The 43,156-nt window shown below is 74.9% G+C and carries 37 protein-coding genes; 19 read left to right on the top strand and 18 right to left on the bottom strand.

The window, feature by feature from the left end:
• Nucleotides 1-296: 296 nt before the first annotated feature.
• The 4 genes from ACFWIC_RS05070 to ACFWIC_RS05055 all read left to right on the top strand — a co-directional run bounded on the left by ACFWIC_RS05070 (nucleotide 297) and on the right by ACFWIC_RS05055 (nucleotide 5,015).
• Nucleotides 297-1,493, top strand: coding sequence for a sensor histidine kinase (locus ACFWIC_RS05070; protein ID WP_329881205.1), 1,197 nt, complete (start codon nucleotides 297-299; stop codon nucleotides 1,491-1,493).
• Nucleotides 1,490-2,173, top strand: coding sequence for a response regulator transcription factor (locus ACFWIC_RS05065; protein ID WP_329881203.1), 684 nt, complete (start codon nucleotides 1,490-1,492; stop codon nucleotides 2,171-2,173). The genes ACFWIC_RS05070 and ACFWIC_RS05065 overlap by 4 nt, the downstream gene beginning before the upstream one ends.
• A gap of 591 nt (nucleotides 2,174-2,764) precedes the next feature.
• Nucleotides 2,765-3,367: a carbonic anhydrase gene (locus ACFWIC_RS05060; protein WP_329881201.1), complete on the top strand. Its 603-nt coding sequence runs from the start codon at nucleotides 2,765-2,767 to the stop codon at nucleotides 3,365-3,367.
• A gap of 169 nt (nucleotides 3,368-3,536) precedes the next feature.
• Entirely contained in the window at nucleotides 3,537-5,015 is a 1,479-nt protein-coding gene (locus ACFWIC_RS05055; RefSeq protein ID WP_380360118.1) for a SulP family inorganic anion transporter, read from the top strand.
• Nucleotides 5,016-5,123: 108 nt separating this feature from the next.
• Here the strand turns inward: ACFWIC_RS05055 and ACFWIC_RS05050 are convergent, their stop codons facing one another.
• The 5 genes from ACFWIC_RS05050 to ACFWIC_RS05030 form a co-directional block, all read right to left on the bottom strand.
• On the bottom strand, nucleotides 5,124-5,957 hold the full coding sequence (locus tag ACFWIC_RS05050; protein WP_380515902.1) for an ABC transporter ATP-binding protein: 834 nt from the start codon (nucleotides 5,955-5,957) through the stop codon (nucleotides 5,124-5,126).
• Nucleotides 5,936-6,784 carry an ABC transporter permease gene (locus ACFWIC_RS05045; RefSeq protein ID WP_380515899.1) on the bottom strand — a complete coding sequence of 283 codons (849 nt, stop codon included), beginning with the start codon at nucleotides 6,782-6,784 and terminating at the stop codon, nucleotides 5,936-5,938. The genes ACFWIC_RS05050 and ACFWIC_RS05045 overlap by 22 nt, the downstream gene beginning before the upstream one ends.
• A 32-nt stretch (nucleotides 6,785-6,816) precedes the next feature.
• The gene (locus tag ACFWIC_RS05040; protein ID WP_380515896.1) at nucleotides 6,817-7,860 is read right to left on the bottom strand and encodes an ABC transporter substrate-binding protein; all 1,044 of its coding nucleotides are present in this window, start codon (nucleotides 7,858-7,860) and stop codon (nucleotides 6,817-6,819) included.
• A 283-nt stretch (nucleotides 7,861-8,143) separates the two neighbouring features.
• Nucleotides 8,144-9,148, bottom strand: coding sequence for an N-acetylmuramic acid 6-phosphate etherase (locus ACFWIC_RS05035; RefSeq protein ID WP_380515893.1), 1,005 nt, complete (start codon nucleotides 9,146-9,148; stop codon nucleotides 8,144-8,146).
• A gap of 211 nt (nucleotides 9,149-9,359) precedes the next feature.
• A complete protein-coding gene (locus tag ACFWIC_RS05030) occupies nucleotides 9,360-10,520 on the bottom strand; it encodes a hypothetical protein (RefSeq protein WP_380515890.1) in 1,161 nt (386 codons plus the stop codon).
• A 303-nt stretch (nucleotides 10,521-10,823) separates the two neighbouring features.
• Between ACFWIC_RS05030 and ACFWIC_RS05025 the strand changes: the two genes are divergently transcribed.
• Together ACFWIC_RS05025 and ACFWIC_RS05020 are read left to right on the top strand one after the other, a co-directional pair.
• On the top strand, nucleotides 10,824-11,717 hold the full coding sequence (locus tag ACFWIC_RS05025) for a MurR/RpiR family transcriptional regulator (protein WP_380515887.1): 894 nt from the start codon (nucleotides 10,824-10,826) through the stop codon (nucleotides 11,715-11,717).
• A complete protein-coding gene (locus ACFWIC_RS05020) occupies nucleotides 11,710-12,777 on the top strand; it encodes a BadF/BadG/BcrA/BcrD ATPase family protein (RefSeq protein ID WP_329951825.1) in 1,068 nt (355 codons plus the stop codon). The genes ACFWIC_RS05025 and ACFWIC_RS05020 overlap by 8 nt, the downstream gene beginning before the upstream one ends.
• 104 nt (nucleotides 12,778-12,881) lie before the next feature.
• Here the strand turns inward: ACFWIC_RS05020 and ACFWIC_RS05015 are convergent, their stop codons facing one another.
• On the bottom strand, nucleotides 12,882-13,712 hold the full coding sequence (locus ACFWIC_RS05015; RefSeq protein ID WP_355404887.1) for an SAM-dependent methyltransferase: 831 nt from the start codon (nucleotides 13,710-13,712) through the stop codon (nucleotides 12,882-12,884).
• A 345-nt stretch (nucleotides 13,713-14,057) separates the two neighbouring features.
• Between ACFWIC_RS05015 and ACFWIC_RS05010 the strand changes: the two genes are divergently transcribed.
• The 7 genes from ACFWIC_RS05010 (at nucleotide 14,058) to ACFWIC_RS04980 (ending at nucleotide 21,910) form a co-directional block, all read left to right on the top strand.
• Nucleotides 14,058-14,414, top strand: a complete 357-nt coding sequence (locus tag ACFWIC_RS05010) for a PRC-barrel domain-containing protein (protein ID WP_329881329.1) — start codon at nucleotides 14,058-14,060, stop codon at nucleotides 14,412-14,414.
• A 519-nt stretch (nucleotides 14,415-14,933) separates the two neighbouring features.
• On the top strand, nucleotides 14,934-16,265 hold the full coding sequence (locus ACFWIC_RS05005) for a deoxyribodipyrimidine photo-lyase (RefSeq protein ID WP_329951823.1): 1,332 nt from the start codon (nucleotides 14,934-14,936) through the stop codon (nucleotides 16,263-16,265).
• A 122-nt stretch (nucleotides 16,266-16,387) separates the two neighbouring features.
• Nucleotides 16,388-16,801 (top strand): SsgA family sporulation/cell division regulator, encoded by a 414-nt coding sequence (locus ACFWIC_RS05000; protein ID WP_329881187.1) that lies wholly within the window; start codon nucleotides 16,388-16,390, stop codon nucleotides 16,799-16,801.
• A 204-nt stretch (nucleotides 16,802-17,005) separates the two neighbouring features.
• Nucleotides 17,006-17,461 carry an SRPBCC family protein gene (locus tag ACFWIC_RS04995; RefSeq protein ID WP_329881185.1) on the top strand — a complete coding sequence of 152 codons (456 nt, stop codon included), beginning with the start codon at nucleotides 17,006-17,008 and terminating at the stop codon, nucleotides 17,459-17,461.
• A gap of 332 nt (nucleotides 17,462-17,793) precedes the next feature.
• The gene (locus ACFWIC_RS04990) at nucleotides 17,794-19,254 is read left to right on the top strand and encodes an endonuclease/exonuclease/phosphatase family protein (RefSeq protein WP_329951822.1); all 1,461 of its coding nucleotides are present in this window, start codon (nucleotides 17,794-17,796) and stop codon (nucleotides 19,252-19,254) included.
• A gap of 14 nt (nucleotides 19,255-19,268) precedes the next feature.
• Nucleotides 19,269-21,290, top strand: coding sequence for a phosphocholine-specific phospholipase C (locus tag ACFWIC_RS04985; protein WP_380515881.1), 2,022 nt, complete (start codon nucleotides 19,269-19,271; stop codon nucleotides 21,288-21,290).
• Nucleotides 21,291-21,436: 146 nt separating this feature from the next.
• Nucleotides 21,437-21,910 carry a VOC family protein gene (locus tag ACFWIC_RS04980; RefSeq protein WP_329881182.1) on the top strand — a complete coding sequence of 158 codons (474 nt, stop codon included), beginning with the start codon at nucleotides 21,437-21,439 and terminating at the stop codon, nucleotides 21,908-21,910.
• A gap of 97 nt (nucleotides 21,911-22,007) precedes the next feature.
• Here the strand turns inward: ACFWIC_RS04980 and ACFWIC_RS04975 are convergent, their stop codons facing one another.
• From ACFWIC_RS04975 to ACFWIC_RS04940, 8 genes are all read right to left on the bottom strand, one after another.
• Nucleotides 22,008-23,249 (bottom strand): aromatic acid exporter family protein, encoded by a 1,242-nt coding sequence (locus ACFWIC_RS04975; RefSeq protein WP_329881180.1) that lies wholly within the window; start codon nucleotides 23,247-23,249, stop codon nucleotides 22,008-22,010.
• Between the two features lie 63 nt (nucleotides 23,250-23,312).
• Nucleotides 23,313-24,053 (bottom strand): polyprenol monophosphomannose synthase, encoded by a 741-nt coding sequence (locus tag ACFWIC_RS04970; RefSeq protein WP_329881179.1) that lies wholly within the window; start codon nucleotides 24,051-24,053, stop codon nucleotides 23,313-23,315.
• 206 nt (nucleotides 24,054-24,259) lie between these two features.
• Nucleotides 24,260-24,526: a GlsB/YeaQ/YmgE family stress response membrane protein gene (locus tag ACFWIC_RS04965; RefSeq protein WP_329881178.1), complete on the bottom strand. Its 267-nt coding sequence runs from the start codon at nucleotides 24,524-24,526 to the stop codon at nucleotides 24,260-24,262.
• A gap of 90 nt (nucleotides 24,527-24,616) precedes the next feature.
• A complete protein-coding gene (locus tag ACFWIC_RS04960) occupies nucleotides 24,617-25,825 on the bottom strand; it encodes an ABC transporter ATP-binding protein (RefSeq protein WP_380515876.1) in 1,209 nt (402 codons plus the stop codon).
• A gap of 9 nt (nucleotides 25,826-25,834) precedes the next feature.
• Nucleotides 25,835-26,668 carry a carbohydrate ABC transporter permease gene (locus ACFWIC_RS04955; RefSeq protein WP_329881174.1) on the bottom strand — a complete coding sequence of 278 codons (834 nt, stop codon included), beginning with the start codon at nucleotides 26,666-26,668 and terminating at the stop codon, nucleotides 25,835-25,837.
• Nucleotides 26,665-27,597: a carbohydrate ABC transporter permease gene (locus ACFWIC_RS04950; protein WP_380515873.1), complete on the bottom strand. Its 933-nt coding sequence runs from the start codon at nucleotides 27,595-27,597 to the stop codon at nucleotides 26,665-26,667. Before ACFWIC_RS04950 ends, ACFWIC_RS04955 begins: the two co-directional genes overlap by 4 nt.
• Nucleotides 27,594-28,868, bottom strand: a complete 1,275-nt coding sequence (locus tag ACFWIC_RS04945; RefSeq protein ID WP_380515870.1) for an ABC transporter substrate-binding protein — start codon at nucleotides 28,866-28,868, stop codon at nucleotides 27,594-27,596. The genes ACFWIC_RS04950 and ACFWIC_RS04945 overlap by 4 nt, the downstream gene beginning before the upstream one ends.
• 150 nt (nucleotides 28,869-29,018) lie before the next feature.
• Nucleotides 29,019-30,122 (bottom strand): glutamate--cysteine ligase, encoded by a 1,104-nt coding sequence (locus ACFWIC_RS04940; RefSeq protein ID WP_355404904.1) that lies wholly within the window; start codon nucleotides 30,120-30,122, stop codon nucleotides 29,019-29,021.
• A gap of 273 nt (nucleotides 30,123-30,395) precedes the next feature.
• Between ACFWIC_RS04940 and ACFWIC_RS04935 the strand changes: the two genes are divergently transcribed.
• The 3 genes from ACFWIC_RS04935 to ACFWIC_RS04925 all read left to right on the top strand — a co-directional run bounded on the left by ACFWIC_RS04935 (nucleotide 30,396) and on the right by ACFWIC_RS04925 (nucleotide 36,801).
• On the top strand, nucleotides 30,396-32,360 hold the full coding sequence (locus tag ACFWIC_RS04935) for a transketolase (protein ID WP_380515867.1): 1,965 nt from the start codon (nucleotides 30,396-30,398) through the stop codon (nucleotides 32,358-32,360).
• Nucleotides 32,341-35,622, top strand: a complete 3,282-nt coding sequence (locus ACFWIC_RS04930) for an AMP-binding protein (RefSeq protein WP_380515864.1) — start codon at nucleotides 32,341-32,343, stop codon at nucleotides 35,620-35,622. Before ACFWIC_RS04935 ends, ACFWIC_RS04930 begins: the two co-directional genes overlap by 20 nt.
• Before the next feature lie 423 nt (nucleotides 35,623-36,045).
• Complete coding sequence (locus tag ACFWIC_RS04925) at nucleotides 36,046-36,801, top strand: DUF3152 domain-containing protein (protein ID WP_380515861.1); 756 nt, start codon at nucleotides 36,046-36,048, stop codon at nucleotides 36,799-36,801.
• 93 nt (nucleotides 36,802-36,894) lie between these two features.
• Here the strand turns inward: ACFWIC_RS04925 and ACFWIC_RS04920 are convergent, their stop codons facing one another.
• Nucleotides 36,895-37,308, bottom strand: coding sequence for a nuclear transport factor 2 family protein (locus ACFWIC_RS04920; protein WP_380361233.1), 414 nt, complete (start codon nucleotides 37,306-37,308; stop codon nucleotides 36,895-36,897).
• A gap of 88 nt (nucleotides 37,309-37,396) precedes the next feature.
• Between ACFWIC_RS04920 and ACFWIC_RS04915 the strand changes: the two genes are divergently transcribed.
• From ACFWIC_RS04915 to ACFWIC_RS04905, 3 genes are all read left to right on the top strand, one after another.
• Complete coding sequence (locus ACFWIC_RS04915) at nucleotides 37,397-37,837, top strand: MarR family winged helix-turn-helix transcriptional regulator (protein WP_380515858.1); 441 nt, start codon at nucleotides 37,397-37,399, stop codon at nucleotides 37,835-37,837.
• Between the two features lie 439 nt (nucleotides 37,838-38,276).
• Nucleotides 38,277-39,071 (top strand): ricin-type beta-trefoil lectin domain protein, encoded by a 795-nt coding sequence (locus ACFWIC_RS04910; RefSeq protein ID WP_380515855.1) that lies wholly within the window; start codon nucleotides 38,277-38,279, stop codon nucleotides 39,069-39,071.
• Between the two features lie 293 nt (nucleotides 39,072-39,364).
• A complete protein-coding gene (locus ACFWIC_RS04905) occupies nucleotides 39,365-39,742 on the top strand; it encodes a hypothetical protein (RefSeq protein ID WP_380361231.1) in 378 nt (125 codons plus the stop codon).
• Nucleotides 39,743-39,937: 195 nt separating this feature from the next.
• On the opposite strand, the gene ACFWIC_RS04900 is transcribed toward ACFWIC_RS04905, so the two are convergent.
• From ACFWIC_RS04900 to ACFWIC_RS04890, 3 genes are all read right to left on the bottom strand, one after another.
• Complete coding sequence (locus ACFWIC_RS04900; RefSeq protein WP_329951192.1) at nucleotides 39,938-40,504, bottom strand: GNAT family protein; 567 nt, start codon at nucleotides 40,502-40,504, stop codon at nucleotides 39,938-39,940.
• A 4-nt stretch (nucleotides 40,505-40,508) separates the two neighbouring features.
• Nucleotides 40,509-40,841 (bottom strand): lasso peptide biosynthesis B2 protein, encoded by a 333-nt coding sequence (locus ACFWIC_RS04895; RefSeq protein WP_329951191.1) that lies wholly within the window; start codon nucleotides 40,839-40,841, stop codon nucleotides 40,509-40,511.
• A gap of 391 nt (nucleotides 40,842-41,232) precedes the next feature.
• On the bottom strand, nucleotides 41,233-43,053 hold the full coding sequence (locus ACFWIC_RS04890) for an albusnodin/ikarugamycin family macrolactam cyclase (protein WP_380515852.1): 1,821 nt from the start codon (nucleotides 43,051-43,053) through the stop codon (nucleotides 41,233-41,235).
• Between the last annotated feature and the right edge of the window lie 103 nt (nucleotides 43,054-43,156).

Genomic DNA, 43,156 nt, shown 5'->3' with positions numbered 1-43,156 from the left:
GTGATGCCGGGGGCCACGACGGGGCCGCGTCCCGGGCCGTCCGGGGCGCTCCGGACGGCCCGGACGGCCCGGGTGTCACCGGTCTCACAGGCGGGAGGCCGCCCCGGCCTCCGTTCCGACGGCCCGACCGGTCAAACTGGTACGAACCACGCCGTCGAACCGCGCCACCGAAACCGCCACGCCCGCCCCACCCGACGCACCCGACGCACCCGCCCCACCGCCTCCGCGCGACGTACCGAACTGGCACCCCCGGCCGGGGGAGCCGCCAGGGCACCCCCGGACCTGGAGATGCGAGCATGACCGACACCTGGCTGCGCCGGGCCCGCCGCTACCCCCGCCTGCTCGACGCGCTGCTCACGCTCGGGCTGCTCGTCGTCACCGCCGGGTCGACCATGACCGATCGCTTCGGCAACCACCTGGAGCCCGATCCGGCCGCCCTCACCCTGGCCGTCCTCTCCAGCGCCGCCGTCCTCGCCCACCGGCGCCGCCCCTGGGCGGTCCTCGCGGCGACCCTCGTCGGCGGCCTGGCGATCTGCTTCACCGTGGTCCAGCTCACCCCTGGCCTGATCGCCCCGCTCGTGGCCGCGCTGTACTTCGTCGCGGTGCACACCGACCGCACCACCGCCCGGATCGCCACCGGCGTGGTGGCCGTGCTGGTCACCATCGTCACCGCGATCAACGAGCCCGACGGGCCGATCGGGGCCAAGATCGGCGTCGTCTCCTGGATCCTGCTGCCCGGCGCCCTCGGCGACTCCGTCCGCAACCGCCGCGCCCACCTCGCCGCCATCGAGGAACGCGCCGAACGCGCCGAACGCACCCGCGAGGAGGAGGCCCGCCGCCGGGTCGCCGACGAGCGGATCCGGATCGCCCGCGACCTGCACGACGTGGTCGCCCACCACATCGCCCTCGCCAACGCGCAGGCCGGCATCGCCGTCCACCTCCTCGACCGGCACCCCGCCCAGGCCCGCGAGATGCTCAGCCACCTCACCGACGCCACCGGCTCCGCGCTGCGCGAGCTCAAGGCCACGGTCGGACTGCTGCGCCGCGCCGACGACCCCGAGGCCCCGCTCGAACCCGCCCCCGGCCTCGGCCGGCTTCCCGATCTGCTCGACTCCTTCGAACGAGCCGGCCTGCCGGTCCGGCTCACCGTCGAGGGCGAGCCGCAGCCGCTCTCCCCGGGCGTCGACCTGACCGCCTACCGGATCCTCCAGGAGTCCCTGACCAACGTGGCCAAACACGCCACCGGCACCGCCGCCGCCGTCACCCTGACGTACACGGGCAGCCGGGTCCTGGTCGCCGTCGCCAACGACCGGCCCGCCGCCCGCCCCCGCCCCACCGGGCCGGCCGGCTACGGCCTGATCGGCATGCGGGAGCGCGCCTCCGCCGTCGGCGGCCGGCTCACCGCCGACCACCGCCCCGGCGGCGGCTTCCTGGTCTCCGCCGAACTGCCCCTGCGCACCGCCGCCGCCCGAGAGGACAAGGATCCCCGATGACCATTCGCGTGCTGCTCGCCGACGACCAGGCGCTCCTGCGCGGAGCCTTCCGCGTGCTGATCGACGCCGAGGACGACATGGAGGTGGTCGGTGAGGCCGCCGACGGCCGGGAGGCGGTCGAGCTGGCCAGGTCCACCCGCCCCGACGTCGTCCTGATGGACATCCGGATGCCCGGCGTCGACGGGCTCTCCGCCACCGCCGCGATCTGCGGCGACCCGGACCTCGCGGGCACCCGCGTGCTCATCCTCACCACCTTCGAGATCGACGAGTACGTCGCCCAGGCCCTGCGCGCCGGGGCCGGCGGCTTCCTCGGCAAGGACGCCGAACCGACGGAGCTGCTCGGCGCCCTGCGCCGGGTCGCGGCCGGCGACCCGCTGCTCTCCGCCGCCGCCACCCGCGCCGTGATCGAGCAGCTCCTCGCGCACCCCGACCCGGCCCGCGCCCCCGCGGGCGTGCCCGAGCGCCTCGCCGCCCTGACCGCGCGCGAGCGCGAGGTGATGGCGATGGCCGCCACCGGTCTCACCAACGAGGAGATTGCGGCCCGGATGTTCGTCAGCCCCTTCACCGTCCGCACCCACGTCCACCGGGCGATGTCCAAGGTGGAGGCCCGCGACCGGGCCCAACTCGTCGCCCTCGCCTACCAGTCCGGCCTCGTGCAGAGCCCCCGCCAGGCCCCCTGACACCACCCGGGCGGCCCGGGCCGGCGCCGCCGGGCGTCCCGCCGGGCCGGTCGCCGCGTGCGCGGGTGTTCGCCGAACACCGCTGAAGGGCACGGGTGTTCGAGCCGCCGCCGCCGACGTGCAGTGGTCCGTCCGGCGGGTCGGGTCGTCGTTCGCAAGGGTCGGCCCCGGGCCGGGGCGCCGGCCCTCGGTACCTCCGTTCCGGGGGGCGTACGTATGCGGAAGGGGCGCGTACCGCCGGGAACGCAACTACTCGTCGAGGTCGGTGCGGTGTGCGCGGGGCCTTGCGCCCCAGCGTGCCGGGCCCGGGGCCGCGCTCTGCCGTCCGAGGTAACAGGATGTTTACCGGATCGGCACGATCCGTGCTCGGTATGCGCTTTTGCCTTCCCCATACCCGTGTTTTACTTCGTCTTGACGCGGCATCAGGTCACCGGGGGGACACCGAGGGTCATCGACGCGCGGCTGTTCGGCGCGCCGTGCCACGGCCCGTACCCGTCCGTCCACCGGAGACGTCTGGTTCCGACGTGCCTGCCCGTCCACCGCCCCTCCCGGCCGAGGCCGAGGGGGTCACCGAAGGAGGCATCCACCCTCATGGAACCGCTCATCGACAGGGCCCGGGCGTTCCCGCAGCGCGCGGGAGACACCGGCCGGGAGCTCACCGGCCTCGCGGCCGGCCAGACCCCGCAGGCCCTCTTCATCACCTGCTCCGACTCGCGCGTGGTCCCCACGCTGATCACCAACGCGGACCCCGGCGACCTCTTCGAGCTCCGCACCGCCGGCAACATCGTCCCGGTCTACCGGGCCGACGGCTCCTCGGGCGAGACCGCCACCATCGAGTACGCGGTCGAAGTGCTCGGCGTCCGCGACATCGTGGTCTGCGGGCACTCGCACTGCGGCGCGGTCGGTGCCGTGGTCCGCGGCGAGGACCTCAGCGTGGTGCCCGCCGTCCGCGCCTGGCTGCGCCACGCCGACCACGAGGTGCTCCGCGCGGACGAGGCCGACGTGTTCGACCCGACCGTGGCCGGGCCGGTACAGCGCCACGTCCTCACCCAGCTCGACCGGCTGCGCGGCTACCCCGCCGTCGCCCGGCGGCTGGTCGAGGGCGAGATCAGACTCCACGGCTGGTTCTACGAGATCCACACCGGCCTGGTGCTCGCGCACCGGGCGGACGCCGGCCTCTTCCTCCCGCTTTGAGGCCGGTTCCGCGCGACGGCCCGCAGCAGGACCGTCCGCGTCCGCGCGGCCCGGGGCCCCGTGCTTCGTCTGCGCACCCCTCGCTCCCGCACCGCTCGCGGCCGTACGGCCCGCAGGGCCGTCGTCCGCACCGCCACCGTCCCCACACCACAACTCTCCCGAGGACCCGATGACTCGTCGTCCCGCCCTTCGGCTGAGCACTCTGCGCTCCGACTTCGCCGCTTCCCTCGTCGTCTTCCTGGTCGCCCTCCCGCTCTGCGTGGGCGTCGCCGTCGCCTCCGGGGTGCCGGCCGAACTGGGGCTGGTCACCGGCATCGTCGGTGGCCTGGTCACCGGGCTGATGCCCGGCAGCAGCCTCCAGGTGTCCGGCCCCGCCGCGGGCCTGACCGTGCTGGTGTTCGCCGCCGTCCAGGAACACGGCCTCGCGACCCTCGGTGTGATCACCGCGGTCGCCGGCCTCCTCCAGCTCGCCATGGGAGCGGCCCGCCTCGGCCGGCTGTTCCGGGCGATCTCCGTCTCGGTCGTCCAGGGCATGCTCGCCGGGATCGGCCTCGTCCTGATCGCCGGTCAGCTCTACGCGCTGGCCGACGCGAAGGGCCCCTCCGGCGGGCCCGCGAAGCTGGCCGGACTGCCGGGCCTGGTCGCCGACGTCGCCGGCAGCCCGCGCGGGCTCGCCGCCGCCGCGGTCGGCGCCGGAACGGTGGCGATCCTGCTGCTCTGGCCGCGGCTGCCCGCCCGGGTCCGGGTGGTCCCGGCGCCGCTCGTGGCCGTGGCCGCCGCCACGGCGGTCACCGCGCTGTTCGACCTCCCGGTCGCCCGGATCGAGGTGGCCGGCCTGGGCGGGGTGATCGACCTGCCCGGCGTCTCCGACCTCGCCGCGCTCGGCAGCCTCGGAGTGCTGGGCACGGCCTTCACGTTCGCGCTGATCGCCTCCGCCGAGAGCCTGTTCAGTGCGGCGGCCGTCGACCGTCTGCACGACGGCCCGCGCACCGACTACGATCGCGAGCTGCTCGCCCAGGGGGTCGGCAACACCCTCTGCGGCGTGCTGGGTGCGCTCCCGATGACGGCGGTGATCGTCCGCAGCGCCGCCAACGTCCAGGCCGGCGCCAGGACGAAGGCCTCCCGGGTGTTGCACGGGGTCTGGCTGCTGCTCTTCGCCGCGCTGATCCCCGCCGCGCTGTCGGCGATCCCGCTCGCCGCGCTGGCCGGGGTACTGGTGCACGCGGGCGCCAAGCTGGTGCCGGTCCGCTCCCTCCGCCCGCTCTGGCGGGCCGACCGCGGCGAGGCGGTGATCCTGGCCGTCACGGCCGTGGCGATCGTGGTCACCAACCTGCTGGAAGGGGTGCTGCTCGGCCTGCTCCTCGCGGTGCTGAAGAGCGCCTGGGACACCTCGCACCTCCAGGTGACGGTCGCCGACCTCTCCGACGGCGAGGAGATCCAGGTGGTGCTGCACGGCAACGCCACGTTCCTGCGGCTGCCGCGTCTGGTGGAGACCCTGGAACGGCTGCCCGCGGACCGCCCGGTCCGGCTCGACCTGTCCGGTGTGCGCCACCTCGACCACGCCTGTCGCAGCGCGCTGGAGCTCTGGCAGGAGCGCCACAACCGCAGTGGGTCGGCCGAGTTGGTGGGTCTCCCGGCCTCGGCCTGACGGAGTCCGACGGCGTCCGGCACGGCCCGACCCGGTCTGACGGGACGGCGGCGGGGGCGGGGACGGCCGGTGGTCCGGCCCGCCCGCCCCTGCCGCCCCGCCCGCGTCTCACTCCTCCACGCCGAGCGCGGCCAGCAGCTCACCGCGCAGCTCACCGCGGCCCTTCACGTGCCCGCCGCCCGCCGTACCGCCCGCCGTACCTGCCGACGGCCGCAGGTCGTGCGAGATCCGGCCGTCGGTCAGGACCAGGACCCGGTCGGCGAGCGCCAGCGCCTCGTCGATGTCGTGGGTGACGAGGAGCACGCACGGCCGGTACCGGGCGCAGAGCCGCCGCAGCAGGGCGTGCATCCGCAGCCGGGTGAGCGCGTCCAGGGCGCCGAACGGCTCGTCCAGCAGCAGGAGTTCGGGCTGTCGGACGAGGGCGCGGGCGAGCGCCGCCCGCTGGGCCTCGCCCCCGGACAGTACGGCCGGCCAGTCCCGCTCGCGGCCGGCCAGGCCGACCTCGGCGAGGACGGTCCGTCCGGTCTCCCCGGCGTCCGGACCGGTGAGACCGAGCACCACGTTCTCCAGGACGCGTTCCCAGGGCAGCAGCCGGGCGTCCTGGAACACCACCGAGACGCGCTCCGGGACGGCCGCCGTCCCGGAACCGGTCGCACCGGGGGTGTCGCCGCGGCCGGCGCCGCCGCGGCGACCGGCCCGGCGGCCGTCCTCGTACCCGTCCAGCCGGCCGAGGGCCCGCAGGAGGGTCGACTTCCCGGAGCCGCTGTGGCCGAGCAGCGCGGTGAACTCGCCGGGTGCGAGGTCGAGGTCGACGCCGTCCAGGACGGTCCGGCCGCCGAACGAGCGGGTGAGCCCGCGCAGCCGGACGGCGGGACCGTCCGTCGCGCCGACGGGGTCCGCACCGGTGAAGGTGTCGGCGGTCAGGCCAGGGTGCGGCGCCATGCCAGCGCCCTCCTTTCGAACAGGCGGACCAGGGTGTCCGAGAGCAGGCCGAGCAGGCCGTAGACGACCAGGCCGACCACGATGACGTCGGTGCGGCCGAAGGTGCGGGCCTGGGTCATCAGGTAGCCGATGCCGCTGGAGGCGTTGATCTGTTCGCTGACCACCAGCACCAGCCAGGAGATCGTGACCGACATCCGCAGCCCGGTGAAGAAGCCCGGTGCGGCCCCCGGCAGGGCGATCCGCCGCAGGAACCCGGCCGGCGTCAGGTCGACGGTCCGGGCCAGCTCCGCGTACCGGGGGTCCAGGCCGGTCAGCGCGGCGTGGGTGTTGAGGTAGACCGGGACGAGGGTGCCCAGGGCCACCAGGATCACCTTGACCTCCTCGCCGATGCCGAACCAGATGATGGCCAGGGGCACCAGCGCGAGGATCGGCAGGGAGCGGACCAGCTGCACCGTTCCGTCGATCAGCGCCTCGCCGATCCGGCTGAGCCCGGCGGCCAGCGCGAGCAGCAGTCCGGCGGCGACCCCGAAACCGAGGCCGAGGGCGGCCCGCCGGAGCGAGACCAGCAGGTGCTCCTGGAGCTCGCCGCTGCGGGCCAGGTCGCCGAAGGCGGCGGCGACGTCGGCCGGCGGGGCGAGGGTCTGCGGGTCGAGCAGCCCGGTGGCCGAGGCCACCCACCAGAGGGCGAGCAGCAGGACCGGTCCGAGGGCGCGCGCGAACGGGATCCGGCGGCGCGGGCGGCCCACCGGTCGGTGGGTGCGGCGGGGCCGGCCGGACCGGCCGGGGGCCCGGGGCCGGGCGGGAGCGGACGGGGTTGAGACGGTCACGATGGTCCTCTCGGGGGAGCGCCGGTCGTCGCTCAGCCGGCCAGGGCCTGGCGCTGGACGGCCTCGAAGCGGCGGTCGAACTCGCCCGACACGTCGAGCTTCCCGGGGAGCGCCCCGGCGGCCGTGAGCAGGTCGGCGATGGCCTGGTGGTCGGTGAGGGCCTGCTCGTAGGAGGGGAACGCGGCGGTGCCGGTGTTGCGGAAGATCTGGCTCCCGGTGGCGGCCGGGATGTTCTGCTTCCTCACGTAGTACTGCTCCACCCATTCCGCCTCGTTGGCGTTCTGCCAGGTCAGCGCCTTGGTCCAGCGGGCGGTCAGGTCGGCCAGCGCGGCCGCCCGCGCCGGGTCCCTGAGGGTCTTGCCGGGGGTGATGAGCAGCAGCAGGCCGCTGGTGAGGTCCTTGTCGTCGGTGATCTCGTGGGCGCCCTTCTCGGCGTTGGGCAGCAGGTACTTGGAGGCGAGCGGCTCGGTGAGCGCCGCCGCGTCGATCTGGCCGCTCTGCAGGGCGGCGGGGATGTCCAGGACCTGGAGGTTGACGAGGGTGACGTCGGTGGTCTTCAGCCCGGCGCGCTTGAGTGCGTTGAGGACGGCGGGCTGGAAGGTGGTGCCCTCGGTGTAGGCGATCTTCTTGCCCTTGAGTTCGGCGACGGTCCTGGCCGGGTTGCCGGGCGAGGTGACGAGGTGGACGGCGGAGCGGCTGGTCTGGGCGACGCCGACCACCTTGACGTCCTGTTGGGCGGCCTGGGCGAAGATGGCGGGCGTCTCGGCGACGATCCCGAGGTCGAGCGAGCCGGCCCGGAAGGCCTCCAGGATCGCCGGGCCGCCCTGGAAGGCGCTGTAGCCGAGCTTGTACGCGGTTCCCTGGTCCTGTCCGGAGGCCTTGAGCAGGACCTCCAACTGGGCGTTCTGGTCACCGATCCGCAGGTCGGTGCCGGCCGGGACGCTGGTCGGCAGCGGTTCCTGCGGGGCGGGCGCGGCGCCGGCGGCGGAGCCGGTGGTCCGACCGTTGGAGGCGCAGGCGGTCAGGGCGAGTGCGGCGACGGCGAGTGCGGCGGCGAGGCGACGGGGGCGGTGCATGGGTGGAACTCCTCTGTCAGTGCGATGGGTTGGCGCGGGTTCAGGCCGCGAAGCCTGGTGGTCCCGGACCGAGTAGCCGTACCGGGTGCCGCGGGCGGCGCCGCCGTCGGCGGGGAAGGCGGGCGAGACGGGGGCGGCGTGGGCCGGCGGTTGGGCGGTGAGGACGAGCGGGGTGGAGGCGATCAGGGTCGCGGCGCGCGGGAGCAGCGGTCGGCGGCGGGGTGTCGGCGCCGGCATGGGGATCGGTCCTTCGGTGGGACGGGCCCCGGCCGGGTGCCCGTGGTCACGGGCGGGCGGCAGGCGGCGGGGACGGCGAGGGCAGCGGTACGGGCGGCACCGGCGCCGCGGGCGGGTCGAGCGGCGGGCCGGCGAGGTCCCCGGGACATCGGGCGGGCGCCGGGCGGAGCGCGTCCAGCGCGCCCCGTACCGTTCCGCCGGCCGCCGCCAGCGCGGCCCGGGCGGCGGCGGGGGCCGCGTCGGCGAGCAGCACCACGAGGGCGGGCTTCAGTTCGCCGTCGGTGGCGGCCAGTGCGGACCGGCAGGCCTCCGGCCCGGCGCCGGAGGCCTGGGCCAGGAGCGTGAGCTTCCGTGCGGCGAGCTTCCGGTTCCCCGCGGCGACGTCCGTCATCAGGTTGGACCAGGTGCGGCCGAGACGGACCATCACCGCCGTCGAGAAGCCGTGCAGGACGAGCTTCTGTGCGGTGCCCGCCTTCATCCGGGTCGAACCGGTGATGACCTCGGGGCCCGACTCCACGCAGACGTGGAGGTCGGCGAAGACGGCGAGCGGCGCCTCGGGGTCGGCGCTCACCAGCACCGTGAGCGCGCCGGCGGCGCGGGCCGCGTGCAGGGCGCCCGCCACGTACGGGGTCCGGCCGCTGGCGGCGAGGCCGAGCACGACGTCCCCGGCCGCCGCCTCCGCGAGCGCGGCCCGGCCGGCCTCCTCGCTGTCCTCGGCGCCCTCCGCGGCCCTGGTGAGCGCGGCCGGGCCGCCTGCCAGGTGGACCCGCACCCGGCCGGGCTCCAGCCCGTAGGTGGGCGGCAGTTCGGCCGCGTCCAGGGTGGCGTACCGGCCGGAGGAGCCGGCGCCGACGTAGTGCACGGTGCGGCCGGACCGCAGCGCGTCCACGGCGGCGTCCACGGCGCGGGCCAGGGCGGGCAGCGCGGTGGCCACGGCGGTGGGCACGGTGGCGTCCTCGGCGTTGATCAGCCGCAGGACGCCCAGCGCGTCCAGCCGGTCGATGCCGGTGCTGCGCGGGTTGCGCGCCTCGGTGGGCGGCAGGTGGTGCACGGGTGCTCCCGGGGTGGTGCGGGGACGGGGAAACGTGGGGACGGATCGGACGGAGGGGAGGTGGGACGCGCCTGACCGGGACGGGTCCGACCGGGGCGTGCCGGGTCGGGGCGGCTCTGCGTCGGGGCGGCTCTGCCCGGGGCGGGGTGGAGCCGGGCGGGGAGCGAGGTGCGGTCGGATCGAGGACCCGGGCGTTCCGGGCCGGCGCCGCTCAGGCGAGGGCGTCGGTGAGCGCGCGCCGCCCCGGTCCGTCCAGGCCCTCGCCGGGGAAGAGGCAGAGGTCCCCGCCCGCGGAGGCGTCGAGTGCGTGGTGCAGGGCCGCCCGGAACCCGGCGGTGGTGACCGGCGGACCCCAGTCGGCGCCCCGGGCGAGCGCGGCCGACGAGGTGGTCTGCACCATCGGCACCACGGCCGTCCCCGGCGAGCCGCCGGCCTCGGCCCGGACCGCCCGGGCGACCGCGCCGACCCACTCCGGCGGGCGGTGCAGGATCGCGTGGTACGACATCGGCAGCAGCGCGTCCACCAGCGGTGCCAGCTCCGCGGCCGACTGGCCGACCAGCCGCGTCCGACGAGCGCCGTCCTCCTCCGGGACGAGGAAGAGGCCGGTCCACAGCCCGGGCCGGGCGTGGCGGGCGGCGGCCACCAGCGTGCGGGCGAGGCCGGTGACGACCTCCCGCCGGTACCGGAACCAGTGCTCCCGGTGGCGGCCGGTCAGGACGGTGCGGGCCGCCACGGGGTCGGCCGGGACGGGGATCCCGGTGCGGCGGGTGAAGTCGGCGAGGGTGGTCGGATCGTAGGAGGCGTCGCGTGGCCGGGCGCCCGGCCGCAACTCCTGCTCCCAGTGCAGCGGCCAGCGCAGGAAGTCCAGGACCAGCCCGTCGAGGAGACCGCCGGCCGCCGCCCCGGCGCACCGCTCCGCCAGCCGCTCGCCGTGGACCGGGTCGGTCGGGACCAGGCCGGTGTACCACTCGCGTTGCTGCCACGGCCGTCCGTCGCCGGACACCGGCCGGAGGTCGGGTCGGCGGCGTTCGGCGGGTTCGGCGTGGTCGCTCAGGCAGGCCACGCTGCCGACCAGCCGGAGTCCGGCCGCGTGGCAGGCGGCGGACAGGGCGGGCGTGGCGGCGTCCGCCTTGGTGATCAGGGTGGTGAGGCCGGTGGCCGCCAGCCCGTCGAGCAGGCGCGCCCGGCCGTCCGGGTCGGCGGCGGCGAGCGTGCGGTCGAAGACGTACGCGCCGCGCAGCGGCGGGGGTGCCGGGTTCGCCGGGGACGCCGCCGGCTCGGACGCGGGTGACGGCGCCGGTGACGGTGGGGCGGGCAGGGGGGCGGGCAGGGGGGCGGGCAGGGGTGCGGGGGGAACGGCCGGGGCAGGCACGGGTGATCCTCGGTGGGGCGGGTGCGTGGGCGCGCGGCGGCGGTGGGCCGGTGCGGCGCGGGGCGTCAGCGAAGCGGTGCGACGGCCGGACAGGCGGCGGTGGTGACGCGGCAGAAGTCCACGTGGGCCCGGGTGGTGAGGACGGCGGCACGGGACACGGCGCGGTCTCCTTCCCGGGTCGGTGATGGCACACTTCGGACGAACCCGAGGTTGACACCCGTCGGGATGTCGAGGATTCTCGCACAGAACTATTCGAATGTGGAAGAGCAACATCGGTGGGCAACAGGATGTGGGAGGGATGTCGTGGACCGCACGTCGGCCCAGGCTCTGATCGTGCGACTGCGGGGCAGGCTGCCCTCCCTATCGCCGGTGGAACGCGCGGTCGCCGAACGCGTGCTGGCCGACCCGGCCGCCGCAGCTGCCCTGAGCATCAGTCAACTGGCCGCCGCAGCAGGGGTGTCGGACACCTCGGTGACGCGGTTCTGCCGCACCCTCGGCCTGCGCGGCTACCCCGATCTTCGGCTCGCCCTCGCCGCCGCCCAGGTCGCGGCCGCGGACGAGTTCGCCGTCCGGGTCGGCGCCGACGGGGACGTCACCGCCGCCGACGACACCCGGACCGTGGTCGCCAAGGTGGCCCGCCTCAGCGCCCGGGCCGCCGAGGACACCGCCGCCCAACTCGACCTCGACGCCCTGGACGCGGTGGTCGACGCCCTGGCCTCGGCCCGCCGGATCGAGGTGTACGCGGCCGGGGCCGGGGCCGTGGTCGCCGCCGACCTCGAGTACAAGCTCCAGCACCTCGGCCTGGTCTGTGCCGCCCGCTCCGACGTCCACCGGGCCCTGATGGGCGCCGCCCACCTGACCCCCGCCGACGTCGCCGTCGGCATCTCCTACTCCGGCCGCACGCCCGAGGTCCTCGACCCGGTCACCGAGGCCGCCCGGCGCGGCGCCACCACCGTCGCCCTCACCAGCGACCCGGGCTCGCCGCTCGCCGCCGCCACCACCCGGGTCCTCACCTTCGCCGGCCGGGAGAGCGACCGCCGCACCGGTGCGACCGTCAGCCGGACCGCCCAACTCACCGTCGTGGACTGCCTCTACGTCCGCCTCGCCCAGTACCTCGACACCCGCGCCGCCGACGCCCTCGACCGCACCCGCCAGGCCGTCACCCGCGGCCGCACCCCGCAGCGCCTCCATGCCTGACCACGGGAGTCCCGCCACCGCCCGGCGGCGGGGGCCCGCCTCCGCAGGCCGCGCCGAGGACACCTGGGTGGTGGGCGTCGACGTCGGCGGGTCCGGCCTCCGGGTGGCCGTCGCCCCCGCCGGGTGGCCCGCCGACCTCGCCGGGGCCCGGACGGCCGACGTGGCCGGGGCCGCCCGGGTGTCCGCGGCTGCCGCCGGGCAGGACGCCGACGCGCTGCTCGGCCGGCTGCTCCCCGCACTCGGCTCCCTCGCCGCCGGACTGCCGCCCGGGGCCGGGATCGGCGCGGTCGCCGTCGGCGCCACCGGAATGGCCCTGCTCGGCCGGGCGCTCGCGGCGCGACTGCCCGGCCCGCTGGCCCGCGCCACCGGAGCCGAACGCCTGGTGCTGGCCGGGGACTCGGTCGCGGCGCACGTCGGCGCGCTCGGCACGGGCGCCGGGGTGACCGTGGCCGGCGGGACGGGCCTGGTCGCGATCGGCTACCGCGCGGAGACCGGCTGGCGGCGCGCCGACGGCTGGGGCCAGCTGCTCGGGGACTGCGGCAGCGGCGGCTGGCTGGGCCGCGAGGGCCTGGCGGCGGCCCTGCGCGCGTACGACGGGCGGACCGGCGGATCGCCCGCGCTGCTCGCGGCGGCCGAACGCCGCTACGGCCCGGCGCCCGGTCTCCCGGCGGCGCTCCAGCCGCGTCCGGACCGCGCCGCGCTGCTCGCCGCGTTCTCCCCCGACGTGGTGGCGGCGGCCGAGGAGGGCTGCCCGGTCGCCGGTGCGATCGTCCGGCGCGCGGGGGAGGAGATCGCCGCGAGCGCGACCGCCGCCGCCACCGCCGTCGGCCTCACGGACCCCCGGCTCGCCCTGACCGGCGGCCTCTTCCGTCTCGGGCCGGTCCGCCGGGCGGCCCTCGACGCGCTGGCCGCCCGGCTCCCCGCCGCCCGCCTCCGGGAGCCCGACGGCCCGCCCCTGCTCGGCGCCCTCCGGCTCGCGGCCTCGGCTGCCGCCGCGCCCGGCGGGCTGCCCTGGCCACTGGACCCGCCGCTGCTGGACCTCCTCGACCTGACCGCCTGACCTGACCGCCTCGACCTGACCGTCTGACCGGACCACCTGACCGCTCACCGGCAGTGATCCCGCCCCGGCGCCCGCACGGTCCGGCCCTCCGGCCCCGCCGGGCCTCACGCCTTGCGGGCCACCGCGCCGTACATGCTGACCCGGTCGGCCCCGGCCTCCGGCGTGCCCTCCGGCCGCCAGAGCGGCACGGTGACCACACCCGGGTCCAGGACCTCCAGCCCGTCGAGGAACGCCCCCACCTCCTCGCGGGTGCGGCCGACCAGCGGTGCGGTGGCCCTGTCGTAGACCCCGGTGACCCGGTCCCGCACCGCGGCGGGGATGAAGTCCGCCGTCCCGTGCGAGAGGACCAGGTGGCTGCCGGGGGCCAGGACGTCGAGCAGCGTGCGGACGGCGTCGTACGGCCGCTGGTGGTCCGGCACGAAGTGCAGGACGGCCGCCAGCACGAGGCCCACCGGGCGGTCGAAGTCGAGCAGCTTCTCGGCCTCGGCGGCGTCGAGGAGCTTCTCGGGCTCGCGCAGGTCGGCCTGGATCACCGTGGTCCGGCCGACGGCCGTGCCGCCCATCAGGGCCCGGGCGTGCGCGAGCACGATCGGGTCGTTGTCCACGTAGACGACCCGGGCGCCCGGGTCGACCGCCTGGGCGATCTGGTGGGTGTTGCCGGCGGTGGGGATGCCGGTGCCGATGTCGAGGAACTGGTCGATGCCCGCGGCGGCGACGCTGCGCACCGCCCTGGTGAGGAAGGCCCGGTTGGCGCGCGCGGTCGATCTGAACTCGGGGTTGGCCGCCAGGGCCCGTTCGGCGGCGGCCCGGTCGGAGGGGAAGTTGTCCTTGCCCCCGAGGTAGTAGTCGTACATCCGGGCCGGGTGCGGGATCTCCGGGCGCAGGTCGGCGGGGACACCGGGCTCGCCCGGTTCCCACATGCTGTCGTAGCCCACCACTGCCTCCGCACCTCCATGATCTGACGATCCGTCGGCGCACAGCGTAGGTGCTCGGGAGGGGCCCGGTGGGCGGATGGTCGGTTCACCCCCCGTTGTGAGAAATGGGCGCGTTGGTCCTCGTTCGGGGCTCCTGTGCGGTCGGGGGACGCGTTCGGAGCGGGGCCGGGGAGGGGGCTCGGAGCGGGCCGGGTCGGCCTCCCTCCGCGCTCCTGCTCCCGGCCGGGGGAGCAGGTCCCCGGCGGGCGGTCCGGGGCGCCCCGGAGCAGGATGGGAGGGTCCGGGGCTCAGCCCAGTCGACGGGCCGCCGCACGCGGGCGGCAACGGGAGGTCGCCATGCTCGCCGTGATCGGTACGGCCGACATCAGGGAGTGGCGGGGACAGGCCGTCGTGGACGAGAAGGACCACCGGATCGGCGCGCTGGAGTCCGTCTACGTGGAGACCGCCAGCGACCAGCCGTTCTTCGCGACCGTCACGGTCGGCCTGGTGTCCCGGCGGCGGCTGGTCTTCGTACCGCTCGACGGGGCGGTCGTCGGCCCCGGGTACCTCCGGGTGGCGTTCCCCAAGGCCCAGGTCAAGCAGGCGCCGTCGATCGGCGTCGACGACGTCCTGCCCGCCGAGGACGAGGCGGCCGTGTTCGCGCACTACGGGCTCGCCTACACCCCCGGAGCGGGCGGCGAGCGCCGTCTCGCCCGCCGCTGACACCGAGCACGCCCGCGCCGGTACACATGTCGGTGCACACGTCGGTGCACACGTCGGCCCGGTCCTGACCGGCCTGCGCCGACCGGTCAGGACCGGGGCCGTGGCGGGGCGGGGACCGACTCGACACGGCACCCCGCCCCCGCCGCCCGGCCGGCGCCTCCCACAGCGCCGGACCGGACACCACCGCTTCGCGGCAGCCGGCGGGGCGGATGGCCCGGCCCGCCGGGTATCACCCGAACGGCGGAACCACTGCCCCCGGTCCGTGCCCGCCGGTTCCCACCGCGCCCCGCTGCCCCGCGCCCCGCCGCCCCGCGCCGGGCGCGCCGCATCCCGGTTCAGGGAGCCACCGGCGCGCCGCGCCCCGCTCGGCGCGCCGGACTGGAAGGCTCACCTGCCCGGAGGCCTGCCGGAGCCGGCCCCCGACAGCAACCTCCCGACCACCACCCGTCGGACCACCATCCGTCGGACCACCACTCGCCAGACCATCACCGTCAGACCACCACCACCGGGCCGCCACTGATGACCGTCGCCATCGCTCTGCTCACCCAGGACCTCCGCCTGCACGACAACCCCGTCCTGCACGCCGCCGCCGCCGCGGCCGACGAGGTCGTCCCGCTCTTCGTCCTCGACCCGGACGTCTCCGCCGTGGGCTTCGCCGCGCCCAACCGGGCCGCCTTCCTCGCCGGCTGCCTCGCCGACCTGGACGCCTCGCTGCGCCCGCTCGGAGGCCGCCTCGTCCTGCGCCGGGGACGGTCCGCGTCCGCGACCGCCCGGCTGGCCGCCGAGGTGGACGCCGCCTCGGTGCACGTCGCCGCCGGGGTGAGCGCCTTCGCCCACCGTCGCGAGCAGGCCCTGCGCGAGCAGCTCGGCGACCGGCTGCACGTCCACGACGGCTCCCTCACCGTGGCCGTGCCCGGTGCGGTGACCCCGGCGGGCAAGGACCACTACGCCGTCTTCACGCCGTACTTCCGGGCCTGGTCGCAGGCCCCGCGCCGGACCGTCCACCGCGCGCCGCGGGCGCTGCGCACCCCCGAGGGGATCGCGGGCGAACCCGTCCCCACCGCCGCGCCGGACTCGCCCGCCCTGCCGCCCGGGGGCGAGCGGACCGCGAGGCGGCTCTGGCAGCGGTACCCGCTGGAGCGCTACGCCGACCTGCACGACGACCTCGGCGCCGACGGCACCTCGCGCCTCTCGCCGTACCTGCACTTCGGCTGCCTCTCCGTCGGCGAGCTGGTCGCCGACGCCGAGCGGCAGGGGCACGAGGGCGCCGAGGCGTTCGTCCGTCAGCTGGCCTGGCGGGACTTCCACCACCAGGTGCTGGCCGCCCGGCCCGAGGCCGCTCACCGGGACTACCGCGACCGGGGCGACCGGTGGCTCCCGGAGGACGACGAGGAGTGCGAGGCCTGGCGGACCGGCCGGACCGGCTTCCCGCTGGTCGACGCGGGCATGCGGCAGCTCGCGCACGAGGGCTGGATGCACAACCGCGCCCGGCTGGTGACGGCCTCCTTCCTGGCCAAGACGCTCTACCGGGACTGGCGGATCGGCGCCCGCCACTTCCTGCGGCTGCTGGTGGACGGGGATCTGGCGAACAACCAGCTCAACTGGCAGTGGGTGGCCGGCACCGGCACCGACACCCGCCCGAACCGGGTGCTCAACCCGCTCTCCCAGGCGGACCGTCTCGACCCGGACGGTGCCTACGTGCGGCGCTGGGTGCCCGAACTCGCGGACGTCCGGGGGCGGGCCGTGCACCGCCCCTGGCGGCTGGACCGCCCGCCGGCCGGCTACCCGGCGCCGGTCGTCGATCCGGACGCGCTCTCCACCCGCCTCCGCTCGGCCCGCGGGCTGGAGTGAGGCGCCCGGGCCGGTCCGCCGGACGTCCGTTGCCGAACCGATCGCCGTGCGGTAGGCATTCACTCGGCGGACGGGGGTAGCCGGGCGAAGCCATGGTGGCGAACCGAGGGAGGAGGGGTCCCGTGTTCCGGATCATCGAGGACGTCGTCGAGGCGTGCATCATCGGGCCCGAGCTGAGGCGGGTCCTGCTGGAGCTGCGCTACGACACCGGTGACCCCTTCGCGATGTCGGTCGGGTTCGGCGCCGAGGCGGCGCTGGACCCGGAGGGGCGGCTCTGCTGGACGGCGGCCAGGGAACTGTTCGGCCAGGGGCTGAGCGCCCCGGCGGGCCGCGGGGACCTGCGCGTCCGCCCGTGGCAGCCGGGGACGGTGGGCGTGGAGTTCCACGGCGACGACGGCTGGGCGATCCTGGTCCTGGGGGCGGACGACCTCACGGCCTTCCTGCGCCGGACCTGGCAGGCGGTGCCCCCGGGCACCGAGCACCTGCTGACCCACTGGCCGGACACGGTGGCCGAACTGACCGGTGAGCCCGGCTGATCGCGGCGGGCTCACCGTGGTGGGGCGGACGCGGTGGAGGATCCCGCCCGGTCCCGCCCGGTCCCGCAGGGGCCGGTCCGGGAAAGTCCGATTCGGTGAAGTCCGCGGCGGTCCGGCCGACATGCCCCGGAGGTTCCGGGGCAGACGGGCTTGTGAGCGGCGACCGCCCTGCGGTCGCCGGCCCGTCGGAGGAGGGATTCCGCGATGACCAGGATCGAGCAGTCCGTCGAGGTCGACGTGCCGCTGGCGGCGGCCTACGAGCAGTGGACGCGGCTGGAGGAGTTCCCGCAGTTCATGCGGGGCGTGGTCGGCATCGACCGGCTCGGTGAGGGGCGCACGCGCTGGGTGGTGGACGTGGCGGGCGCGCGCCGCGAGTTCGAGGCCCGCACCACCGAGCTGGTGCCCGACGAGCGGTTGGCCTGGGCGGCCGTCGCCGGAGAGGTGCGGCAGTCCGGGGTGGTGACGTTCCACCGCCTGGGTGAGCAGGCGACCAGGGTCATGCTGCAACTGGAGGTCGAGCCGCACGGCCTGATCGAACGGGTGGGGGAGGCGCTCGGCTTCGTCGACCGCCGGGTGATCGACGACCTCCACGACTTCAAGGCGCACGTCGAGTCCCGCTGGGACGTCGGGGCGGAGCACGACCGCCACCAGCGTTCCTGAGGGTGCCGGGGGAGGGCCGGGGCGGGACGACCCGCCGCAACCGGCCCTGCCCGTACGGGGTCTGCCGCACCCGGGGGCACCACCGAATCCCCACCCCCCGGCACCGAATCCCCACCCGCCCACCTGAACCCGCTCTGGATTTCCCGCACCGCCCGACCTTCCGTCACGCATCGTTCACGTCCCGGTCGCCGGCCTTCGGATGAATGGGCCCGGCCCCACAGTTGTACAGCCAACTGTCAGTGGGTCGACCCTCCCCAGCCCCCGTCACCAGCCGTGGACGGGCCAGGTCCGACGCCCCCCGCCGGCCGGCCCGAGCGGCGGACAGGACAACCGTGGCCACCGGCAGCACCCTGAGCCTCGCCATCCCCCCGAGTCCCGCCCTCCCCGTCGAAGGCGACCGCCTCACCTTCCACTGGACCACCGACGCACCCGACGCCAAGAACTGGGTCGGCATCTACGACGGCGACCGCAGGCCCGGCACCGGAAGTTCGCTGCTCTGGAAGTACACACCGGCCGGATCCGGTGACGTCCAGCTCGACACCTCGGCGCTCACCGGCGGCCCGTACACGGCCTACCTGCTGGCGAAGGACGGCTACGGCGTCCTCGCGCAGACCGCGCCGTTCACCTTCCGCCCCAAGCCGGCCGTGGTCCGCCCGCACGCCGCGGTGGACGCGCTCACCGCCACGCCCGTCGCGCCCGGCGCCGCCGTCAGCGTCCGGCTCGGCGGCCTCTGGTCCCGGCCGGCCGGGAACCCGCCCGGCAGCGCGGCGTTCCGGAAGATCAGCGGCCCCGCCTGGCTCGCCGTCGGCGCCGACGGCGCGGTCACCGGCACCGCCCCGGCCGGCCGGCCCGCGCGGGACCCGGAACTCCTCGTCGTCGGCGTCAAGGACGGCGCGGGCGCCACCGACACCGTCACCGTGCAGGTCCCGGTGGCCGACCCGGCAGGTCCGCTCCGGTTGAAGACGGCCTCCTGGAACCTCGCCGACGCGGGCGCGGCCTTCACCGACGCGGTGGAGAAGCAGCTGCGCGTCGTCCTCGCCCAGGGCCTGGACGTGCTCGGCCTCCAGGAGACCGCCGGCAGCGCCGCCCGGACGCTGGCCGACGCGCTCGGCTGGCACGCCTACCAGAGCCCCGGCAGCGTCGGGATCCTCAGCCGCTACCCGCTCACCGCGGTCACCCCGCCCACCGCGGACCTCCCCGCCGCCGGTGCCACCCTCCGACTCCCCGGCGGCCGCACCGTCCGGTTCTGGGCCGCGCACCTCGACGAGTCGGACTACGGCCCGTACGCCGTCCAGGACGGGCGGACCGCCGCCCAGGTCGTCGCCGCCGAGAACGGCTCGCTCCGCCTGCGGCAGGCGAAGGCACTGGCCGCCGCGCTCGCGGCCGACGCCGCCGCCGGTGTCCCGGTGGTGCTCGCCGGGGCGCTCGCCTCGCCCTCCCACCTGGACTGGACGGCCGCCACCGCCGCCGCGCACGGGGGAGCGGGCCCGGTCGCCTGGCCGGTCACCACGGCGCTCCAGGCCGCCGGCCTGACCGACACCTTCCGGGAGGAGTACCGCGACCCGGCCAAGGCGGCGGGGGTCACCTGGTCGCCGACCCGCAGGCAGCGCGCCGCCGGGAAGGCCGAGCCGCAGGACCGGATCGACTACGTCCTCCACCGGGGCCCGCTGAAGCTGGTCGAGGCGCACACCCTGGTCGCCGACTGGCCCGCCACCGGTACCGACCCGGCCGCGCTCGCGGCCAACCAGTGGCCCTCCGACGCCGCCGCTGCCGTCGCCACCTTCCAGCTCTGAGAGGCCAGTCCGCGATGTCCGAGCTCTCCCGCCGTACCTTCGTCGGCGCCACCGCCGCCGCCGGCGCCGCCGCCCTCACCGGCCTGCCCACCACCTCCGCCACGGCGGCGCCCGCGCCGGGGCGCCTCACCGGCACCATCAAGGACGTCCGTCACGTCGTCGTGCTGATGCAGGAGAACCGCAGCTTCGACCACTACTTCGGGACCCTGAACGGCGTGCGCGGCTTCGGCGACAAGCAGGCGCTGCAGTTCCCGGACGGCGCCGACGTGTTCCGCCAGCCCGACCCGCGCCGCAGCGACGGCGGTGCGATGCTGCCGTACCGGATGGACACCTCCAAGTACAACGCGCAGAACGCCGGCGGTCTGCCGCACGACTGGGCCACCGGCCACCAGGCGATCAACAACGGCGCGATGAACAAGTGGATCGCCGCCAAGGGCGAGCGCACCATGGGCTACTTCTCGCGCGAGGACATCCCCTACCAGTACGCGCTGGCCGACGCGTTCACCCTCTGCGACGCCTACTTCACCTCGCTCGCCGGTCCGACCGACCCCAACCGCCTCTACCTGTGGACCGGCACCGCCGGCCCGGGCCGCGACGGCACCACCGGCCCCTGGATCGACAACACGCCGGTCACCGACAACCCCGTCGCCGACTGGACCACGTACGCGGAGCGGCTGGAACAGGCCGGCGTGACGTGGCGCGTCTACCACAACCCCAGCAAGGACGACCGCACCGGCGATTACGACGACAACGCACTTTCGTACTTCCGGCAGTTCCACGCCTTCCCGAAGGACGACCCGCGGTACGTCAATGCGATGACCAAGTTCGACCCGGCCGCGTTCGACGCCCACTGCAAGGACGGCTCCCTGCCGACCGTCTCCTGGCTGGTCGCGCCCTACCTGTTCTCCGAGCACCCCGAGGCCGGTCCGGCGTACGGCGCGCACTGGGTGAACCAGGCGCTGCAGTCGCTGATGTCCAACCCGGAGGTGTGGAAGCACACCGTCTTCCTCGTCATGTACGACGAGAACGACGGCTACTTCGACCACATGGTCCCGCCCACCCCCGAGCCCGGCACCCCGGAGGAGTTCACCCAGGGCCGCGCCATCGGCCTCGGCAACCGTGTCCCGCTCTGGGTCGCCTCGCCCTGGTCGCGCGGCGGCTGGGTCAACTCCCAGGTCTTCGACCACACGTCCGTCCTGCGCTTCATGGAGCAGGTCACCGGGGTCGCCGAACCCAACATCTCCGCCTGGCGCCGGGCCGTCTGCGGCGACCTCACCAGTTGCTTCGACTTCGCCGCGCCGAACCACTCGATACCGCAACTCCCGGACACCACGGCCCTGATGGCCCGGGCCGACGCGGGTACCAAGCTTCCGGGCGTCCAGCTCCCCGCCGCCGGTGCCCAGTCGATGCCCGTCCAGGAGCGCGGCGACCGGCCGCACCGCCACCTGCCGTACCAGCCCTGGGCCGACGTGGAGGTCGACCGGCGGACCGGCCGGGTCACCTGCACCATGACCAACGACGGTTCCGTCGCGTTCCCGTACACCGTCTACCCGAACATCGTCCACCCGTTCGCCGGCACGCCGTTCACCGTGGCGCCGGGCGCCTCCGCGACGTACCTGTGGGAGGCCGCGTCGACCAACGGCCGCTACGACTTCACCGTCCACGGCCCCGACGGCTTCGTCCGCCGCTTCGCCGGCACCGTGGTCCGGGACGGTGTGAACGGCCCCGCCGGCGTGAACGGGGCGAACGGGCCGGTCCACCCCGACGGACAGAACGACGTCGGCGTGCCGATCGTCACCGCCGACCTCTCCGGCTCCCGGCGGCTCACCCTGCAACTGGTCAACGACGGCATGACGGACGTCTGCTTCACCGCCGTGCCGAACGACTTCGCCGGCACCGCGCAGACCGTCCGGGTCAAGCCGGGCAAGCAGACGAACCTCGCCTGGCCGCTGGACAAGGAGGGCCGCTACGACGTGGTGGTCACCGCGGCCACCGGACTGCGGTTCACCCAGCGGTACGCGGGATGGGTGCACTGAGCACCTGACGGGCGGCCGGTGACCACGGCAGGTGGCCACCGGCCCCCGGGGCTCCGGCCCGGGGACGCCCGACCGGGGCGCCGAACCGGTGACCCCCGGCCGTGGCACCGCAGCCCGGCCGGGGGCCCGCCGCTACCGTCGGCTCCATGCAGAACATCACTCCGTGCCTCTGGTACGACGACGCCGCCGAGGAAGCCGTCCGCTTCTACACCTCGATCCTCCCCGACTCCCGGATCACGGGGGTCACCCACTACGGTGAGCCGGGCCCCGGCGTCCCCGGCCGGGTCCTGACCGTCAGCTTCGAACTCGGCGGCCGGCCGTTCGTCGCCCTCAACGGCGGCCCGTTGTTCCCGTTCACCGAGGCGGTCTCGCTCCAGATCGAGTGCGACGACCAGGCGGAGGTCGACCGGCTCTGGGAGGCGCTCCAGGAGGGCGGCGGCCAGGAGAGCCAGTGCGGCTGGCTCAAGGACCGCTGGGGCTTCAACTGGCAGGTCACCCCGCGCGTGCTGCTCGACCTGGTCAACGACCCGGACCGGGCCAAGGCCGACCGGGTCTTCGCGGCGATGCTGCAGATGAAGAAGATCGACATCCAGCAGCTGCTCGACGCCGCCCGCGGCTGACCCCGGCGCACACCCGCCCCTGCCCGCCCCTGAACTCCCCTTCCCCGGACGGACCTCCCTGACGGCCCGTCCTCCCGCCCTCCCGTCCTCCCGTCCGTCAGCTCCGCTTCCGCCGCAGCCGGCCGGACCGCAGGCGCTCGCCCCGGACCAGCCGGCGCAGCCAGGCGAGCCGGGAGAACCGCTCCCGGTTCGCCACCGAGGCCCGGTCCAGTTCCTCCATCAGCCGCCGGCTGCGGTGCTCCAGGTCCAGTTCGTCGAGGATCCGGTCCACCTCGGCCAGCAGTGCGCCGTGCAGCTGCCAGGCCTCCGGATGCTCGCGGACCCGGTCGAGCAGCAGCCGGGCCACGTTCTCCCGGCTCGCCCAGGCGGCCGTCAGCTCGGCGGTCAGCCGCTGCTCGGCCTCCTCGGCGTTCCGGCTGACCTGGGTGGTGACCAGGACGGCGAAGCTCACCAGCGCGCCGCCGATGTGCGCGAGCAGCTCCTCCAGCGCCACCGCGACGTCCGGGGCGACCAGCGGCTCGCCGGGCGGGCGCCGCTTGGCGAGGTCGGTGAGCGACCGGGCGAGGACCCGGATCACCACCACGCAGATCTCCAGGGTGTCCAGGCCGGTCCGCAGCACCAGCCGGGAGAGCAGCCCCTCGCTGATCCGGGGGTTGAGCCGCAGGCTGTCCTCGGCCTGCCGGAGCGCGGCGTCGACGTCGGCGATCGCCTGGTCGAGCCGGCGCGCCTCGTGCAGCCGTTCGGCGGCGTGGGCGACGGGGGTGGGGCGGTCGAGCTGCTCGGCCAGGTCGAGCAGCAGCTGCCGGGCCCGGCGGGCGAGGTCCTCGATCGACTCGCCCGCCGTGTCGACCCACACCGGTGGCGCGAACAGCAGGTTGAACAGCAGTCCGACGACCGCGCCGATCAGGGTCTCCAGGACCCGGTCCCAGGCCTGGGAGGCGAGTTTGGTGACGCCCAGGATCAGCATCGCGCTGATCGCGACCTCCTGGACGAACTCGTCCACCCGGACGAACCGCCCGACGACCAGCGAGGCGAGGATGACCAGCCCCAGGCTCCACCAGGAGAGCCCGACCACCGAGCTGAAGCCGATCGCGATCAGCACCCCGACCACCACCGAGTTGACCCGGCGGATGCTGGTCGTCAGCGTCGAGTAGACGGTGACCTGGACGACCAGCAGCGCCGTGAGCGGCGCGGTCAGCGGGGCGGGCTCGCTGCTCAGCCAGGTCGCCACCACGTAGGAGAGGGTGGCGGCGACGGTCGCGCGGACGGTCTGGACGACGAAGGGCTCGCGCGTGCCGCGGCGGACCGCGGCGGCGACGGAGTCCGGTAGCAGGGACATGCGGACCTTCTTCCCCGAAGCGCCGGTTCACACCACCCCGGGTCGTCCGACCGCCCCGCGCCCTCAGGGGCGGGGGCGCCGGTCCCGCAGCAGCTTCCACGGCGCGAGGGCGGACTCGACCTGCACGGAGAGGCTCATCTTGGACGCGCCCTTGACCCGCTCCTCGAAGCGGATCGGCACCTCCTTGACGGTGAGTCCGCGCTGCACCACCCGGTAGTTCAGCTCGACCTGGAACGAGTACCCGTTGCTGTTCACCGAGGACAGGTCGATCGCCCGCAGGGTCTCCGCCCGCCAGGCCTTGAAGCCGGCGGTGGCGTCCCGCACGCCCAGTCCGAGGATGGTGTTCACGTAGAAGTTGGCCCAGCTGGAGAGCGCCTTGCGGTGCCACGGCCACTCCGCGGCGGTCGAGCCGCCCGGCACGTACCGGGAGCCGAGCACCACGGCCGTGTCGTCGGCCAGCAGGGTCTCCACCATGGTCGGGAGGACGGCCGCCGGGTGGGACAGGTCGGCGTCCATCTGGACCACCACGTCCGCGCCCTGCTCCAGGGCCAGGGTCATGCCCGCGACGTAGGCCCGGCCGAGGCCGTCCTTCTCGGTGCGGTGCAGCACCCGGACGCGGCCGTCGGATCCGGCGGCGAGCTCGTCCGCGATCTTGCCGGTGCCGTCGGGCGAGTTGTCGTCGACGACCAGGAGGTGGAGGTCGGGCAGGTCGAGGTCGGCGAGCAGTCCGGCGAGGACCGGAAGGTTCTCCCGTTCGTTGTAGGTGGGTACGACCACAACGACCTTCGGGGAGGCCTCGACCATGTTCTGTCCCTCGCGTGCTCTCCGGCCGGTGCCGCGCAGTGGCACCGGTTCGGACGGATGTCCGGTACTACGGCCGTGCGAGTCTATCCGCGGCGGTTCGTAGGCTGTCCCGGTGGTCCGGCCCCCGGTCGGGCGGGCACGTCCCGAGGGCCGGCCGGAGTCCGCGCGGGTACCGCGGACGGACCGGCCGGCGCACCGTCACCGGCCTAGCGGGACCGGCGGGAGCTCCAGGCGGGGGCGACGATCGCGACCAGCGCGACGGCGAAGCCGATCTGCAAGAGGTGCCGGATCCAGTCGATGCCGGAGGTGTGGCGGACGCCGATCCAGCCGGCCATCGCATTGCCCAGCCAGGCGCCGGCCGCGCCGAGCAGCATGGTGAGCCACCACGGGATCGACTGCGGTCCGCGGAGGATCAGTTTGGCCAGCACCCCCAGCACGAAGCCGATGAGCAGAATCCACAGGAGCTGGAACATCGCATTCCACCTTTCGAGGCGCGTTTCCCCATGATCGCCCGAACGGCCCGGACCGGCACCTCGACCGCGTGGTCACGCCCCTCGATCCCGTCAGCCCGCCGTCCCGCCCGCCGGGCCCGCACCGCCGCCGCCCCCGCTCAGCGCGGCTCCGGTCGCCGGGTCGAAGACGTGGAGCCGTTCGGTGTCGATCCACAGCTCCAGCGGGGCCCCTTCGGCCGCCCGGGTGGCGGTGCCGATCCGCGCCACGACCTCCCGCCCGGGCGCCCCGGCACCGGCCTCCCGCTGCTGCGCGCCGAGCTCCTCCAGACCGCCCCCGACGACCGGATCACCCTCGACGGTGAAGTGCACGAACACGTCCGAGCCCACCGACTCCACGACCTCGACCCCGACCGTGACGGTCGCTCCGCCGACCGGGTGCTCCAGCAGTGCGGCGTCCTCGAAGTGCTCCGGGCGGATGCCGACCACCACCTCGCGCGGCGCGTCGGCGGCCGTGAGGCCCCGGCGCAGCCGGTCGCCCACCGGCAGGTCGCCGAGCGCGGTGCGCAGCACGCCCTCCTCCAGCCGTCCGTGCAGCAGGTTCATCCCGGGCGAGCCGATGAAGCCGGCGACGAACAGGTTGGCCGGCCCGTCGTAGAGCAGCTGGGGCGCGCCGACCTGCTGGACGACGCCCGCGCGGAGCACCACCACTCGGTCGCCGAGCGTCATAGCCTCGACCTGGTCGTGGGTGACGTAGACGGTGGTGGTGCCGAGGCGGCGCTGGAGCCGGGAGATCTGGGTGCGCATCTGCACCCGCAGCTTGGCGTCCAGGTTGGAGAGCGGTTCGTCCATGAGGAACGCCTTGGGGTCGCGGACGATCGCCCGTCCCATGGCGACGCGCTGGCGCTGCCCGCCGGAGAGGAGGGCGGGCCGGCGGTCGAGGTGTTCGGTGAGGTCGAGGATCCGGGCGGCCTCCTCGACCTTGGCGGCGACGACGGCCTTGTCGGTCCTGGCGAGCCGCAGCGCGAAGCCCATGTTCTGGCGGACGGTCATGTGCGGGTAGAGCGCGTAGCTCTGGAACACCATCGCGATGTCGCGGTCCTTGGGCGCGCGGTCGTTGACCACCTGCCCGCCGATCCGCAGGGTGCCCCCGGTGATGTCCTCCAGGCCGGCGATCATGTTGAGGGTGGTGGACTTCCCGCAGCCCGAGGGGCCGACCAGGATGACGAACTCACCGTCCGCCACGGTCAGGTCGACGTCGTGGACGGCGACCGAGCCGTCCGGGTAGCGCTTGGTGATGCCGTCGAGGACGATCTCGGCCATGGGTTCTGGTCACCCCTTCACTGCGCCGGCGGTGAGGCCGGCCACGATGCGGCGCTGGAAGAACAGGACGAAGAGCACGATCGGCACCGTGATCACCACGGCCGCGGCGGCGATCGAGCCGGTCGGCTGCTGGAACTGGGAACTGCCGGTGAAGAAGGCGATCGCGGCCGGGACGGTCCGGGCCGCGTCGGTGGAGGTCAGCGAGATCGCGAAGAGGAAGTCGTTCCAGCAGAAGATGAAGACCAGGATGCCGGTGGTGAACACCCCGGGCGCGGCCAGCGGGGCGATGACCAGGCGGAACGCCTGGGCGGGTGTCGCGCCGTCCACCTTGGCGGCCTTCTCCAGGTCCCACGGGATCTCCCGGAAGAAGGCCGACAGGGTGTAGATCGCCAGCGGCAGCGAGAAGGTCATGTAGGGGATGATCAGCCCGAGCCAGGTGTCGAAGAGGCCGAGCACGCGCTCGATCTCGAAGAGCGGCGAGACCAGGGAGATCGGCGGGAACATCGCGATCAGCAGGGACATCCCGATCAGCAGCCGCTTCCCGGGGAAGCGCAGCCGGGCCACCGCGTAGGCCGCCATGGTGGCGAGCACGAGGGCGAGCGTGGTGGCGATCACCGCGATGCCGATCGAGTTGACGAGGGCCCGGGTGAACTCCGAGGTGCGGAAGATGCCGCGGTAGTTCTCCAGCGTCCAGCTGCGCGGGACGAAGTCGCCGTCGGACAGGGTGCCCGGGTCCTTGAACGACAGTGCGGCGATCCACCAGACCGGGAACAGCGCGTACAGCACCACCACCAGGTTGACCACGCCCCAGCCGGTCCGGGCACGGGCCTGGCGGGCGGTCACCGGCGCTCCGTCGCGCCGCCCGGCGCGGCGGCGCCGAAGACCTTGACGAAGACCAGGGCGATCGCCGCCACGCAGAGGAAGATCAGCACCGAGATCGCCGAGCCGATCCCCAGGTTGAGCGCGGTGAAGAGGTTGTCGTAGCCGAGGATCGACACCGAGCCGGTGTCGTTGGCACCGCCGGTCAGCACGTAGATGTTGTCGAAGATCCGGAACGCGTCCAGGGTGCGGAACAGCAGGGCCACCAGGACGGCGGGCTTCATCAGCGGCAGGACGACCAGCCGCAGCCGTTGCCCGAAGCCGGCGCCGTCGACCATCGCGGCCCGGACGGTCTCGGTGGGCACCAGCGCCAGCCCGGCCAGCAGCAGGAGCGCCATGAACGGGGTGGTCTTCCACACCTCGGCCAGGATGATCAGCCCGATCGCCGGCCAGTGCTCGGTGAGCGGGGCGCTGCCCTCCGGGAGCAGCGCCGCCAGGTAGCCGGTGCCCGGCGTCCAGGCGTACTGCCAGGAGTAGGCGGCGACCACCGTCACGATGCCGTACGGCACCAGCACCGCCGTGCGCACCAGGCCCCGGCCGACCACCGCCCGGTGCATCACCAGCGCCAGGGCCAGGCCGAGCACCAGCTCGACGGTGACCGAGACGGCGGTGATCAGCACCGTCACCCCCAGGGCCTGCCACCAGTACGGGGAGGAGAGCACGGCCCCGTAGTTGGCGAGCCCGACGAACGAGGCCCGGTCCGGGAAGCGCAGGTCGTAGCGCTGGAGCGAGAGGTACACGGCGTAGCCGACCGGGTAGGCCGTCACGAGGGTCATCACCAGCACGGCGGGGGCGCACAGCAGCCAGCCGAGCCGGCGCTCCTCCCGGGAGCCGGCCGACCTCCGGCCCGGCGGTGCGTCCGGGCGGGGCGGGCGGGCGGTGGCGGCGGTCATGGGATCAGCCCCTTCGAGCCGAGCGCGTCCCTGATCTGGCCGGAGAGCGCCGCGACGGTGCGTTCCGGGTCGACCGCCGAGGGCGGCGAGAGGGCGTGCGCGACGGCGATCGAGACGTTCTGGTACGCGGGCGTCTGCGGCCGTACCGAGGCGGTGTCCAGGGCCGCCAGGACGTCGGCGGCGAACGGGTAGCTGTCGGTGAGCTCGGCGGCGGTGTACAGGCTGCGCAGGGAGGGCGGCAGACCGCCCTTGAGCGCGTTGGCCAGCTGGTTGTCGCGGTTGCGCAGGCAGAGGGTGGCCTCCTGGGCCAGGTCGGGGTGGCGGGAGTAGGCGCCGACGGCCAGGTCGATGCCGCCGATGGTGACGGTGGCGGGCCGTCCCGGGACGACGGCGGGGTAGGGCGCCCAGCGGAAGTGCGGGAACAGTTCGGGCTCGTTGGCCTTCATCGACGGGTAGACGAAGGGGTAGTTGAGCTCGAAGGCGGCGGTCCCGGACTCCGTCGCCAGCCGGTTCTGGTCCTCCATCTGGTTGGCGAGGGAGGGGTCGGCGGCGGGGGAGCGGGCCAGGTCGCGGATGACCTGCGCGGCGGCGACGGCCGGCTCGCCCAGCGACGGCGCGGACGCGTCCGGGGTGAGGATCGACCCGCCGGCGCTGGTGACCAGGGTGTTGAACCAGACCGTCAGACCCTCGTACTGGGCGCCCTGGGTCTCGACGAAGTGGGGCTTGCCCTCGGCGGCCAGTTGCCGGGCCCGGTCGAGCAGTTCGGCCCAGGTGCGCGGTGCGCTGGGGACCAGGTCGTCGCGGTACCAGAGCAGTTGGGTGTTGGAGTTGTACGGGACGGCGTAGAGCCGTTCCTTCCAGGTGGCGGTGCGCAGGGCGGCGGCCAGGGTGTCCTCGCTCGCCCGCTCCCGCAGCGGGCCGGTCCACTCGCGGGCCCAGCCGGCCTCGGCGAACTCGGCGGTCCAGGTGACGTCCAGCCCCATGATGTCGACGCCGCTGTCGTGCGCGGCGAGCCGGCGGACCAGCTGCTGGCGCTGGCCGTCGGCGGTGCGCGGCAGCTTGTTGTAGCGGATCGTGTAGCGGCCGCCGGAGGCGCTGCCGCAGGAGTCGGCGGCCTGCTGGAGCGCGCCCGAGTCGTCGGGGAAGTTGTACCAGTCGAGGGTGACCGGGCCGTTCCCGGATCCGTTCCCGGCGCCGCTGCCGCAGGCGGCGAGCGCCCAGGTGAGCAGCAGGACCAGGACGAGCGCGGTGCGGTCGCGGACTCCGGTCATCGTGGTCCCTCCCGTCGGCGGCCTGCGGGTGGCCACGCTAGGCGGTCGGGCCGGAGGGGCCCGGAGCCGGCGACGGGACACACCCGGGGACCGCCCGCGCGGCCTAAGGCCCGGCCCGGCGCGGTCGTCGGGCCGGGCCTCACGCCGCGGTCAGGGCGCCGGGACGAGGGTGGAGCCGACGAGGTGTTCGGCCAGGCCGGTCCGGCCCGCCTCGCGGTACCAGCGGCGCTGGCGGTCGGCGCCGTTCCCGTTCTGCCGGAACGCCTGCCACAGGTCGGACACCCGGTCGGTGTCGCCGGCGGCGTCGAGACCGGGGGCGATCCGGGCCCACAGCTCCTCGATCACGGCGGCGGTGGGGCGGGCGACGCCGTCCAGCGGGGAGATCAGGGCGCCGTGCAGGCCGGCGTGGGCGGCGTGCCAGGTGGCGGCGCGCACCAGCTCGTCGGGCGTCTCCGGACGCGGGCGCCCGGCCCGCTCGTCCAGGACCGCCGAGGTCACCAGGGCGCGGATCAGGCCGGCGAAGAGCTCGGCGTCCGCCACCGTCAGCTGGACGTCGGCCGCCCGCACCTCGACGGTGGGGTAGCGGGCGGAGAGGCGGGCGTGCCAGTACACCTGGCCCTCGTCGGTGATCGCCCCGGCGGTGAGCAGCGCGTCCACCCGGCGTCGGTGGTCGGCCGCGTCGCGGAAGAGCGGCGGCGGGCCGCTGACCGCCCACTGGTCGAACTGGACCGTGCGCCAGCTGGCGAAGTGGGTGTCGCGGTCGCGCCAGTACGGCGAGTTGGCGGCCATCGCGACCACGACCGGCAGCCAGGGGCGCAGCCGGACGAGGGCGCCGAGCCGCTCCTCCGGGTCGGGGACGCCGACGTGGACGTGCATGCCGTTGAGCATGAGGTCGTCCACCAGGGAGGGCGCCTGGCGGCGGGCCCGCCGGTAGCGGTCACCGTCGGTGACCGGGACGGGCCCGTCATGGCCGAACGGGGCAGCCCCGACGGGCACGACGCGGCAGCCGTTCCGCGCGGCCGCGGCGCTCAGTCCGGCGCGGATGCGGACCAGGTGGCGGGAGACCGCCGCGAGGTCCTCGCAGACCGGTGTGGCCGTCTCCACCTGCACCTGGAGCAGCTCGTGCTGGGCCTCGTCCGGCCGCAGCGCGGGCGCCAGGTCGGCGGCGGCCAGGACCTCGGCGGCGCGGGGGACGGGTGTCGCGTCCCGCGGGTCGATCAGTAGGTACTCTTCCTCGACTCCGAGTGTCAGCATGGCCTCCCGGCTACCCCGGCAGGCCGTTCCCACGCCGCGGACGGGCGGCGTCCCGGGCTGGCGGGAGGCCGGCGGGAGGCCGGACGCCCGGCAGGCGGGGTGGGTCCGCCCCCGGATCCGCCGGACGGCAGCCGTTTGGTGCTGCCGGGAGCGGTTAGGCGAGAGGCCGGCGCCCGGTTCCCGGAGGACTTCGCCGCCGGCCGCGAGGGCCGTCCCGGCGGGGCCGGTCCCCTGCCGTCCCGTCCCGTCCCGAACGACCGAAGGAGCTCCCGCATGCACGCGACCCAGGCGTCCCCGCTCGGCCCCGGCTCCGACCTGGCCGACCTCGGCGAACTCGCCCAGCAGCTCCGGGTGGACGCGGTCCGGGCCGGCACCGCCGCCGGCTCCGGGCACCCCACCTCGGCCCTGTCCGCCGCCGACCTGGTGGCCGTGCTGGCCGCCCGCCACCTGCGCTACGACTGGGAGGACCCGGCGAACCCGGGGAACGACCACTTCGTCCTCTCCAAGGGGCACGCCTCGCCCCTGCTGTACGCGATGCTCCGGGCCGCCGGAGCGATCTCGGAGGACGAACTCCTGACCACCTACCGGCGCGCCGGGGCCCGCTTGCAGGGCCACCCGACGCCGGTGCTGCCCTGGGTGGACGTGGCCACCGGCTCGCTCGGCCAGGGGATCGGCTACGGGGTGGGGATCGCGCTGGCCGGCCGGGACCTCGAACACCGGCCGTACCACGTCTGGGTGCTGTGCGGGGACGGCGAGATGGCCGAGGGGTCGGTCTGGGAGGCCCTGGACGCGGCAGGGCACCACCGGCTCGCCAACCTCACCGTGATCGTCGACGTCAACCGCCTCGGCCAGTCGGGCCCCACCGCACTGGGCCGGGACGTGGACGCCTACGCCCGGCGGATCGAGGCGTTCGGGTGCCGCGCCCTGGTCGTCGACGGCCACGACCCGGCCGCCGTGGACGAGGCGCTGCGGACCGCCGCCGACGGCCTGCAGCCGACCGTGGTGGTCGCCGGCACGGTGAAGGGCCGGGGCTTCGCCGAGGTGGAGGACGCCGAGGGGTGGCACGGCAAGCCCTTCCCCGAGGACATGGCCGCGCGGGCGGTCGAGGAACTGGGCGGGGTCCGCCACCTGCGGGTCCGCGGCCCGAGGCCGCCCGCCGCACCGGCCCCGACTCCGGCTCAGGCACCCGCCCCGGTCCCGATTCCGGCTCAGGCTCGGACACCGGCCCCGGGCGCGACGCCCGCCCCGGTCGGCACCGGCCGCCCGGTGGAGCTGCCGGTCTTCGAGGTCGGCGACGAGGTGGCCACCCGGGCGGCGTACGGCCGGACCCTGGTCGCGCTCGGCGACGCCCGCCCGGAGGTGGTGGTCCTGGACGCCGAGGTCGGCAACTCCACCACCACCGAGGACTTCGCCGAGGCCCACCCGGACCGGTTCTTCCAGTCGTACATCGCCGAACAGCAGATGGTGGCCACCGCCGTCGGGATGGCCGTCCGCGGCTACCGGCCCTACGCCACCACCTTCGCCGCGTTCCTCACCCGGGCCCACGACTTCGTCCGGATGGCGGCCGTCTCCCGGGTGGACCTGGCGCTGTGCGGGACCCACTGCGGGGTGGAGATCGGCCCCGACGGCCCCTCCCAGATGGGGCTGGAGGACCTCGCGATGATGCGGGCCGTCCGGGGCTCCACGGTGCTGTACCCCGCCGACGCGACCTGCACCGCCGCTCTCACCGCCACCATGGCCGACCTGGACGGGATCTCCTACCTGCGCGCCACCAGGGGCGCCCACCCCGTCCTCTATCCCGAGGGTGAGACCTTTCCCGTCGGCGGATCCAAGAACCTGCGGGGCGGCGGGGAAGGGGACCGGGTGACCCTGCTCGGCGCCGGTGTCACCGTCCACGAGTGCCTGAAGGCCGCCGACCGGCTCGCCGAACTCGGCGTCGCGACCCGGGTGATCGACCTCTACTCGGTCAAACCGCTGGACGCCGCCGCCGTACGGCGCGCCGCCCAGCAGACCGGGGCCCTGGTCGTCGTCGAGGACCACCACCCCGAGGGCGGCCTCGGCGAGGCGGTGCTCACCGCGCTCGCCGGCGAACGGCACGGCCCGGCCGTCGCCCACCTGGCGGTCCGCACCCTGCCCGGCTCGGGCACCTCCGCCGAACTCCTCGCCGAAGCCGGCATCGACGCCGACGCCATCACCTCGGCGGCCCTCGACGTGACCGGTGCGAGGCAGACGGCCTGACCGGCCGGCAGCCGGCGGCCGGTCAGGCCGCCGGCCCCATCCGGACCGGCCGTGCGTCCGCCGCCCGGACGACCCTGGCGGGCGGGACGGTCGTGCCGATACGGTCTGGACCAGCGCGTCCGGCCGATCGGCCGCCGTCCCCCTGTCCTGGCCCTTTCCGGGAGTCGTCATCAACACCCGATCCACCGTCAGCACCCCGCTCACGTTCACCGATCTGCTGGACGACCGGGCCGCCAGGCACCCGGACCGCACCGCGCTGCTGGCCCCCGGCCGCCCGGCGCTCGACTACCGCGGGTGGCGGGAGCGGGCGGTCCGCGCCGCCCACGGGCTCGCCCGGGCGGGCGTCCGGCCGGGGGAGCGGGTCCTGCTGCTGTTCCCCAACAGCGCGTGGGACGAGTACGCGGTGGCGTTCCTCGCCGTGCACTACGCCGGTGCGGCGGGCGTGGTGGTCCGCGAGGACCTCGGACCGGACGACACCGCGCGGCTGGCGGCGGCGAGCGAGGTGCGCCGGGCGGTGGCCGGCACGGCGGACGACCCCCGGGCGGAAGCGGCCGGCGTCCCCTGCCTGCGGCTCGCGGCGCTGGAGGCGGCCGACGGCCCCGACGAGCCGCCGCACCGGCCGGACCCGGAGGACCTCGCCCAGGTGATCGGCACCTCCGGAACCACCGGGGCGCCCAAGGGCGTCCACGCCGCCCACGCCAGCCTCACCGCCGGCCAGCGGCTCGACCCGCGCCCGCGCCCGTACGCGCACTCGGCGCACGCCGTCCAGGCCTTCCCGATCGGCACCAACGCGGCCCAGGTCGTCCTGGTCAACGCGCTCGTCGCCGCGCCCGCGACGATCTGCCTGCCGCGGTTCGACGCCGAGGAGTTCGGCCGGACCGTCGAGGAGTACCGGGCGGGCACCGTCTTCCTGGTGCCGTCCATGGCGGTCGAACTGCTCAACTCGGGCGTCGCCGCACGGCGTGACCTGAGCAGCGTCCTGCTGGTCAGCTCCTCCGCCGCCGCGCTCCCGGCCCCGGTCGCCGTCGCACTCCGCGAGGCGCTGCCCGGCGCCACCGTCGTCAACACCTACACCTCCGCCGAGGCCTCGCCGGCCCAGATATCCGCCGTCGTGGACGCCCGCCGACCCGGCTCGGTCGGCCGCCCCGCCAACCCGGCCGACCTGCGGCTGCTCGACGCTGACGGACGCCCGGTGGGGCCCGGCACCGTCGGCGAGGTCTGGCTGCGCCAGCCCGGCCCGCCGCGCGGGTACGTGGCCGGGCGCGCGGCGTCCGACGCGGTCTTCCGGGACGGCTGGGTGCGGATGGGCGACCTCGGCCGGCTGGACGCCGACGGCTACCTGTACCTGGTGGACCGCGAGAGCGACATCATCAAGTCCGGTGCGCTGAAGGTCTCCACGCTGCGGATCGAGGACGTGCTGCACGCCCACCCGCAGGTCGCCGACGCGGCGGCGCTGGGCGTCCCGCACGCCGTGATGGGCGCCGTGCCGGTCGCCGCCGTCGTGCCCGCCGCCGGCGGCCTGGACCTCGACGAGCTCCGGCTTTTCCTGAGTGCCCGGCTCGGCCGCGCCGAACTGCCGGTCCGAATCCTGGTCACCGACCGGCTGCCGCGCAACCCCAGCGGCAAGGTGGTCAAGCACGAACTGCGGGCCCGCTTCGAGGAACCGGCCGCCGACGACCCGGCCGCCCCCGGCACCCCGCCGGCCACCGACCGGGAGACCGCCCTGGCCGCCCTGTGGCGGAAGGTGCTGGGCCGTCAGGTCCGTGCCGTGGAGGACGAGTTCTTCGCCCTCGGCGGGGACTCCTTCCGCGCCGTCCAGCTGGCCGCCGCGATCACCGCCGAGTTCGGCGTCGCCGCGAGCACCGCCCTCGTCTTCGAACGGCCCTCGCTCCGCGCCCAGGCGGCCTGGCTCGACGACGCCCCGGCGGCCGTGGACGACCGGGCCCCGGCCGCCGTGGCCGAGGTCTCCGCCTACCTCCGGGAGCTGCGCGCCCAGCCGCACGACGTACCGCTCACCTCGCAGCAGGAGAACTTCCTGCGCTGGACGGCCGAGGCCGAGGGCCGCAACGTGGGCTCCGTCGCCGTGATGTTCCGGGTCACCGAGGCGCTGCGCACCGACCTGCTGGCCGAGGCGCTGCGCGAGGCCGTACGCCGTCACCCGGCGCTGCGCACGCGCTTCGTGCCGGTGCCGGACGCCGCGCAGCCGGGGGTGCGGCGCGCGGTGGTCGACGAGCAGCCGGAGGTGGACGTCGTCCTCGTCGACGCCCCGGGCGAGAGTGACGACGAGGTCTCGGCCCGGCTGGTCGCCGTCCGCGACCGGCTCACCGACATCGGCGAGGGGCCGATGGCCTGCCTCGCCGTCGTCAGCCGGGGCGAGGACGACCACGCCGTGCTGCTGGCCGTGCACCACATCGTCGCGGACGGCTGGTCGGTCGGTGTGCTGCTGCGCGAACTGGGCGTCCTGTACTCGGCGTTGCGGCGGGGCCGCCCGGCCCCCGCGCTCCGGCCCGGGCCGGAGTACGCCGAGCTGGTCGCCTGGTCCAACGCCCACTGGGCGGCGTCCCGGGCCCACTTCGCCCGGACGCTGGCCGGGGCGCCGGAGGCGGTGCACCCCTTCCCCGGCCGTGCGGACACCGAGACGGTGCTGAGCGCCGCGCACCGCTTCGCCGTCCCGGCGGTGCGCGCCGAGGCGCTGCGTGCGCGGGCGACGGAGGCGGGCGCGACGCCCTTCCAGGCGCTCGCGGCGGTCTGGCTGGGCCTGCTCGCCGAGCGCAGCGGTCAGACCGACCTGGTGCTGATGACCCCGGTGCCGGGCCGGACCAGGCCGGAGGCGGAGCGGGCGATCGGCTGCTTCGTCCAGTCGCTGCTGCTCCGGATCGACGCCTCGGGCGCGCCCGGCTTCGCCGAACTGCTCGCCCGCGTCCGGGACACCTCGACGGCGGCGCTGGACCACCAGCTGTACCCGTTCGCCGAGTTCAGCCCGCAGGCGCCGTTCGCGGCCTGGCTCCGCTACGAGAGCTGGAGCGCCCCGGCGCAGCTGCCGGGCCTGGCCTGTGACGCCTGGGAGGTCCCGCGCAGCGCGACCGTCCCCTACCCGATGCCGGGGGGCGACCGCCACGTGCCGGAGCTGGCGGCCACCGAGCAGCCCGACGGCAGCCTGGTCTGCTGGCTCCGCTACAACGAGCACGCCTTCGCTCCGGAGGCCGTGGAGGCGTTGGCCGTCGCGCTGGAGGCCCGCCTGGTGGAGGCCGCCGGGGTCTAGGCCGTCTCCGGGGCGCTGCCCGAGGGGGCTGTGGCGGGCTGTCCGTCGGGGCCCGGAGCCGGTGCCCGTCCGGGCCGCGGTGCGGTGCCCGTCGGGGGCCGGGGTGCGGGCGTTCCGGAGCCGGTGCCCTGGACAGCGGGGGCCGGCGGGGGCGTTCCCGGAGGGTTCACCGCCGTCGGTTCCGGCGGGCAGGCCGGACGGGTGGTCCACTTCGGCCGGTTAGCCTCTACGGGACCGTACATCCGTGCGATCCACGGAACAGGAGTCTCGCGCCACCATGCTCACCCAGGCCCCGGCCCGCCGTCGACCGCTCGGCACCGTCCCCCCTGCATCCCCACCGGCACCGTCTGCCGGGCCCGTTCGGCCCGTCCGCGGGTCGTCCGCCCGGCCGTCGCCCCGTCACCCCGTCGCGGGGAGCGGCCGATGAGGGGCCTCGCCGGACTCCGGCGCGACGGGGACTCGCCGTCGGACGGTGCGGACGGCCGCACCCGCCTCCGGAAGGCCCGCACGGGCGCGCTCGCCCTGGCGGTGACCGCCGCGCTGGCGGCCGGCCTGCTCTGGTGGCATCCGTGGAAGCCCGCCGCCGACCGGGAGAAGCCGTTGTCGTCGGCGTTCACCACGGCCACCGGCGGCTCGAACCGCTTCGGCACGGGCGGGCAGCTCTACCGCTACAAGGTGCGGGCCGAGAACGGGCTGAAGGAGAGCCCCGGCCGGTTCGCCGCCGAGGTCGACGCCGTCCTCGGCGACGTCCGGCGCGGCTGGGCCGCGGACGGCACCCGGTCCTTCCAGCGGATGGACGCCGACCCGGTCGACTTCACCGTCTACCTGGCGACCCCGGAGACCACCGACCGGATATGCGGCCAGTACGGGCTGGACACCGGCGGCTGGGTGAACTGCGGCGTGGGCCACCAGGTCGTCATCAACGTGACGCGCTGGCGGGAGCTCACCGAGTTCTACGCCGGGCAGCCCGAGCTGTACCACGCGCTCGCCGTCAACCACGAGGTCGGCCACGTCCTCGGCCTCGGCCACGTCGACTGCCCCGGGCCCGGCCAGCCGGCGCCGGTGATGATGCAGCAGATCAAGGGCCTGCACGGCTGCGTGCCCAACGGCTGGCCCTTCTCCGAGACCGGCACCCTCCTCACCGGCCCCCTCCTCCCGGCCGCCACCCCGGCGCCGTAGCGGGGCGGCTCCGTGCCGCCGCGGCCGTCTCCCCGCGCCGCGACCCCGGCCCCCGCCGACCCGCGTCGGAGGGGGCCTCGCGTCGGAGGGGGATCACCTCTCGTGCGTCCAGGCGACGGCGGTCCGCACCTCGCGGAGTCGCCAGCCCGCCGGCGTCCGCGCGGCGGTGCAGGCCAGCCGCAGGCCGCTCGACAGATGGGGCGGCCGGCCGCTGCGGTAGAAGTAGACGAGCGAGTTCGCCGTGGCGGCCGCCCGGTCGCCGTCGACGTCCACCAGCAGGTCCGTGGTCACGTGCTGGGTGTGTTCCCCCTCGACCTCGGCCTGCCGCATGAATCCGACGAGCCGGTCGAGGCCGTGTATCTCGCCCGAGCGCGGGGAGTGCCCCGTCACGTCGGCGGTGAAGACGGTGTCCGCCTCCTCCCACCGCTTCTCGTCGAGCAGGCGTGCGAAGCGGCTGAACAGGTCGGCGATCTCGATGCGGTCGGCGATCGGCGCGTTCGTGGACATGGCATCCCCTTTTGTTGGCGTGTCCAACATTGGCGCCGCCAACTGTACAGAGATCGATTGGCCGCGCCAACAATGTAGGGTGGCCGGCGTGGAAGAGACCCCCGCACACCTGACGGCGAAGCCGAGCTGGCTGCTCACCCAGGTGGCCGTGCACGCCCACCGGTTGGCGTCCGAAGGCTTCGGCGGGGTGGGCGCGCGCGGGTACCACTACCGGATCCTGGCCGCCCTGGACGAGTTCGGGGTGTCCAGCCAGGCCGAACTCGGCCGCCGGTGCAACATGGACCGCAGTGACGTCGTGGCGGCGATCAACGAACTGGCCGAACGGGGCTGCGTCGAGCGGACGCCGGACCCGGACGACCGGAGACGCAACAGGGTGCACCTCACCCCGGCGGGCCGCCGGCACCTGCGACGCCTGGACCGGGCGCTGGACGCGGTGCAGGACGACCTCCTGGAACCACTCTCGGCCGAGGACAGGCAGACCCTGACCGGCCTGCTCACCCGCCTGCTCGCCCACCACCAACGGCCCTGAGGTCCGTCGTCGAACAGCCGGCCGTTCTCGCCCTCCGGGACCACCCCGCACAGCTGACCCCCGGCGAGCAGGCCCACCTCGTCGCAGCCCAGACCCTGCTCGAAGTGTGCGTTCCGGTCGCCGACGACGGCGGACAAGGCTCCGGCCCGGCCGTCGGCTTCGCCGATCTCGACACGTCCGCCACTCCCGGCGGCGTCCCGGTCACCCTGGCCGTTCCCGTCCCGGCCGGCGTTCCGCGCCGCCAGGTCGACCGACCGGCCCGGGCGCGAACGGGCAGGGCCGTTCGGCGTTGACCCCGGGGAAGAATCTCGAGAGGACACGTTGACGCCGGGCGGTCGATCCCTAAGGCTGGCCAGCGGCCCGGGGAATCTGTCGATCAGTCAACTCGACCGACAAGGTGTTGAGTTGGAAGTTCCCGCGGCCCGGAAGGGATCCTCCGATGCGTCGTGCCCCGACCCTGCTCGCGGCCCTCCTCCTGGCGGTGGCCGCCGCCCTCGCCGCGCCCTCGGCCGCCCTCGCCTCCGATCCCGGAGTGCCCGCAGCGGCCGCCGCTGCGCCGGAGGCCCCCGCGGCCTCCCCGGCCTCCGCGCCCGCCGGCTGTCGCACCTATGCCGTCATCGGCGAACCGAGGCAGTTCGGGGAGTGCACCGGAATCGACCCGCTCCAGACCTGGACGCTCCAGGCCCACTGCGCGTGGACCCTCAGCGGTCGAGTCTACGACTTCTACGTCAACAGCTCGGTGATCGTCGGCAACACCGCCACCTCCGTGGACTGCAGTCCGGGGCACTTCGTCGACGTGCGGATCCTCCTCGGCTACCGCCTGCCGCCGGAGGAGGCCGGTCCGGTCCTCCCGCCGGGCCCGATCACCGGACTCGCGGGCAAGTGCATGGAACTCCGGAACGGCAGTCCCGAGGACGGGACGAAGGTGCAGATCAGCGACTGCACCGGCGCGGCCGGCCAGATCTGGCGGCTGCCCGTCGGCGGAACCGTCAAGGCGCTGGGTAAGTGCATGGATGCGGTCGGCGGCGGTACGGCCAACGGCACCAAGGTGCAACTCCTCCTCTGTAACGGCACCGCCGCCCAGCAGTGGTACCCGCTGCCGGACGGCCAGATCGTCAACCCGCAGTCCAACCGGTGCCTGACCGTCCCGGGCGCCGACCCGACCAACGGCAACCAGCTGGTGCTCCGGGACTGCGCGGGCGGCGCCGGCCAGCGCTGGGTCCTGCCCTCCTGACGGGTGTGCCGAGGGGGCCGGCCGCCTGGTTTCGACCGACGGATCCACCGGCTCCGCGACGTCGTCGAACGCCGCTTCGGCCGGTTGAAGCAATGGCGTGGCCTGGCCACCCGCTCCGACAGGACCCGCGAGTCCTACCAGGCCGCCGTCACCATCGGCTCAGTCCTGCTCCGGACCCGACCTTTGAAGGCGATCTTCAGGGGTTGGCCGACCTTCCCGCCGGGCGGCGCCTGCCGGCCGCAGCCGCCGTGCTGCCCGGCGGTGTTGTCGTACCCCCTCGGTACGGTCGGTCCATGAGTGTCTCTCTCTACTACTCGGCCGACCGGGCGATGCCGCGGACGGATGCCGAGACCGCCACCGTCGAGCGCATCGTCGCCGCGCACACGTCGTCGTTCCCCTACCAGGACGAGGAGGGCCTCTCCCTGGACGACGACGGCACCGGGCCGGACGAGATCCTGGCCGGGTCCACGAAGCTGCCGGGCGACCCGGGGCGGATGCTGCCGGTGATGGTCCACGTGCTGGGCGCCGTCACCGAGTTGCGCCGCGCGCTGCCCGGAGCGGAATGGCGCGTGCACATGGACGACCTCGACGTCCCGTGGGACGAGCAGGACGGCTACGCCTTCCCCGGCATGCACGACGCGGATCTCGCAGCCGCCTTCGGCGACTTCTGAGGGACGTCGGAGCCGTCCCTCAGGCGCCGGGGGTTCCCCTGCGCCTGGGGGACGGAGAAGAGAGGAGAGCGGTCACTGGGGGAGGGGCGGCGGCCATGCCCCTTCCCGGTTGCCACCCCGCTCCCGTACCGGAGCGGTCCGAGCACCCCGCCGTGCAGACGGCTCGTGGGCCGACGTGGCCAGCCTCCTCGGCGCTCAAGTCTTCTGACCGGTCAGGAGCGGAGTGATCGCGGAGGGGCCGACGAACTCGGCGGCGAGGGCGTCCATGATCACTTCGTCGCAGACCTGCCCCAGCCAGTACCCGGCCTCCCGCAGTGTTCCCGCTGTACGGAAGCCGGCCTTCTCGTAAGCACGGATCGCGGGCTTGTTCGGGGCGAGGACCTTCAGCCAGACCATCCGCAGGTTGGTGATGAGGAACGCGTAGTCGAGGACGAGGCGGGTCGCCGCGGTGCCCAGCCCTCTCCCACGGGCCTCGGGAGCGAGCATCACCACGTACTCGGCGGTGCGGACGGACGGATCGGGCAACAGGGTGGCGACACCAGCCGGGACGGGGACGTCGTCGGCGAGGTGGTAGATCGTGAAGCGGACGTTGTCGCCGCGAAGTTGATGGGCGATGCCTTCGACGCGGGCCTCCAGCGATTCGGGCTGCTGACGGCCATAGCCGACGAGGAGGGCGGGGTCCTGCTCCCAGCCCCAGTAGGTCTCGACGAGGTCGGCCCGGTAGGGGCCGAGCCCGCAGGTGTCGTCGCGGACCCAGACGATCGGGTCATGGCTGGCGGTGATGGCGTGCTCCGAGGGTGAGGACCGGCGTGTAGGCACCGGTGGAGGACGGTTCGGCGACCGGTGCGCCGTCCTCAGTTTGCACCCATGCGTGCAGCCGTACAGGGTCGGCGGCGACACCGTGGCACCAGGTGACGGCGAGCCGCCGGGTGGCCAGCAGCAGCACGGTTGCGACGGACTCCTCCAAACAGGCCGTGCGGGCCGGGGAATGCCATCCGGCGGCACGGACTGCGAGTACGGCTGCCTTCGCCTGTTCGGGGGTAGCCGCTAGGAGACAGCTTGACGCGGCCTGGTGAACGGCGCGGATGATGCGGAGCATCGCGGTCCGGGGGTCCCCGGCGGCTTTGACTGCAGCCACTGTCGCCAGCGCGCCTGCGCCGCCCAGTAGCGCTCGGAGCCGGACGGGACCTGGGCGGGTGGCTCCAGCGGGGTGCTCGACGCTTCCCCAGCTTGCCCGCGTGGCGGCGGCCCGGGTCACCGGCCACAGCCGGGTGGCGGAGGTGGGTTCGAGGAGTCCTGCGGCCAGGAGTTGGCTGGCGAGTCGGCCGGGCAACGGGGCAGGGCTGCCGATGCGCGCGGCCTCCCGGAAGCACCTGGCAGCATGGGGCAGCAGGCATTGGACGCGGCCGGTGCGGTAGTCGACGAGGACCAGGACGTGTCCGAAGTCGGTGGGGCGGACGTGGTGGGGTGGGGCGGCGAAGGCAGGCGGATCAGCCACGGGAATCCTTCCTGATGATGGCGTGGGTCCAGGCGGCGACCGGGTCGCGATGGTGGGCCGTCAGCCACGCTTCGACGGTGAGGGCCTGTTCGAGGGTGGCGAGCGGCATGGGAAGGCCGGCGGACGCCTGGGCCAGATGGCGGCGGAACAGGGCGGGGTGGACGAGACCGAGGGCGGCGAGGTTGCCGTCGGCCAGGGCGGACAGGGCGGGGAGGTTGACACGCATCCCGGTGTAGTGATCGGCGTCGAAGCTGCCCTTGGTGGTGCGTTTCGCCGTCTCGGACGGCAGCAGGTGGGCCATGGCGCTGGCCAGGGTGGGCTTGTAGGCGTACAGCGGTGGGCGTCGGAGGAGTGGTGCGGTCAGCACCGCGTCCACCACGGTCGGATCGAGGAACGGGTTGTGCAGGTCGACGCCGCAGACGGCGGCGAGCTGGGCATCGGAGGCGGCCGTACGAGCGACCTCGCGGATCTCGTCCACCAGAACCCGCACCGAGAAGTCCAGACCGGCCAACGGGTCGGCCTGGGCGGCGATTCGTCGGGCAGCCCGGGTGAGGAGTCCGGCGGCGCGCGGAGTGGCCCACGAAGGGAACGGCAGCAGTGAGAACCAAGTGGCTCGGCCATGGTCGTCGCGGTCGGGCGTTCCGACCATGTCGGCGAGGGCGGTCAGTGCCTCTCGGCGGCTGGTGCGAGCGGTGAGGGCGGCGTCCCACAGCAGCGGGCCGACGGGGCTGTGCCGAAGCCGGGCCCAGCCGAACGCCTCGGTGACTGCTCGACGGCCTCGGCCTCGGCGGATCAGGTCGGCCAGGCGGATTGGGGGTTGGAACAGGACGCTGTCGCCGCCGTCGCCGGTCAGGTGGGTACGGGTGCCCAACTTCGCGTGCATCCAATCCAGCTGGCCGGTAAGACGGGCGTGCGTGAGGGTCGAGGGTGCCGGTTCGTCGGTTGCCGGAACCTCGGTGATGGCGGTGTAGGGCAGATGCCGGTCGGTCAGCGGCAGCAGGCAGTGCGCGACGCGGTGTGTGTGGCGCGCCGCCGCCAGGCGGGCATGGTGGAGGTCGGCACCGCCGAGGTCGCCGTCCGGGTGGACGGTGACCGCATTCAAACGTCGGTCGGAAGGCTGGGCGGTGGCGGCGAGGACCGTGATGCTGGTGGAGTCCAGGCCACCGGACAGATCGCACGACAGCGCCGGGTCCGAGACGACCCGCAGCGTGACCGCGCGTTCCAAGGCGTCCTTGAGCCGAATGCCGGGCAGCATGTCGGGCACCGGGTCCGGCCGCCAGCGGGTGGTGAAGCGGGGGCCGGAGCCGTCGGCAGGCAGCTCGATCCGAGAGCCGGGCGGCAACTGCCGGACCCCGTCGAAGAAGGACCGGTTGCCTACCAAGGCAGGCACCGACGGCAGGAACACCGCGCACGCCAGCCGTTCGACGTCGATCGAGGCCTCGTTCAGGGAAGCCAGGAACCGCGCGGACGTGGACCAGGCCCAGCCCTCGTTCCATCGAGCCGCGTAGACCGGGCGGGCGGCTGCAGGGTCCGTGTGCACGACGACGTTGGTCGTGCCTTCCTCCACTACGACGTAGGCGCCGGGCCAACGCCACGCCACATTGGCGGGTGGAGGGGTGCAGTTCAACCGGGACAGCTCGAACTCGCGGGCCCCGCAATGGCCGAGCACGAGCACCCTGTGGTGGCCGGCGGCGGCAAGTACGTGTGCTGGGTGGTCACCGATCCGCCAGACCGACGATCCAGTCGCGAGCAGTTCGGCACCGACAGGAAGCGGGTGGGAGGCGGATGTGGTGCTGAACCCTCCGAAGAGCACGGTTCCTCCTTGGGAGAGCGGATGAGGGGGTGGTGGGGGGCCGCGGGGCCGGGGCGGCGCCCCCCCCCGGAGCCCCAGGGGTTTGGGGGGGCAGGGAGCGGCG

The organism is Kitasatospora sp. NPDC127035 (assembly GCF_042726075.1).
Taxonomy (GTDB): Bacteria; Actinomycetota; Actinomycetes; order Streptomycetales; family Streptomycetaceae; genus Kitasatospora.
Note: the sequence above shows the minus strand (reverse complement) of the source record. Positions and strands in the feature narration are given on the sequence as shown.

Coding starts and splice junctions, on each gene's coding strand:
- ACFWIC_RS05070 (WP_329881205.1), top strand. CDS start 297: ATGACCGACACCTGGCTGCGCCGGGCCCGCCGCTACCCCCGCCTGCTC.
- ACFWIC_RS05065 (WP_329881203.1), top strand. CDS start 1,490: ATGACCATTCGCGTGCTGCTCGCCGACGACCAGGCGCTCCTGCGCGGA.
- ACFWIC_RS05060 (WP_329881201.1), top strand. CDS start 2,765: ATGGAACCGCTCATCGACAGGGCCCGGGCGTTCCCGCAGCGCGCGGGA.
- ACFWIC_RS05055 (WP_380360118.1), top strand. CDS start 3,537: ATGACTCGTCGTCCCGCCCTTCGGCTGAGCACTCTGCGCTCCGACTTC.
- ACFWIC_RS05050 (WP_380515902.1), bottom strand. CDS start 5,957: ATGGCGCCGCACCCTGGCCTGACCGCCGACACCTTCACCGGTGCGGAC.
- ACFWIC_RS05040 (WP_380515896.1), bottom strand. CDS start 7,860: ATGCACCGCCCCCGTCGCCTCGCCGCCGCACTCGCCGTCGCCGCACTC.
- ACFWIC_RS05020 (WP_329951825.1), top strand. CDS start 11,710: ATGCCTGACCACGGGAGTCCCGCCACCGCCCGGCGGCGGGGGCCCGCC.
- ACFWIC_RS05005 (WP_329951823.1), top strand. CDS start 14,934: ATGACCGTCGCCATCGCTCTGCTCACCCAGGACCTCCGCCTGCACGAC.
- ACFWIC_RS04995 (WP_329881185.1), top strand. CDS start 17,006: ATGACCAGGATCGAGCAGTCCGTCGAGGTCGACGTGCCGCTGGCGGCG.
- ACFWIC_RS04985 (WP_380515881.1), top strand. CDS start 19,269: ATGTCCGAGCTCTCCCGCCGTACCTTCGTCGGCGCCACCGCCGCCGCC.
- ACFWIC_RS04980 (WP_329881182.1), top strand. CDS start 21,437: ATGCAGAACATCACTCCGTGCCTCTGGTACGACGACGCCGCCGAGGAA.
- ACFWIC_RS04975 (WP_329881180.1), bottom strand. CDS start 23,249: ATGTCCCTGCTACCGGACTCCGTCGCCGCCGCGGTCCGCCGCGGCACG.
- ACFWIC_RS04970 (WP_329881179.1), bottom strand. CDS start 24,053: ATGGTCGAGGCCTCCCCGAAGGTCGTTGTGGTCGTACCCACCTACAAC.
- ACFWIC_RS04965 (WP_329881178.1), bottom strand. CDS start 24,526: ATGTTCCAGCTCCTGTGGATTCTGCTCATCGGCTTCGTGCTGGGGGTG.
- ACFWIC_RS04960 (WP_380515876.1), bottom strand. CDS start 25,825: ATGGCCGAGATCGTCCTCGACGGCATCACCAAGCGCTACCCGGACGGC.
- ACFWIC_RS04950 (WP_380515873.1), bottom strand. CDS start 27,597: ATGACCGCCGCCACCGCCCGCCCGCCCCGCCCGGACGCACCGCCGGGC.
- ACFWIC_RS04945 (WP_380515870.1), bottom strand. CDS start 28,868: ATGACCGGAGTCCGCGACCGCACCGCGCTCGTCCTGGTCCTGCTGCTC.
- ACFWIC_RS04940 (WP_355404904.1), bottom strand. CDS start 30,122: ATGCTGACACTCGGAGTCGAGGAAGAGTACCTACTGATCGACCCGCGG.
- ACFWIC_RS04935 (WP_380515867.1), top strand. CDS start 30,396: ATGCACGCGACCCAGGCGTCCCCGCTCGGCCCCGGCTCCGACCTGGCC.
- ACFWIC_RS04925 (WP_380515861.1), top strand. CDS start 36,046: ATGAGGGGCCTCGCCGGACTCCGGCGCGACGGGGACTCGCCGTCGGAC.
- ACFWIC_RS04920 (WP_380361233.1), bottom strand. CDS start 37,308: ATGTCCACGAACGCGCCGATCGCCGACCGCATCGAGATCGCCGACCTG.
- ACFWIC_RS04910 (WP_380515855.1), top strand. CDS start 38,277: ATGCGTCGTGCCCCGACCCTGCTCGCGGCCCTCCTCCTGGCGGTGGCC.
- ACFWIC_RS04905 (WP_380361231.1), top strand. CDS start 39,365: ATGAGTGTCTCTCTCTACTACTCGGCCGACCGGGCGATGCCGCGGACG.
- ACFWIC_RS04895 (WP_329951191.1), bottom strand. CDS start 40,841: ATGCTCCGCATCATCCGCGCCGTTCACCAGGCCGCGTCAAGCTGTCTC.